This is a genomic window from Streptomyces sp. CRN 30 (assembly GCF_034105845.1).
The window spans coordinates 1-56,990 of record NZ_JAVRHI010000295.1; the positions used below are offsets into that span (position 1 = coordinate 1).

General features: G+C 72.4%; 53 protein-coding genes and 1 riboswitch. Of the genes, 32 read left to right on the plus strand and 21 right to left on the minus strand.

Annotated elements, in window-relative coordinates; translation table 11 throughout:
* Window positions 1-363: 363 nt before the first annotated feature.
* The gene (gene cobT, locus UW392_RS31220) at window positions 364-1,494 is read right to left on the minus strand and encodes a nicotinate-nucleotide--dimethylbenzimidazole phosphoribosyltransferase (RefSeq protein WP_320778518.1); all 1,131 of its coding nucleotides are present in this window, start codon (window positions 1,492-1,494) and stop codon (window positions 364-366) included.
* A gap of 136 nt (window positions 1,495-1,630) precedes the next feature.
* Here cobT and UW392_RS31225 point away from each other — a divergent pair, with 136 nt between their 5' ends.
* Window positions 1,631-2,353, plus strand: a complete 723-nt coding sequence (locus tag UW392_RS31225; RefSeq protein ID WP_320778519.1) for a methyltransferase domain-containing protein — start codon at window positions 1,631-1,633, stop codon at window positions 2,351-2,353.
* 147 nt (window positions 2,354-2,500) lie between these two features.
* Here the strand turns inward: UW392_RS31225 and UW392_RS31230 are convergent, their stop codons facing one another.
* A complete protein-coding gene (locus tag UW392_RS31230) occupies window positions 2,501-3,700 on the minus strand; it encodes a bifunctional adenosylcobinamide kinase/adenosylcobinamide-phosphate guanylyltransferase (protein ID WP_320778520.1) in 1,200 nt (399 codons plus the stop codon).
* Window positions 3,701-3,839: 139 nt separating this feature from the next.
* Here UW392_RS31230 and UW392_RS31235 point away from each other — a divergent pair, with 139 nt between their 5' ends.
* Window positions 3,840-4,052, plus strand: a complete 213-nt coding sequence (locus tag UW392_RS31235) for a hypothetical protein (protein WP_320778521.1) — start codon at window positions 3,840-3,842, stop codon at window positions 4,050-4,052.
* A gap of 81 nt (window positions 4,053-4,133) precedes the next feature.
* Here UW392_RS31235 and UW392_RS31240 read toward each other — a convergent pair whose 3' ends face one another.
* From UW392_RS31240 to UW392_RS31250, 3 genes are all read right to left on the minus strand, one after another.
* The gene (locus UW392_RS31240; protein WP_320778522.1) at window positions 4,134-5,216 is read right to left on the minus strand and encodes a S1C family serine protease; all 1,083 of its coding nucleotides are present in this window, start codon (window positions 5,214-5,216) and stop codon (window positions 4,134-4,136) included.
* Between the two features lie 92 nt (window positions 5,217-5,308).
* The gene (locus tag UW392_RS31245; protein WP_320778523.1) at window positions 5,309-6,055 is read right to left on the minus strand and encodes a class I SAM-dependent methyltransferase; all 747 of its coding nucleotides are present in this window, start codon (window positions 6,053-6,055) and stop codon (window positions 5,309-5,311) included.
* 83 nt (window positions 6,056-6,138) lie between these two features.
* Window positions 6,139-6,762 (minus strand): DUF3043 domain-containing protein, encoded by a 624-nt coding sequence (locus UW392_RS31250; RefSeq protein WP_320778524.1) that lies wholly within the window; start codon window positions 6,760-6,762, stop codon window positions 6,139-6,141.
* 301 nt (window positions 6,763-7,063) lie between these two features.
* Between UW392_RS31250 and UW392_RS31255 the strand changes: the two genes are divergently transcribed.
* From UW392_RS31255 to UW392_RS31275, 5 genes are all read left to right on the plus strand, one after another.
* Window positions 7,064-7,834, plus strand: coding sequence for a PspA/IM30 family protein (locus UW392_RS31255; protein WP_320778573.1), 771 nt, complete (start codon window positions 7,064-7,066; stop codon window positions 7,832-7,834).
* Window positions 7,835-7,861: 27 nt separating this feature from the next.
* Window positions 7,862-8,146: a PspA-associated protein PspAA gene (pspAA, locus tag UW392_RS31260; protein WP_320778525.1), complete on the plus strand. Its 285-nt coding sequence runs from the start codon at window positions 7,862-7,864 to the stop codon at window positions 8,144-8,146.
* 193 nt (window positions 8,147-8,339) lie between these two features.
* Window positions 8,340-9,575 carry a sensor histidine kinase gene (locus tag UW392_RS31265; RefSeq protein WP_320778526.1) on the plus strand — a complete coding sequence of 412 codons (1,236 nt, stop codon included), beginning with the start codon at window positions 8,340-8,342 and terminating at the stop codon, window positions 9,573-9,575.
* Window positions 9,576-9,623: 48 nt separating this feature from the next.
* Window positions 9,624-10,307 (plus strand): response regulator transcription factor, encoded by a 684-nt coding sequence (locus UW392_RS31270; protein WP_320778527.1) that lies wholly within the window; start codon window positions 9,624-9,626, stop codon window positions 10,305-10,307.
* Between the two features lie 155 nt (window positions 10,308-10,462).
* Window positions 10,463-13,585 (plus strand): efflux RND transporter permease subunit, encoded by a 3,123-nt coding sequence (locus UW392_RS31275; RefSeq protein WP_320778528.1) that lies wholly within the window; start codon window positions 10,463-10,465, stop codon window positions 13,583-13,585.
* A 68-nt stretch (window positions 13,586-13,653) separates the two neighbouring features.
* On the opposite strand, the gene nadA is transcribed toward UW392_RS31275, so the two are convergent.
* The gene (gene nadA, locus UW392_RS31280; RefSeq protein ID WP_320778529.1) at window positions 13,654-14,838 is read right to left on the minus strand and encodes a quinolinate synthase NadA; all 1,185 of its coding nucleotides are present in this window, start codon (window positions 14,836-14,838) and stop codon (window positions 13,654-13,656) included.
* Window positions 14,839-15,085: 247 nt separating this feature from the next.
* Here nadA and UW392_RS31285 point away from each other — a divergent pair, with 247 nt between their 5' ends.
* The gene (locus UW392_RS31285; protein WP_061919812.1) at window positions 15,086-15,442 is read left to right on the plus strand and encodes a HesB/IscA family protein; all 357 of its coding nucleotides are present in this window, start codon (window positions 15,086-15,088) and stop codon (window positions 15,440-15,442) included.
* An 87-nt stretch (window positions 15,443-15,529) separates the two neighbouring features.
* Here the strand turns inward: UW392_RS31285 and UW392_RS31290 are convergent, their stop codons facing one another.
* Both UW392_RS31290 and UW392_RS31295 read right to left on the minus strand, forming a co-directional pair.
* Complete coding sequence (locus tag UW392_RS31290; RefSeq protein WP_320778530.1) at window positions 15,530-16,966, minus strand: hypothetical protein; 1,437 nt, start codon at window positions 16,964-16,966, stop codon at window positions 15,530-15,532.
* Between the two features lie 108 nt (window positions 16,967-17,074).
* A complete protein-coding gene (locus UW392_RS31295) occupies window positions 17,075-17,284 on the minus strand; it encodes a hypothetical protein (RefSeq protein ID WP_320778531.1) in 210 nt (69 codons plus the stop codon).
* A gap of 132 nt (window positions 17,285-17,416) precedes the next feature.
* On the opposite strand from UW392_RS31295, the gene UW392_RS31300 reads away from it, so the two are divergent.
* Window positions 17,417-18,391, plus strand: a complete 975-nt coding sequence (locus UW392_RS31300; RefSeq protein ID WP_320778532.1) for a carbohydrate kinase family protein — start codon at window positions 17,417-17,419, stop codon at window positions 18,389-18,391.
* Window positions 18,392-18,449: 58 nt separating this feature from the next.
* On the opposite strand, the gene UW392_RS31305 is transcribed toward UW392_RS31300, so the two are convergent.
* Window positions 18,450-19,826, minus strand: a complete 1,377-nt coding sequence (locus UW392_RS31305) for a cysteine desulfurase/sulfurtransferase TusA family protein (protein WP_320778533.1) — start codon at window positions 19,824-19,826, stop codon at window positions 18,450-18,452.
* A gap of 260 nt (window positions 19,827-20,086) precedes the next feature.
* Between UW392_RS31305 and coxB the strand changes: the two genes are divergently transcribed.
* The 4 genes from coxB (at window position 20,087) to UW392_RS31325 (ending at window position 24,614) form a co-directional block, all read left to right on the plus strand.
* Complete coding sequence (coxB, locus tag UW392_RS31310; RefSeq protein WP_414496723.1) at window positions 20,087-21,079, plus strand: cytochrome c oxidase subunit II; 993 nt, start codon at window positions 20,087-20,089, stop codon at window positions 21,077-21,079.
* Entirely contained in the window at window positions 21,076-22,812 is a 1,737-nt protein-coding gene (gene ctaD / locus UW392_RS31315; RefSeq protein WP_320778535.1) for a cytochrome c oxidase subunit I, read from the plus strand. Before coxB ends, ctaD begins: the two co-directional genes overlap by 4 nt.
* Window positions 22,809-23,207, plus strand: coding sequence for a cytochrome c oxidase subunit 4 (locus UW392_RS31320; protein ID WP_320778536.1), 399 nt, complete (start codon window positions 22,809-22,811; stop codon window positions 23,205-23,207). The genes ctaD and UW392_RS31320 overlap by 4 nt, the downstream gene beginning before the upstream one ends.
* A 129-nt stretch (window positions 23,208-23,336) precedes the next feature.
* Window positions 23,337-24,614, plus strand: a complete 1,278-nt coding sequence (locus tag UW392_RS31325) for a L,D-transpeptidase (RefSeq protein ID WP_320778537.1) — start codon at window positions 23,337-23,339, stop codon at window positions 24,612-24,614.
* A gap of 82 nt (window positions 24,615-24,696) precedes the next feature.
* Here UW392_RS31325 and UW392_RS31330 read toward each other — a convergent pair whose 3' ends face one another.
* Window positions 24,697-25,098, minus strand: coding sequence for a hypothetical protein (locus UW392_RS31330; RefSeq protein ID WP_320778538.1), 402 nt, complete (start codon window positions 25,096-25,098; stop codon window positions 24,697-24,699).
* A gap of 178 nt (window positions 25,099-25,276) precedes the next feature.
* On the opposite strand from UW392_RS31330, the gene UW392_RS31335 reads away from it, so the two are divergent.
* The 6 genes from UW392_RS31335 (at window position 25,277) to UW392_RS31360 (ending at window position 32,436) form a co-directional block, all read left to right on the plus strand.
* Window positions 25,277-25,897, plus strand: a complete 621-nt coding sequence (locus UW392_RS31335) for a heme-copper oxidase subunit III (protein WP_320778539.1) — start codon at window positions 25,277-25,279, stop codon at window positions 25,895-25,897.
* 68 nt (window positions 25,898-25,965) lie between these two features.
* Window positions 25,966-26,775 (plus strand): c-type cytochrome, encoded by an 810-nt coding sequence (locus UW392_RS31340; protein WP_320778540.1) that lies wholly within the window; start codon window positions 25,966-25,968, stop codon window positions 26,773-26,775.
* The gene (locus UW392_RS31345) at window positions 26,772-27,824 is read left to right on the plus strand and encodes a ubiquinol-cytochrome c reductase iron-sulfur subunit (protein WP_320778541.1); all 1,053 of its coding nucleotides are present in this window, start codon (window positions 26,772-26,774) and stop codon (window positions 27,822-27,824) included. The genes UW392_RS31340 and UW392_RS31345 overlap by 4 nt, the downstream gene beginning before the upstream one ends.
* Window positions 27,821-29,458 (plus strand): cytochrome bc complex cytochrome b subunit, encoded by a 1,638-nt coding sequence (locus UW392_RS31350; RefSeq protein ID WP_320778542.1) that lies wholly within the window; start codon window positions 27,821-27,823, stop codon window positions 29,456-29,458. The genes UW392_RS31345 and UW392_RS31350 overlap by 4 nt, the downstream gene beginning before the upstream one ends.
* Window positions 29,459-29,613: 155 nt before the next feature.
* Window positions 29,614-30,678, plus strand: coding sequence for an anthranilate phosphoribosyltransferase (gene trpD / locus UW392_RS31355; protein ID WP_320778543.1), 1,065 nt, complete (start codon window positions 29,614-29,616; stop codon window positions 30,676-30,678).
* Window positions 30,679-30,786: 108 nt separating this feature from the next.
* Window positions 30,787-30,903, plus strand: a riboswitch (SAM riboswitch).
* 168 nt (window positions 30,904-31,071) lie between these two features.
* A complete protein-coding gene (locus UW392_RS31360) occupies window positions 31,072-32,436 on the plus strand; it encodes an aminotransferase class V-fold PLP-dependent enzyme (RefSeq protein WP_320778544.1) in 1,365 nt (454 codons plus the stop codon).
* Here the strand turns inward: UW392_RS31360 and UW392_RS31365 are convergent.
* From UW392_RS31365 to UW392_RS31395, 7 genes are all read right to left on the minus strand, one after another.
* Window positions 32,379-33,584, minus strand: a complete 1,206-nt coding sequence (locus tag UW392_RS31365; RefSeq protein WP_320778545.1) for a glycerate kinase — start codon at window positions 33,582-33,584, stop codon at window positions 32,379-32,381. The two genes, UW392_RS31360 and UW392_RS31365, sit on opposite strands and share 58 nt — an antisense overlap.
* 50 nt (window positions 33,585-33,634) lie before the next feature.
* Entirely contained in the window at window positions 33,635-35,050 is a 1,416-nt protein-coding gene (locus UW392_RS31370) for an SLC13 family permease (RefSeq protein ID WP_320778546.1), read from the minus strand.
* A gap of 57 nt (window positions 35,051-35,107) precedes the next feature.
* Entirely contained in the window at window positions 35,108-35,773 is a 666-nt protein-coding gene (locus UW392_RS31375) for a response regulator transcription factor (RefSeq protein ID WP_320778547.1), read from the minus strand.
* The gene (locus UW392_RS31380; RefSeq protein ID WP_320778548.1) at window positions 35,770-37,209 is read right to left on the minus strand and encodes an ATP-binding protein; all 1,440 of its coding nucleotides are present in this window, start codon (window positions 37,207-37,209) and stop codon (window positions 35,770-35,772) included. The genes UW392_RS31375 and UW392_RS31380 overlap by 4 nt, the downstream gene beginning before the upstream one ends.
* Window positions 37,196-37,624 (minus strand): small secreted hydrophilic protein, encoded by a 429-nt coding sequence (locus UW392_RS31385; protein WP_320778549.1) that lies wholly within the window; start codon window positions 37,622-37,624, stop codon window positions 37,196-37,198. Before UW392_RS31385 ends, UW392_RS31380 begins: the two co-directional genes overlap by 14 nt.
* Window positions 37,625-37,723: 99 nt before the next feature.
* Window positions 37,724-38,005, minus strand: coding sequence for an Lrp/AsnC ligand binding domain-containing protein (locus tag UW392_RS31390; RefSeq protein WP_320778550.1), 282 nt, complete (start codon window positions 38,003-38,005; stop codon window positions 37,724-37,726).
* A complete protein-coding gene (locus tag UW392_RS31395) occupies window positions 38,002-38,790 on the minus strand; it encodes a rhomboid family intramembrane serine protease (protein WP_320778551.1) in 789 nt (262 codons plus the stop codon). Before UW392_RS31395 ends, UW392_RS31390 begins: the two co-directional genes overlap by 4 nt.
* A gap of 157 nt (window positions 38,791-38,947) precedes the next feature.
* Between UW392_RS31395 and UW392_RS31400 the strand changes: the two genes are divergently transcribed.
* The 5 genes from UW392_RS31400 (at window position 38,948) to UW392_RS31420 (ending at window position 44,272) form a co-directional block, all read left to right on the plus strand.
* Window positions 38,948-39,187, plus strand: coding sequence for a hypothetical protein (locus UW392_RS31400; RefSeq protein ID WP_189413508.1), 240 nt, complete (start codon window positions 38,948-38,950; stop codon window positions 39,185-39,187).
* 43 nt (window positions 39,188-39,230) lie between these two features.
* Window positions 39,231-40,574, plus strand: a complete 1,344-nt coding sequence (locus UW392_RS31405; RefSeq protein WP_320778552.1) for an NYN domain-containing protein — start codon at window positions 39,231-39,233, stop codon at window positions 40,572-40,574.
* A gap of 203 nt (window positions 40,575-40,777) precedes the next feature.
* Window positions 40,778-41,818, plus strand: a complete 1,041-nt coding sequence (locus UW392_RS31410; protein ID WP_320778553.1) for a C40 family peptidase — start codon at window positions 40,778-40,780, stop codon at window positions 41,816-41,818.
* A 205-nt stretch (window positions 41,819-42,023) separates the two neighbouring features.
* Window positions 42,024-43,040 carry an NlpC/P60 family protein gene (locus UW392_RS31415; protein ID WP_320778554.1) on the plus strand — a complete coding sequence of 339 codons (1,017 nt, stop codon included), beginning with the start codon at window positions 42,024-42,026 and terminating at the stop codon, window positions 43,038-43,040.
* Between the two features lie 44 nt (window positions 43,041-43,084).
* Window positions 43,085-44,272 carry a hypothetical protein gene (locus tag UW392_RS31420; RefSeq protein ID WP_320778555.1) on the plus strand — a complete coding sequence of 396 codons (1,188 nt, stop codon included), beginning with the start codon at window positions 43,085-43,087 and terminating at the stop codon, window positions 44,270-44,272.
* Window positions 44,273-44,290: 18 nt separating this feature from the next.
* Here UW392_RS31420 and UW392_RS31425 read toward each other — a convergent pair whose 3' ends face one another.
* On the minus strand, window positions 44,291-45,526 hold the full coding sequence (locus UW392_RS31425) for a glycosyltransferase family 87 protein (protein ID WP_320778556.1): 1,236 nt from the start codon (window positions 45,524-45,526) through the stop codon (window positions 44,291-44,293).
* 122 nt (window positions 45,527-45,648) lie between these two features.
* Between UW392_RS31425 and UW392_RS31430 the strand changes: the two genes are divergently transcribed.
* Window positions 45,649-46,791, plus strand: coding sequence for a glycosyltransferase family 4 protein (locus UW392_RS31430; protein WP_320778557.1), 1,143 nt, complete (start codon window positions 45,649-45,651; stop codon window positions 46,789-46,791).
* Window positions 46,792-47,009: 218 nt separating this feature from the next.
* On the opposite strand, the gene UW392_RS31435 is transcribed toward UW392_RS31430, so the two are convergent.
* Entirely contained in the window at window positions 47,010-48,806 is a 1,797-nt protein-coding gene (locus UW392_RS31435) for an AMP-dependent synthetase/ligase (protein WP_320778558.1), read from the minus strand.
* A gap of 308 nt (window positions 48,807-49,114) precedes the next feature.
* Here UW392_RS31435 and UW392_RS31440 point away from each other — a divergent pair, with 308 nt between their 5' ends.
* From UW392_RS31440 to UW392_RS31465, 6 genes are all read left to right on the plus strand, one after another.
* The gene (locus tag UW392_RS31440; RefSeq protein WP_320778559.1) at window positions 49,115-49,912 is read left to right on the plus strand and encodes a metallophosphoesterase family protein; all 798 of its coding nucleotides are present in this window, start codon (window positions 49,115-49,117) and stop codon (window positions 49,910-49,912) included.
* A 135-nt stretch (window positions 49,913-50,047) separates the two neighbouring features.
* Entirely contained in the window at window positions 50,048-50,494 is a 447-nt protein-coding gene (locus UW392_RS31445) for an SRPBCC family protein (RefSeq protein ID WP_320778560.1), read from the plus strand.
* Window positions 50,495-50,733: 239 nt separating this feature from the next.
* Entirely contained in the window at window positions 50,734-51,906 is a 1,173-nt protein-coding gene (locus tag UW392_RS31450) for an ArsA family ATPase (protein ID WP_320778561.1), read from the plus strand.
* 57 nt (window positions 51,907-51,963) lie between these two features.
* Window positions 51,964-52,494, plus strand: coding sequence for a DUF5304 domain-containing protein (locus tag UW392_RS31455; RefSeq protein ID WP_320778562.1), 531 nt, complete (start codon window positions 51,964-51,966; stop codon window positions 52,492-52,494).
* Window positions 52,495-52,561: 67 nt separating this feature from the next.
* Window positions 52,562-53,515 (plus strand): ROK family glucokinase, encoded by a 954-nt coding sequence (locus UW392_RS31460; RefSeq protein ID WP_320778563.1) that lies wholly within the window; start codon window positions 52,562-52,564, stop codon window positions 53,513-53,515.
* A gap of 115 nt (window positions 53,516-53,630) precedes the next feature.
* Window positions 53,631-54,386 (plus strand): endonuclease/exonuclease/phosphatase family protein, encoded by a 756-nt coding sequence (locus UW392_RS31465; protein WP_320778564.1) that lies wholly within the window; start codon window positions 53,631-53,633, stop codon window positions 54,384-54,386.
* A 68-nt stretch (window positions 54,387-54,454) separates the two neighbouring features.
* On the opposite strand, the gene UW392_RS31470 is transcribed toward UW392_RS31465, so the two are convergent.
* Together UW392_RS31470 and UW392_RS31475 are read right to left on the minus strand one after the other, a co-directional pair.
* Complete coding sequence (locus tag UW392_RS31470; RefSeq protein ID WP_320778565.1) at window positions 54,455-55,153, minus strand: hypothetical protein; 699 nt, start codon at window positions 55,151-55,153, stop codon at window positions 54,455-54,457.
* Window positions 55,146-55,949 (minus strand): alpha/beta hydrolase, encoded by an 804-nt coding sequence (locus UW392_RS31475; protein ID WP_320778566.1) that lies wholly within the window; start codon window positions 55,947-55,949, stop codon window positions 55,146-55,148. The genes UW392_RS31470 and UW392_RS31475 overlap by 8 nt, the downstream gene beginning before the upstream one ends.
* A gap of 224 nt (window positions 55,950-56,173) precedes the next feature.
* On the opposite strand from UW392_RS31475, the gene UW392_RS31480 reads away from it, so the two are divergent.
* Window positions 56,174-56,971 carry a lysophospholipid acyltransferase family protein gene (locus UW392_RS31480; protein WP_320778574.1) on the plus strand — a complete coding sequence of 266 codons (798 nt, stop codon included), beginning with the start codon at window positions 56,174-56,176 and terminating at the stop codon, window positions 56,969-56,971.
* Window positions 56,972-56,990: the final 19 nt, after the last annotated feature.

Genomic DNA, 56,990 nt, shown 5'->3' on the forward strand with positions numbered 1-56,990 from the left:
CACGGCGCCGACGGCCGCGGCCGACACGCCGACCGCGAGCCCGGCCAGCGGCGCGCACACCATGCCGCCGCGCGCGGCCGTCCGGTCCCACCGGGTGACGCGCACCGGAAACACCGTCAACGTCCCGAACGCGAACCGAACCCCGTCCCCGAAACCCCTGCCGACCACCCCGCCACTCTACCGACCGGCCGAATCGCCGAAGCCGCGGGCAGTCGTGCCGCTGGGGCGGCACGAGTGGGCACGGATGGGCGCGGGTGGGCACGGATGGGCGCGGGTGGGCGCGGGTGGGCGCGGGCGGCACCCCGTCAGCGCCGGGCCGCGCGGCCCACCCCGCCGGGACGCCGGTTCACCGGCGTCCCCGGTTCACTCCCCTGACGTGAACGCTTCCGACTCCGTCGGCTTCTCCGGCTCCGCCGATACGTCCCGCTCCTCCGACACCTCCGGCTCTGCCGACACCTCCGGCAGCTCCGCCGCCAGCGCGGCCGCGGCCGACACCACCGGCAGCGCCAGCAGTCCGCCCGCGCCCTCACCGACCCGCACGCCCTGCGCGAGGAGCGGTTCGAGGGCCATCCGGTCCAGCGCCTTCGCCTGGCCCGGCTCCCCGCTGTCGTGCGCCGCCAGCCACCAGTCCGGCGCGCGGAACGCGATCCGCTGCCCGACCAGCGCGCAGGCCGCCGTCACGACGCCGTCGAGGATCACCGGCATCTTCCGCGCCGCGGCCTGCAGCAGGAACCCGGTCATCGCCGTCAGATCGGCCCCGCCGACCGTCGCCAGCAGCTTCAGCTGGTCGCCGAGGACCGGCCGCGCCCGCCGCAGCGCGTCCCGGATCGCGGCGCACTTGAGCATCCACGCCAGGTCGTCGATGGCGACCCCGCCCCGCCCGGTCACGACCGACGCGTCCGTCCCGCACAACGCGGCGACCAGCACGCCCGCCGCCGTGGTCCCGCCGACGCTCACATCGCCGAGCACCACCAGATCCGTACCGGAGTCGGCCTCCTCGTCGGCCACCGCGACCCCCGCGAGGAAGGCGGTCTCCGCCTCCTCCAGGGTGAGGGCGTCCTCGATGTCGATGCGCCCGCCGCTGCGCCGCACCCGGTGCCGTACCACCTCGGCGGGCAGGGACTCCGGGTCGCAGTCGAGCGCCATGTCGATCACCCGCACGGGCACGCCCTGGCGCCGGGCGAGCACGGACACGGGCCGCCCGCCCTCCAGCACCTGGCGCACCAGGTCGCCCGCGGTGCCCGCCGGACGGGCCGAGACGCCCAGCTCGGCGATCCGGTGATCGCCGGCGAAGAGCACCACCCGCGGCCGTTCCACCGGCCGCACCGGCACGGCGGACTGGGCCGCGGCCAGCCACTCGCCCAGGTCGTCCAGGCGGCCCAGCGCCCCGGGCGGCACGACCTGACGTTCCCGGCGCGCCTCGGCGTCACGGCGTACCCCGCCGTCCGGGCGCTCGATCAGATCGGTGAAGTCGTCGAGATTCAGCGAGCTCATTCGCCGAACAGTACCGGCCCCGATCGCACGCGTCCGAAGGCAGTTGCGGGCCGCGGCCGAGCGGCGTCGTTGCACCGCGCACCGACATCCCATACGTTCCGTTTTGCTGAGAAATGTCCATAACCGGGAGCCGCCCATGTCCGCACCGCCGCTGCCGTCCGCGCCGCCCGCCCCGCCTTACTCCCCGCTCCGTGCCGACTGTCCCTGGTGCGGTTCCCGGCGGCTGCGGTCCCGGCCGCGCACCGCGCTCACCGGCTGCGCGGACTGCCGGCACGTCTTCCGCAACCCGCCGGCGCCGCCCGGCCCGCAGGGCCCCACCGCCCGCGCCTGCACCGCCCTGCGGTACCTGCTCGCCGCCCGCGCGCTGCGCGCCCACCGTCCGGACCCGGAGAGCTGGCTCGACGTCCGCACCGGCGACGCCCGCTTCCCGCGCACCGCCCGCCGGCTCTTCCCGTACACCTCCTTCGACGGGCTGGACCCCGCCCCCGCCGACCGCGTGCTGCGCGCCCGCGACGCGGAGCACGTCGAGGAGGCGCACGTCGGCCGCCTGACGGACCCGCACGTCACCGCCCGGCTGCGCGCCCGCTACGACGTCGTCAGCCTGCTGCGCCCCGAGTGCTGCCCGGACCCGCGGGCCGAACTGCTCGGCGCCCTGCAAGTGCTGCGCCCCGGCGGCCACCTGCTCCTCGACACCGCCGACCCGCGGGTCCCCCTCGCCCACCCGGCGGCCCTCCGCTCCGCCGCCCGGCTCCGCGCCGAACTCGCGGAGCACGGCTGCCTCCTGCTCCCGGGCACGGACCCGCTGCGCGCCATCGCCCGCGCACCGGGTGGTCCTCGACCGCGCAGCACCAGCGTCTGACCCGCCACCACCAGCAGTGCCTGCTCGCGCTCCGGGGCGGACGGGGTGTTGGAGCGCCCGGGTTGGTCGGGGTGGCGGCGGCCGTGGTTGTGTCCTGTTCTCCGTCACCGGTCCGCCGTCGGCCGTCGCCCGTGCGCCGGGTGGTCCTCAGCCGCGCAGCACCAGTGCCTGACCCGCCACCACCAGCAGCACCTGCTCGCACTCCGCGGCGAACGCGGCGTTGAGCCGCCCCAGTTCGTCCCGGTAGCGGCGCCCGGAGGCGGTGGCCGGGACGATCCCGGACCCCACCTCGTTGGAGACGGCGACGACCGCGCGCCGGGTGGCCCGTACCGCCTCCGTCAGCTCCCGCACCCGGTCCCGCAGCAGCCGCTCCCCGCCGTCCGCCCACCGGTCGTCGTCCCAGGCCCCGGCGGTGTCCATGGCGTCCGTCAGCCACAGCGACAGGCAGTCGACGAGCAGCGGCGGACCGTCGTCCTTCAGCAGCGGCACCAGGTCGCAGCTCTCGGTGGTCCGCCACGACCCGGGGCGCCGCTCGCGGTGCGTGGCCACCCGCGCCGCCCACTCGGTGTCACCGCCCCGGGTGCCGCCCGTCGCGACGTACAGCACGTCGGGGAAGGACTCCAGCCGCCGCTCGGCCTCGACCGACTTCCCCGAGCGCGCCCCGCCCAGCACCAGCGTCCGCCGCGGTACGTCCGGCACGTCCTCGTACACCCCCACCGTCAGCGTCGTCCCGTCCGGCACCGCCCGCGCGCCCGCCGCCGCCAGCCGGCGCCGCAGCTCGGGGCCCGGCGGCACCTCGTGGCCGAGGTGGACGGCGACGACGTCCGTCGTCGGCCCGGCCGCCCCCACCGCCCGCAGCTTCGCCAGCGCGTCCGGCCGCCCCACCACGTCCAGCAGGACCAGGTCGTAGGGGTCGGCCGGCTCCTCAAGGCCGGCCGGGGCGCCGCCCGGCGGCAGGTACAGCAGCCGCTGCCCGTCCGGGCCGGTCACCGCGTACCCCGTACCCGGCGCGTCCATCGCCACTGCCCGCACCCGGTGCCCGGTCAGCAGCGCCAGCTCCCGGCCGTCCGGCACCCGGCCCGGCTGCGGCAGCCCGGCCGGCACCTCCACCGCGGGGCCGTCCGCCGGGTGCGACAGCAGCACCTGCCCCACCCCGCCCAGGGAGCGCCCGGACCGGGCGGCGGCGAACACGGCACCGGGCGTCAGGTCGAGCAGCAGCGCCCCGTCCACCAGCAGTGCGGTCGCCGCACGGGCGTCCGCGCCCTGGGCGGCGGCGCAGGCCGCGCAGGGACAGTCGGGGCGGGGGAGTCCCGCGGGGGCACCGGTGCCGAGCAGAGTCACGTCCACGCACCGATTTTCACCGGTCACGCGCCGGTCTGCGCGTCCGAGGCCCCCCGAGGGGCCCGGCCGAGCGCATAGGCTGCGACCGGGAGCCGGACCAAGATCCGGTTTCCGCTCTGCATGTGCTCACATCTGGGAGGCGTACATGGCGGCATGGACGTGGCGGTTCGAGACGGCCGACGGGACGGAGGTCCGGCCCGCGGTGCAGCCCGAGGAGTTCACGACGCAAGGGGACGCCGAGTCGTGGATCGGGGAGCACTGGAAGGAGCTGAAGGAGGGCGGCACGGACCAGGTGCGGCTGTTCGAGGACGCCGCCGAGATCTACGGCCCGATGCAGCTGCACGGCGAGGACGCGTGACCCACGGGGGCGGCCCTCCCGGCCGCCCCCGCCCCGCCCTCCGGTCCGGCCGCTCGGCCCACCCCGCCCCGCCGCTCGGTCCTACTGCTCGCCGAGTGTCACCCCGGCCGTCCGCTCGTCGCCGTCACGGGTGTAGATGACCTTCGTACGGTCCCCGGGCCGGGACCGGGCCAGGGCCTCGGAGAGCGATGTGATCGTGGTGACGGCCCGGCCGCCCAGCTCCGTGATCACGTCCCCGGACCTCAGGCCCGCCTCCGCCGCGGCGCCGCCCTCGCGCACCTCGACGACCGCCACCCCGGCGGCCCGGTAATCGGCGTCCACGACCGTGCGGCCGGTGATGCCGAGCGCCGCCCGCCCCGAGTCGGTGACCTTCCCGTCCCGGACGATCTGCCCGGCGACCGTACGGACCGTCGACGCCGGGATCGCGAACCCGATGCCGGGCGCCGCGCTGTTGCCGAGCCCGGGGTCGGTCGCGGCGAGCGTCGGGATGCCGATGACCCGGCCGTCCAGGCCGACCAGCGCGCCGCCGCTGTTGCCCGGGTTGATGGCCGCCGAGGTCTGCACCATGTCCACCAGCGTCGCGCCCGTACCGCCCCCGTCCCCGCTCTCCGTGACGGTCCGGCCGGTCGCGGAGACGATGCCCTGGGTGACGCTGGACGACAGCCCCAGCGGCGAGCCCATCGCCAGCACGATCTGCCCCACCGCGACCTTCGAGGAGTCCCCGAACGACGCCGCCTTCACGCCCCGCGGCACCCGGTCGAGCTTCACGACGGCGAGGTCCTGCTCCGGGTAGGAGGAGACCAGCGTGGCGGCGAGCGGCTCCTCGCTGTGGGCGGTCGTGACGCGGAAGTCGCGCCGGTCCCCGACGACGTGCGCGTTGGTGACGATGTGCCCCTTGCCGTCGTAGACGACCCCCGAGCCGAGGTCGTCGCCGGACCTGATCTGCACCACCGAGGGCAGCACGTCGTCGATGACCCGCCGGTAGTCGCTCTCCAGCCCCTCGGCGGCCCGCGCGGTCGGCGCAGCGGACGCCGAAGCGGACGCGGACGCCGTCGCCCGCTCCCGGGGCACCTCGGCCCCGGCGACGGAACACCCGGCGAGAAGGACGGCGCAGGAGAGGACCACGGCGGGCCGTACGGCGGCTGAGCGGCGGAGGGCGTCCATGTTCCGAGTCTCGCGAGCCGGCGGGCCCCCGTCCCCCGGGGAACGCCCGAACGGGCTCACCCCGCGGTCACCCGCTCACGCCCCCGGGACCGTCAGCCCCGCACCCCGCACAGGTGCAGCAGCGCCGCGATCGCCCGGTAGGGGTCGGTGCGGCCCGCGCGCTCCTCCGCCGTCAGCAGCGTTCCGAGGCTCTCCGGGTCCGCGGGGACCGGGGCGTCGTCGGGCAGCGCGTGGGTGAAGACCCGCACGCCGTACCAGGTGTGCAGCGGCGCGCCGATGCCCGCGAGCGTCGCCGTCAGCGCCGCCCGCCGGTCCGCGCGCCCCCCGGCACCCGGCCGTACGGGAGTCTCCTCGTCCGGGTCGGTCCGGGACCGCGGCACCTGCGCCGCCGGTTCCAGGGCCGCCAGCGCGTCGGCCCACCGGCCGTCGAGACCGGGCCGCATCGCCGCCGCGTCGCCGTTGCGGACCAGCAGCGACAGCAGCCCGCCCGGGGCGAGCATCCGCGCCAGCCCCGCCAGCAGCGGGTCGGGCTCCTCGGCGGACATCAGCACGCCGTGGCAGAGCACCACGTCGAAGCTGCCCGGCAGGAAGTGCACGCCGGTGTCCCGGCCGTCGCCCTCGACGATCCGCATCCGGTCCTGGATGCCCTGCGGCTGCCCGGCGAGGGCCTCGCGGGCGGCACCGACCAGCACGGCGTCCTGCTCGAGACCGGTCACCTGGTGCCCGGCCCGTGCCAGCCGCAGCGCCTGCGTGCCCCGGCCCATGCCGACGTCCAGCACCCGCAGCCGCTGCCCCACCGGGAACCGGCCGGCTATCTGCTCGTCCAGCTGCCGGGCCACCAGCTCCAGCCGTACGACGTCCCCGAGCCGACCCGGGCCGTCCGTACAGGCAGGCGCCTCGTCCTCGGCGAACGGAAGGCCGCTCAGGGCCGCTCTCCGCGCTTGACCTGCGGCTTCGGCAGCCGCAGACGACGCATCTGGAGGGAGCGCATCAGCGCGTAGGCGACCGCGCCCCGCTTGTTGTCGTCACCGAAGCGCTCCCGCAGGGCCTTCTTCAGCCGGAACGCGGTGACGATCGAGTCGAGCACGATCAGGACGATCACGACCAGCCACAGCAGCAGCGCGATGTTCTGCAGCGACGCCACCTGGATCACGCTGAGGATCAGGATGACGACGGCCATCGGCAGGAAGTACTCCGCGATGTTGAACCGCGAGTCGACGAAGTCGCGCGCGAACTTGCGGACCGGGCCCTTGTCACGGGCCGGCAGGTACCTCTCGTCACCGCTCGCGAGCGCCTGGCGCTGCCGCTCCAGGGCGGTGCGCCGCTCCTCGCGCTGCCGCTTGGCGGCCTCCTTGCGCGTGGTCGGCGTATGGGCGACGCTGCGGCGCTGGCTCTGGGCCTGGCTGCGCTTGGGCGTCGGGCGACCCTTCGGGGCCTGCGGGTCGCGGGGCTGACTGGAGTCGGTCGGCGACGTCACGGTCGCGGCCTTCTCTTCCTTGGCACGGCTACGGAACACAAAACCCAAGGGTAAGGGCTTGACCCGCATGGACCCCAGCCCGGCGGGGAACGATCCCGCAACGCCGCTCGTCCTTCAGGGGACAAGGGGGACGGTTGCGTACACCTCGGATGTATTCCGGCCGTTGTGGAAGGCGCCACAGGGGAGCACCTACTCCTCACGCCGGATCGGGAGCGTCCGCAGTCGTCCTTGGGGATGAGCGCATCCGTCCCCGAACAGTGCGGTAATGGATGCAGGGCCCGTACTGTGGGTTCTGTCGCAGAGCTGGAGCCTTAAGTCCGTCAGAAGGGGGCGCGCGAAGCCCATGAGCGGTGTCATGAAGCGTATGGGGATGATCTTCCGCGCGAAGGCGAACAAGGCCCTTGACCGGGCCGAGGACCCGCGCGAAACCCTCGATTACTCGTACCAGAAGCAGCTGGAACTGCTCCAGAAGGTGCGCCGCGGCGTCGCCGACGTGGCGACCAGCCGCAAGCGCCTGGAACTCCAGCTGAACCAGTTGCAGTCCCAGTCGTCCAAGCTGGAGGACCAGGGCCGCAAGGCGCTGGCGCTGGGCCGTGAGGACCTGGCCCGTGAGGCGCTCTCGCGCCGCTCCGCCCTCCAGCAGCAGGTGACCGACCTGGAGACCCAGCACGCCACCCTCCAGGGCGAGGAGGAGAAGCTCACCCTCGCGGCTCAGCGGCTCCAGGCCAAGGTCGACGCCTTCCGCACCAAGAAGGAGACGATCAAGGCGACGTACACGGCGGCCCAGGCGCAGACCCGGATCGGCGAGGCGTTCTCCGGCATCTCCGAGGAGATGGGCGACGTCGGCCTGGCGATCCAGCGGGCCGAGGACAAGACCGCCCAGCTCCAGGCGCGGGCCGGGGCGATCGACGAGCTGCTCGCCTCCGGCGCCCTCGACGACCCCTCCGGCATGCACAAGGACGACATCCAGGCCGAGCTGGACCGGCTCTCCGGTGGTACGGATGTAGAGCTGGAACTGCAGCGGATGAAGGCCGAGCTGGCCGGAGGCAGCTCCGCTGGCCAGCAGGCCATCGAGGGCGGCTCCGGCGAGCAGCAGACCCGGCAGCAGCCTCAGGACACCCCGCGCTTCGACAAGCAGTAGCCCACGCCGCACGCCGAGGAGGGCGACATGATCGTACGGATCATGGGGGAGGGGCAGGTGAGGCTGGCCGACGGCCACCTCACCGAGCTGGACAAGCTGGACGACGAGCTTCTGGCCGAGATGGAGAACGGCGACGGCCCCGGCTTCCGCCGCACCCTCACGGCCCTGCTCGCCAAGGTCCGCGAACTCGGCGACCCCTTGCCGGACGACTCCCTGGAGCCGTCCGGACTGATCCTCCCCGCCGAGGACGCCACCCTCCAGGACGTCCGGAACCTGCTCAGCGACGACGGCCTCATCCCGGGCGGCACGTAAGAGCCCCTCAGCCCGCCCGACGGCTTTGAGGTACTTCCAGCCCGTCCGGCGCCCTTGAGGCACTTTCAGCCCGTCCGGCGTTTGAGGACGAGGCCGGAGGCCGAAGCGGGGGTCTGGGGGCGGCAGCCCCCGGGCGGGCCACCAAGACGCCGGACGCCCCCTGTCCGGCGACCGGAAAGCACCGTAAAGACTCGTGAGCCCCCTCACAAAGACCCGGCACCGCCTGGGTGCCCACCCCCAGGCCACGGACGCCGCCCTCGCGGCATGCGTCCTGCTCTGCATGGTGGCCGGTTCCTTCACCGACCCCCACGGCCCCGACGGCGTCACCTGGGGCGTCCGCACCCCCGACCCTCTCGGCCTGGTCCTGATGACCCTCGGCGCCGCGGCGCTCGTCCTGCGCCGCCGCGCCCCGCTGGCGGTCCTCGCCGTCACCGGCACCGTCTCCGTCGCCGAGTCCGTCACCGGCGACCCCCGCGCCCCGGTCGTGATGTCTGCGGTCGTCGCCCTCTACACCGTCGCCGCCACCACCGACCGCGCCACCACCTGGCGGACCGGCCTGCTCACCACCGCTGTGCTCGGCGGCGCCGCCATGCTCGCCGGGCCCCTGCCCTGGTACGCGCAGGAGAACCTCGCCGTCTTCGCCTGGACCGGCATCGGCGCGACCGCCGGCGACGCCGTCCGCAGCCGCCGCGCCTTCGTCCAGGCCATCCGGGACCGCGCCGAGAAGGCGGAGCGCACCCGCGAGGAGGAGGCCCGCCGCCGCGTCGCCGAAGAACGGCTGCGCATCGCCCGCGACCTGCACGACGTCGTCGCCCACCACATCGCCCTGGTCAACGTCCAGGCCGGCGTCGCCGCGCACGTCATGGACAAGCGGCCCGACCAGGCCAAGGAGGCGCTGGCCCACGTACGGCAGGCCAGCCGCTCCGCCCTCGACGAACTGCGCGTCACCGTCGGCCTGCTCCGCCAGTCCGGCGACCCCGAGGCCCCGACCGAACCCGCCCCCGGCCTGGCCCGCCTCGACGAACTCGCCGACACCTTCCGCAACGCCGGCCTGCACGTCGAGACCGCCCGCGCCGACCAGGGCACCGAACTGCCCACCGCCGTCGACCTCGCCGCGTACCGCGTCATCCAGGAGGCCCTCACCAACGTGCAGAAACACGCGGGCCCCGGAGCGAAGGCCGAGGTCAGCGTGGTGCGCGTGGGGCCGGACATCGAGATCACCGTCCTGGACGACGGCACCGGCGCGAGCGGCGCGGCGTCCACTTCCGGCGGCGGACACGGCCTGCTCGGTATGCGCGAGCGCGTCACCGCGGCCGGCGGCACCCTCACCACCGGTCCCCGGCACGGGAGCGGCTTCCGCGTCCATGCGATCCTTCCGGTCAGGACCCCGGCCACGGGCCGGACGGACACCGCGCAGGACACCGAATGACGACGCCCCCGCAGGGCGCCGAACGACGATCCCCGTGAAGGGTGCCGCATGACGATCCGTGTCCTGCTCGCCGACGACCAGGCGCTGCTCCGCAGCGCCTTCCGGGTGCTGGTCGACTCCGAGCCCGACATGGAGGTGGTGGGCGAGGCGTCCGACGGCGCCGAGGCGGTGCTGCTCGCCAAGGAACGGCGGGCCGACGTCGTCCTGATGGACATCCGCATGCCCGGCACCGACGGTCTCGCCGCGACCCGCATGATCAGCGCCGACGCGGATCTCGCCGGGGTCCGCGTGGTCATCCTGACCACCTTCGAGGTCGACGACTACGTGGTGCGGTCGCTGCGCGCCGGTGCCTCCGGGTTCCTCGGCAAGGGCTCCGAACCCGAGGAGCTGCTCAGTGCGATCCGTGTCGCGTCGGGCGGCGAGGCGCTGCTGTCGCCCACCGCCACCAAGGGGCTGATCGCCCGGTTCCTCGCCCAGGACGGCGGCGCCGACGAGGACCGCGACCCCGGCCGCTCCGAGCGGCTGGCCACGCTGACCGTGCGCGAGCGGGAGGTGCTGGTGCAGGTCGCCGGCGGGCTCTCCAACGACGAGATCGCCGAGCGGCTGGAGGTCAGCCCGCTCACCGTGAAGACCCATGTGAACCGGGCCATGGCCAAGCTGGGCGCCCGCGACCGGGCCCAGCTGGTGGTCACCGCCTACGAGTCGGGGCTGGTCCGTCCGAGGGTGGACTGAGGCCCGTAGGCGCGTACTGCGGCGGGAGTAGGCGCGCTGTAAGGAAATGGACCTGGGGCCTAGGGAACCGGGGTCGCCGATGGCCCAGGGTGGTGGCGTGGGCGCTCACATGTGCCCTTCCTCCGCTCAAGGCCACAGAAGAGAGACCCTGACCCATGTCCTGGCTGTCGAGATTCAGCCTCGCGCAACGGGCCCTGATAGGGCTGATGTCCATCATCGCGCTCGTCTTCGGGGCGATAGCGATACCCCAGCTCAAGCAGCAGCTGCTGCCCACCATCGAACTGCCCATGGTGTCGGTCATCGCCCCCTACCAGGGTGCCTCGCCGGACGTGGTCGAGAAGCAGGTCGTCGAGCCGATCGAGAACAACCTCGAAGCGGTCGACGGCATCTCCGGGGTCACCTCCACGGCGAGCGAAGGCAGCGCCGTGATCATGGCGTCCTTCGAGTACGGCCCCGACACCCAGCAGCTCGTCGCCGACGTCCAGCAGGCCGTCAACCGGGCCCGCGCCACGCTGCCGGACGACGTGGACCCGCAGGTCGTGGCCGGCTCCACGGACGACCTGCCGGCCGTGGTGCTCTCCGTCGCCTCCGACAAGGACCAGCAGGCACTCGCCGACCAGCTCGACCGTACGGTCGTCCCCGCCCTTGAGGACATCGACGGCGTCGGCCAGGTGACGGTCGACGGCGTCCGGGACGTACAGGTCGCCGTCACGCCCGACGACGCGAAGCTCGCGAAGGCCGGAGTGACCACGCAGGCCCTGGCCGCCTCCCTCCAGGCGGGCGGCGCCACCGTCCCGTCCGGCTCGTTCGACGAGGGCGGCGCCAACCGCACCGTCCAGGTCGGCGGCGGCTTCACCTCCCTGAAGCAGATCGAGGACCTGCGGATCACCGGCGAGGGCGTCAAGGAGCCCGTCCGCCTCGGTGACGTCGCGAAGGTCGAGGAGAAGGAGGCCAAGGCCGACTCCCTGACCCGTACCAACGGCAGGCCCAGCCTCGCCGTCGCCGTGACCATGGACCGGGACGGCAGCGCGGTCGCCATCTCCGAGGCCGTCGAGGACAAGCTGCCCTCCTTGCGCGAACAGCTCGGCTCCGGCGCGGAGCTGACGGTCGTCAGCGACCAGGGCCCGGCGGTCTCCAAGGCCATCAAGGGCCTGACCACGGAGGGCGGGCTCGGTCTCCTCTTCGCGGTCGTCGTGATCCTGGTCTTCCTGGCCTCCATCCGCTCCACCCTCGTCACCGCGGTCTCCATCCCGCTGTCGGTGGTGCTGGCGCTGATCGTGCTGTGGACCCGCGACCTGTCGCTGAACATGCTCACCCTCGGCGCGCTGACCATCGCCATCGGCCGCGTCGTCGACGACTCGATCGTGGTCCTGGAGAACATCAAGCGTCACCTCGGCTACGGCGAGGAGCGCCAGGAGGCCATCCTCAAGGCCGTCCGCGAGGTCGCCGGGGCCGTCACCTCCTCGACCCTCACCACGGTCGCCGTGTTCCTGCCGATCGGCCTGGTCGGCGGCATGGTCGGTGAACTCTTCGGCTCCTTCAGCCTCACCGTCACCGCGGCGCTGCTGGCGTCCCTGCTGGTCTCGCTGACGGTCGTACCGGTCCTCTCCTACTGGTTCCTGCGCGCCCCCAAGGGCACCCCCGAGGACGCCGACGAGGCCCGCCGCCTCGCGGAGGAGAAGGAGGCCAAGAGCCGCCTCCAGCGCTTCTACGTCCCGGTCCTCAGGTTCGCGACCCGCCGCCGGCTGACCAGTGTGGCCATCGCGGTCGTGGTGCTGATCGGCACCTTCGGCATGGCCCCGCTGCTGAAGACCAACTTCTTCGACCAGGGTGAGCAGCAGGTCCTCAACGTCAAGCAGGAGCTGGAGCCGGGCACCAGCCTGGCGGCGACCGACGCCGAGGCGAAGAAGGTCGAGAAGCTCATCCAGGACACCGACGGTGTCAAGGACTTCCAGGTCACCATCGGCTCGTCCGGCTTCATGGCGGCCTTCGGCGGCGGCACGGACACCAACCAGGCGTCCTACCAGATCATGCTGGAGGACTCCGCCTCCGCCGAGGACGTGCAGGACAGCCTGGAGGCCGGGCTCGCGAAGCTCGGCGACTCCGCCGGCACCACCACGATCGCCGCCGGTGACGGCTTCGGCAGCCAGGACCTGAGCGTCGTCGTGAAGGCGTCCGAGGCCGACGCGCTGCGCACCGCCGCCGAGGAGGTCCGGAAGGCGGTCGCCTCCCTGGACGACGTCACCGACGTCTCCAGCGACCTGTCGCAGAGCGTGCCGCGGATCTCGGTCAAGGCCAACGGCCGCGCTGCCGAGGCCGGTTTCACCGAGCAGACCCTCGGCGCGGCCGTCACCCAGGCCGTGCGCGGCACCACCGCCGCCAAGGCGGTCCTGGACGACACCGAGCGGGACGTCGTCATCACCTCGGCGAAGCCCGCCGAGACCCTGGCCGAGCTGAAGGCGCTGCCGCTCGGCCCGGTGAAGCTCGGTGACATCGCCACCGTGAAACTGGTCGACGGCCCGGTCTCCATGACCCGCATCGACGGCCAGCGCGCGGCGACCGTCACCGCGCGGCCCACCGGCGACAACACCGGCGCGGTCTCCACCGAGCTGACGGCGAAGATCGACGATCTGGACCTGCCGACCGGTGTCACCGCCGAGATCGGCGGCGTCTCCGCCGACCAGGACGAGGCGTTCGTCAACCTGGGCCTGGCGATGCTGGCGGCGATCGCGATCGTCTTCATGCTGCTGGTGGGCACCTTCCGGTCGCTGGCCCAGCCGCTGATCCTGCTGGTCTCGATCCCGTTCGCGGCGACCGGCGCGCTCGGCCTGCTGATCGTCACGGGCACCCCGATGGGCGTGCCCGCGATGATCGGCATGCTGATGCTGATCGGCATCGTGGTCACCAACGCGATCGTGCTGATCGACCTGATCAACCAGTACCGCAAGCAGGGTCACGGCGTCGTCGAAGCGGTCGTCGAGGGTGGCCGGCACCGGCTGCGGCCCATCCTGATGACGGCCCTGGCCACGATCTTCGCCCTGCTTCCGATGGCCCTGGGCGTCACCGGCGAGGGCGGCTTCATCGCCCAGCCGCTCGCGGTGGTCGTGATCGGCGGCCTGGTCACGTCGACCCTGCTGACCCTGCTGCTGGTGCCGACGCTGTACGCGGCGCTGGAACTGCGCAAGGAGCGCCGCGCGGAGAAGAAGGCCGCGAAGCGCGACGGCGGCGTCCCGCCGCAGGCCGCGTCCTCGGACGAGCCGGAGCCGGCGAAGGTCTGACCTTCCCCGCACAGCGCGGAGGCCCCGGCCCGTCACTTCGGTGACGGGCCGGGGCCTCCGCGCTGTTCCTACGGCAGCGCCAGCATCCGCTCCAGCGCCAGCTTGGCGTACTCCTCCGTCTCCGCGTCCACCGAGATGCGGTTGACCAGCTTGCCCTCGGCAAGGGATTCGAGCGTCCACACCAGGTGCGGCAGATCGATCCGGTTCATCGTCGAGCAGAAGCAGACGGTCCGGTCGAGGAACACGATCTCCTTCCCCTCGGGAGCGAAACGGTTCGCCAGCCGCCGTACGAGGTTCAGCTCGGTCCCGATGGCCCACTTCGACCCGGCCGGCGCCGCCTCCAGCGCCTTGATGATGTACTCCGTGGAGCCCACCTGGTCCGCCGCGGCGACGACCTCGTGCCGGCACTCGGGGTGGACCAGCACGTTGACCCCGGGTATGCGGGCCCGTACGTCCTCCACCGACTCCAGCGAGAAGCGCCCGTGCACCGAGCAGTGACCCCGCCACAGGATCATCCTGGCGTCGCGCAGCTGCTCCGCGGTCAGCCCGCCGTTCGGCTTGTGCGGGTTGTAGACGACGCAGTCCTCCAGGGACATGCCAAGGTCCCGCACCGCGGTGTTGCGCCCGAGGTGCTGGTCGGGCAGGAACAGGACCTTCTCGCCCTGCTCGAACGCCCAGTTCAGCGCCCGCTCGGCGTTGGACGACGTACAGATCGTCCCGCCGTGCCTGCCGGTGAACGCCTTGATGTCGGCGGAGGAGTTCATGTACGAGACGGGGACGACCCGCTCGGCGACGCCCGCCTCGGTCAGGACGTCCCAGCACTCGGCGACCTGCTCGGCGGTGGCCATGTCGGCCATGGAGCAGCCGGCCGCGAGGTCGGGCAGCACGACCTTCTGGTCGTCCGAGGTCAGGATGTCCGCGGACTCCGCCATGAAGTGCACGCCGCAGAAGACGATGTACTCGGCCTCGGGGCGCGCGGCGGCGTCCCGGGCCAGCTTGAAGGAGTCGCCCGTGACGTCGGCGAACTGGATGACCTCGTCGCGCTGGTAGTGGTGCCCGAGCACGAAGACCTTCTCCCCGAGCTTCTCCTTGGCCGCGCGGGCGCGGGCGACCAGGTCGGGGTCGGAGGGCGAGGGCAGGTCGCCGGGGCACTCCACACCGCGCTCGCTCCTCGGGTCGGCCTCCCGGCCGAGGAGCAGCAGGGCGAGGGGAGTCGGCTGGACGTCGAGCTCCTGGACTTGGGCGGTGGTCACGACACGCACCCTTTCTGCTTATCGTCGAATTGACGCTATCTATCATATCCGCTTCACGTCAGTTTGACGATGCCCATTGTGTCGGTGTGACGTGAATCCCGGTGCCCATATCCGTGTCCGCGCCCGTGTGCGAGCATGAAGTGACGAACCGAGGGGAAATCACTCGGATCCGGCCCGGAATGAATCCGCGGCCCCGTCGGTTGACACCGTCGGCAAGCAGTCTCCGTACAACCCGGGAGAGATGTAGATGTCCGTATCGGACGAGACCACCACCGTCACCGACGGCATCATCCTGACCGACGCCGCCGCGTCGAAGGTCAAGGCGCTGCTCGACCAGGAAGGCCGTGACGACCTGGCTCTGCGTGTCGCCGTCCAGCCCGGTGGCTGCTCCGGCCTGCGCTACCAGCTCTTCTTCGACGAGCGTTCCCTCGACGGGGACGTCGTGAAGGACTTCGGTGGCGTCAAGGTCGTCACCGACCGGATGAGCGCCCCCTACCTGGGCGGTGCCACCGTCGACTTCGTGGACACCATCGAGAAGCAGGGCTTCACGATCGACAACCCGAACGCGACCGGCTCCTGCGCCTGCGGCGACTCCTTCAGCTGAGCCGCGGCCGGCCCCGAGGACCGATGAGGGCGGCGGACCGGGACCTCCCGGGCCGCCGCCCTCGCGCGTGCCCGGCAGGCCGGGCGGTCACTCGGGACCGGTCGGGTCCGGGTCCGGCAGCCGCGCCCCCTTCTTGGCGAGCGGGATCTCCTCGCCGTCCGAGCCGACCACGCTCCGGCTGCCGAGCGGCTCCTTCAGCCGCACCGTCCGCTCGTACTCCTCGGCGATCAGGATGCAGACCTTCTCCGGGTCGGAGGTCTCCGTGACGGTGACCGTCACCTTCCCGGACTCCTCGTCGGCCTCCGCCGCGTAGTCGGCGCAGACCCCGCCCGTGAAGCGCACCGTCAGCTCGGTGGACTCGGCGGTGTACCCGGTCACGTCGACGTCCCGGCCGGTGGGCGCGGCCGTGGGCTCCTCGGAGGGCGCGGCCGACGTCAGGTACGCCGGGTCCACGGCCGGATGCGTCACCGTCACCGTCCCCGCCGCCCCCGGCGTCCGTACGGCGAACAGCCACGACGGCACCAGCGTCTCCCGCCCCCGTACGGGATGCGCGGCCAGCCCGAACACCGCCCGCTCCACCGTCGCCGCGGCCTCCCGCCGCCCGGACCGCGGCTCGCACGAGACCCCGCCCTCCAGCGGTACGGCGCTGGCGCAGCCGCCGACGCCGGCGCCCGCGCCGCCGTCGTTCATCTCCTCGACGGTCCGCCCCGCGTCCAGGACCGGATACACGTCCCCCTTGACCGGCGCCTTCAGCCGCCCGCTGCCGCCGGTCACCGTCCCGTCCGCGCCGACGACCACCCCGGTCGTCCACCCCGAGGTCGGCACTCCGCCCACCACCGGGTCGGCGTTGACCACCCGCCGGGCGCCCATGACCTGCCCCGCGTCCAGCGCGGCGCCGCCCTGCCCGACCGCGTCGAGCACCGGTGCCGCCGCCTTCTTCGCCGCGGCCGCCCCCACCGGGTCGCCGGTCGCCGGGGGTGCCGGGCAGTCCCGTACCTTCGCGCAGTCGTCCGAGCCCGCCGGGGACCGCTGGAACGACCAGTTGCCCGGCGCCTGCCGCGTCACCCGCAGCACCGGCCCGGACCCGTCCTTCACCGTGCCGACCGTCCACTCCTTCCCCCGGACCACCGGCTTGTCCGCCAGCCCGAGCGCGCGGGCCAGCCGGGCCACCTCACCGGCCGAGACCTGCCCCGTACTCCGGTACACCGGCGCCGAACCGGGCCCGTCCGGCAGCGATCCGTCCGCCCGGTAGGAACCGCCGTCCGCGGGCAGGGCGTCCAGGGCGAGCGGCGGGGGAGCGGACGTGCCGGACGCCTCGGGGGACGCGCCCCCGCCGGAACCGCCGGAGCCACCGGCCGCTGTCGCCGCCAGGTACGCTCCGCCGCCGCCGACCAGCAGCACCGCCGCCGCCACGGAGGCGGTCAGCACACCCCGGGGCCGTCGCCGCCCGGCCCGCTCCTCGTCGCCCTGGGCGCGGCCGGCCGCCGCGCCGGCGCCGTCGTGGTCGGGTCGTTCGGTGTTCACCGCATCGCTCCTTCGCCTGCCACGGGGGACGGCGATGGGACGCGGCACGCGAACATCCGGTTCCCGCCCCGTACGGCCGGTCCGCCCGTACGGGGCGCCCCGACGGCCTCAGTCGCCGTACTCCGACATCGCGTCCAGCAGCCGGGCCGAGCGCGGCGGCACGGAGACGCCGTGGATCAGCGACGGCGGGACGGGAAGCGCCGGGCCCCGCTCGGCGGACGGCCAGTGCGGAGCCATCCGGGCGCAGTCGCCCCGCAGCGACGCCAGGGACGCGCCGGGCTCGGCCGGGAGGGAGGGGTGGAGCTCGATGTTCGTCATGACGGCACCGTAAGCACGGTTCCGCCCGAGGAGAAAGCCCTACTATCGGGTAGTTCTGCCCGCTTCGGCAGCCCCGGCCGACCGGGTAGCGTGAACTGTCAACCCACCTCCCTCCAGGAGAGAGTTCACGCCGTGCGCATCGCAGTCACCGGCTCCATCGCCACCGACCACCTCATGACCTTCCCCGGCCGCTTCGCCGACCAGCTCGTCGCGGACCAGCTGCACACGGTCTCGCTCTCCTTCCTGGTCGACAAGCTCGACGTGCGCCGCGGCGGCGTCGCCGCGAACATCGCCTTCGGGATGGGCCAGCTCGGCACCCGCCCGATCCTGGTCGGCGCGGCGGGCTCGGACTTCGACGAGTACCGCGCCTGGCTGGAGCGGCACGGCGTCGACACCGACTCCGTCCGCATCTCCGAGACGCTGCACACCGCCCGCTTCGTCTGCACCACCGACGCCGACCACAACCAGATCGGCTCCTTCTACACCGGTGCGATGAGCGAGGCCCGCCTCATCGAGCTGAAGACCGTCGCCGACCGCGTCGGCGGCCTCGACCTCGTCTCCATCGGCGCCGACGACCCCGAGGCGATGCTCCGGCACACCGAGGAGTGCCGCGCCCGCGAGATCCCCTTCGCCGCCGACTTCTCCCAGCAGATCGCCCGTATGGAGGGCGAGGAGATCCGGATACTGCTGGACGGGGCGACGTACCTCTTCTCCAACGAGTACGAGAAGGGGCTCATCGAGACCAAGACCGGCTGGAGCGACACGGAGATCCTCGGCCGCGTCGGCCACCGCGTCACCACACTGGGGGCGCGCGGCGTGCGCATCGAGCGGGTCGGCGAGCCGACCATCGAGGTCGGTGTCCCCGACGAGGAGCGCAAGGCCGACCCCACGGGCGTCGGCGACGCGTTCCGGGCCGGCTTCCTCTCCGGCCTCGCGTGGGGCGTCGGACTGGAGCGGGCCGCGCAGATCGGCTGCATGCTGGCGACGCTCGTCATCGAGACGGTCGGGACGCAGGAGTACCAGCTGCGCCGGGGCCACTTCATGGAGCGCTTCACCAAGGCGTACGGGGACGAGGCGGCGGCCGAGGTGCAGGGGCACCTGGGGTAGTCGGCCGGGTGCGGGGCGGTGGGGACCGGCCGCGCGGCTCCCCGCGCCCCTGACGGCATCACCTCACCCTGCGGACCAGGTAAGCCGTCCCTCGCTCTTCCCGTTCCTCTCCCGCGTACTCCTGGCCCCGCATCTCGCACCACGCGGGGATGTCCAGGCGGGCGGCCTCGTCGTCGGCCAGGACGCGGACCGTGGAGCCGACCGGGACGTTCCCGATCACCTTGGCCAGTTCGATGACCGGGATCGGGCAGAGTTTGCCCAGCGCGTCCACGACCAGGCCGTCGCCCTCGGCGACGGCCTGCGGCCTGCGGGCGCCCAGCTTCTCCCGTACCGCCGCCACCACCCCCGGCAGCACCTCCAGGAACCGCTCGACGTCGGCCTCCGCCGTCCCGGCGGGCAGGGACACCCGTACGTTCCCCTCACTGAGCACGCCCATCGCCTTCAGCACGTGACTCGGCGTCAGCGTGCTGCTCGTGCAGGACGAACCGGACGACACCGAGAACCCCGCACGGTCCAGCTCGTGCAGGACTGTCTCCCCGTCGACATAGAGACAGGAGAAGGTGACGGTCCCCGGCAGCCGGCGCACCGGGTCGCCCACCACCTCCACGTCCTCCACCAGCGCGGGGACCCGCGTCCGGATGCGGTCCGTCAGTTCCCGCAGCCGCGCCGCCTCCTGGGCCGCCTGAGCGCGCACCGCCCGCAGCGACGCCGCCGCGGCCACGATCGCCGGGATGTTCTCGAACCCGGCGGCCCGCCCCGACTCCCGTTCGTCCGCCGGCCCCGCGGGCGAGAACCGCGTGCCCTTGCGCACCACGAGCAGCCCCACCCCCGAGGGTCCGCCCCACTTGTGCGCACTGCCCGTCAGCAGCGACCAGTCACCCTCCACCGGCCCCCACGCCAGCGACTGCGCCGCGTCCACGAGGAGCGGCACCCCCGCCGCCCGGCACGCCCCCGCCACCTCCGCCACCGGCTGCTCGGTGCCCACCTCGTGGTTGGCCGACTGCAGGCAGGCGAGCGCGGTGTCGGCGCGCAGGGCGGCGGCGTACGCGGCCGGATCGACCGCGCCCGTACGGTCCACCGCTACCCGGTCGGCGGTGCCGCCCTCCCTCTCGTGCAGCTCACCCGCATGGAGCACCGACGAATGTTCGACCGCCGACACGATGAGGTGACGCCCGACCCGCCGCCGCCCGGCCAGCGCCCCCGCCATGCCCGCGTGCACGGCCCGAGTTCCGGACGAGGTGAACACCAACTCGTCTGCCCGGCACCCCACCGCCTCGGCGGCCGCCTCCCGGGCGGCGTCGAGCAGCAACCGCGCCCGCCGCCCCTCCCGGTGGAGCCGGGCCGGATCGGCCCACCCCTCGTCCAGCGAAGCCAACAGCGCCTGGCGCGCCACAGGATGAAGAGGAGCAGCGGACGCCGCGTCGAGATAGGCCATACGGCAAACGCTAGACGCAGGCTCACCGGACGCCGGTGAAGGGGCGCGGGGAACTGCGCGACAAGCCATAACCGGACCCGCACCCGCCAAACCAGCGAACCACCCCACCCACTAGGCACCCCTCCCCGCGAACCCTCGGAGAGCGTCGGCTAGGGTTTGGTCCGCATAAACATCCAAACCCCTGCCCGACGCAGGGCGGCGACCGACCAGCGAGAAGGCCGCAGCCGAACGCGCGGGCGAGACTCTCGGGAAGGCGCTACGTGAGTCCCAACGGCTCCGACCTCCCCCATCGCCCGAAGGGCGTGGGCGGTACCCCCATGCCGCGACGCCCGATGCGGCGGAGGCTGTCGCAGGCACTGACCGCGGGCCTGGTCCTGGCGACCGCCACCGGTTGCACATGGGAGGACTTCCCCCGCCTCGGTATGCCCACCCCAACCACGGAAGAGGCTCCGCGGATCCTCTCCCTGTGGCAGGGATCCTGGGCTGCCGCGCTCGCCGTCGGCGTGCTGGTGTGGGGCCTGATCCTGTGGAGTGCTTTCTTCCACCGGCGCAGCCGCACCAAGGTCGAGGTTCCTCCGCAGACCCGGTACAACATGCCCATCGAGGCGCTGTACACCGTGGTTCCGCTCGTCATCGTCTCGGTGCTCTTCTACTTCACCGCCCGCGACGAATCCGAAATCCTCAAGCTCGACAAGAAGCCCGACGTCACGGTCAACGTGGTCGGCTTCCAGTGGAGCTGGTGCTTCAACTACGTCGAGGGCGTCGACGGTTCCACCGGTGACGCCAAGACGGCCAAGGAACTGGACGCGATCCCGGACCGCTACAAGGACCAGTTCCCGGCGGACGCCGGCGGCGTCTACGACTGCGGCACCCCGGGCACCCGCAACGAGCAGACGAACAACCCGGGCCCCACCCTGTGGCTGCCCGAGGGCCAGCGCGTCCGCTTCGTCCTGACCTCCCGTGACGTGATCCACTCCTTCTGGGTGGTGCCGTTCCTGATGAAGCAGGACGTCATCCCGGGTCACACCAACGCCTTCGAGGTGACCCCCAACAAGGAGGGCACCTTCCTGGGCAAGTGCGCCGAACTCTGCGGCGTCGACCACTCCCGGATGCTTTTCAACGTCAAGGTCGTCTCCCAGGAGCGTTACGAGAAGCACCTGAAGGAACTCGTAGAGAAGGGGCAGACCGGTTACGTGCCCGCGGGCATCGCCCAGACGGACCACGAGAAGAACCGGGAGACGAACAACCTGTGAGCATCCTCAACGAACCCCAGGGTGCCGCGGCAGCAGGGTCCCATTACTCGGACCAGCTGCCGGTCCGGCGCCAGAGGCGCGGCGAAGTCGTCGTCAAGTGGCTGACCACCACGGACCACAAGACGATCGGCACGCTGTACCTGGCCACGTCGTTCGTGTTCTTCTGCATCGGCGGCGTCATGGCGCTGCTGATGCGCGCGGAGCTGGCCCGCCCGGGACTGCAGATCGTCTCGAACGAGCAGTTCAACCAGGCGTTCACGATGCACGGCACGATCATGCTGCTGATGTTCGCGACGCCGCTGTTCTCCGGTTTCGCGAACTGGATCATGCCGCTGCAGATCGGCGCGCCCGACGTGGCGTTCCCGCGGCTGAACATGTTCGCCTACTGGCTCTACCTGTTCGGCTCGCTCATCGCGGTCGGCGGCTTCCTCACCCCGCAGGGCGCGGCCGACTTCGGCTGGTTCGCGTACTCCCCGCTGTCGGACGCGGTGCACTCGCCGGGCATCGGCGGCGACCTGTGGATCATGGGTCTGGCCTTCTCCGGTTTCGGTACGATCCTCGGCTCGGTCAACTTCATCACCACGATCATCTGCATGCGCGCGCCGGGCATGACCATGTTCCGCATGCCGATCTTCACCTGGAACGTGCTGCTGACCGGTGTCCTGGTCCTGCTGGCCTTCCCGGTCCTGGCCGCGGCCCTGTTCGCCCTGGAGGCGGACCGCAAGTTCGGTGCCCATGTCTTCGACGCCGCCAATGGCGGCGCGTTGCTGTGGCAACACCTGTTCTGGTTCTTCGGGCATCCAGAGGTGTACATCATCGCGTTGCCGTTCTTCGGCATCGTCAGTGAGATCATCCCGGTCTTCTCCCGCAAGCCGATCTTCGGCTACATGGGCCTGATCGGCGCCACCATCGCGATCGCGGGTCTGTCGGTGACGGTGTGGGCGCACCACATGTACGTCACGGGCGGCGTGCTCCTGCCGTTCTTCTCCTTCATGACCTTCCTGATCGCGGTCCCGACCGGTGTGAAGTTCTTCAACTGGCTCGGCACCATGTGGAAGGGCAGTCTCTCCTTCGAGACACCGATGCTGTGGTCGACCGGCTTCCTGATCACCTTCCTCTTCGGTGGTCTGACCGGTGTCCTCCTCGCGGCGCCGCCGCTGGACTTCCACGTCTCGGACTCGTACTTCGTGGTCGCCCACTTCCACTACGTGGTCTTCGGCACCGTCGTCTTCGCGATGTTCGCCGGCTTCCACTTCTGGTGGCCCAAGTGGACGGGCAAGATGCTCGACGAGCGCCTCGGCAAGATCACCTTCTGGACGCTCTTCATCGGCTTCCACGGCACCTTCCTGGTCCAGCACTGGCTGGGCGCCGAGGGCATGCCGCGCCGGTACGCCGACTACCTGGCGGCCGACGGCTTCACCGCGCTGAACACGATCTCGACGATCAGCTCGTTCCTGCTGGGCATGTCGATGCTGCCGTTCATGTACAACGTCTGGAAGACGGCCAAGTACGGCAAGCCGGTCAACGTCGACGACCCGTGGGGCTACGGCCGTTCCCTGGAGTGGGCGACCTCCTGCCCGCCGCCGCGGCACAACTTCCTCACGCTGCCGCGCATCCGCTCCGAATCCCCGGCCTTCGACCTGCACCACCCCGAGATCTCCGCGCTGGACCAGCTGGAGAACGTGGGCCACGGTGACAAGGCCCTCGCTGGCGGCAAGGAGGCCGGCAAGTGAAGATCCAGGGCAAGATGTTCATCTGGCTGAGCGTCTTCATCCTCGTCATGGCGATCGTCTATGGCGTGTGGTCGAAGGAGCCGGCCGGCACGACCGCCCTCTTCCTGGCCTTCGGGCTCTCGATCATGATCGGCTTCTACCTCGGCTTCACGGCCAAGCGGGTCGACGCGGGCGCCCAGGACAACAAGGAAGCGGACGTCGCGGACGAGGCCGGCGAGGTCGGGTTCTTCAGCCCGCACAGCTGGCAGCCGCTCTCGCTGGCGGTCGGCGGCGCGTTCGCCTTCACCGCCGTCGCGATCGGCTGGTGGCTGATGTTCTTCTCGGCGCCGCTGCTCCTGATCGGCCTCTTCGGCTGGGTCTTCGAGTACTACCGCGGTGAGAACCGCACCCAGTAGCACGACCCGGTCACCCGAAGGACCCGGACACTCCGCCAGGAGGGTCCGGGTTCCTTCTTTTGCCGCACGACGCCACCCGTCCGGCTTACCCACCGCGCCGCCCCGCGCGAGGCTTCCTACGTTGAGGCCATGAGCCACTCAGTTCACTTCCCGGCACGGGGGCGCACGGCCGTCGTGAGCTGCACGCTGCTGGTGATCGCCCTGGGGACGGCCACCACCGCGTGCAGCGGCGACGACGACCCCCTGGCCGCCTCGCCCTACGACGCGGCCGGCCGCGTCTCCTTCAACGGCCCCACGGAGCCGGGGAAGAAGGCCGACCCCGACAAGCCCCTGGAGGTCGTCGCCGAGGGCTCCGACGGGCGCATCACGGACGTCACGGCCATGGACGCGACGGGCCGCTACGTGGCGGGTGAGCTCTCCGCCGACGGCGCCCGCTGGCACAGCACCTCACCGCTGGCCGCCGACGCCTCCTACACGGTGCGGGTCAGCACCGAGGACGGCGACGGGGCGCCCGGCCGCAAGGTCCTCACCTTCGACACGGGCAGGCCCGCGGCCAAGAAGCGGCTCGACGTGGTCTTCGGGCCCGACAAGGGCACGTACGGGGTGGGCCGGCCGCTCACGGCCGAACTGAGCATGCCCGTCAAGGACCCCGCCCAGCGGAAGACCGTCGAACGCGCCCTCAAGGTGGAGTCGACGCCCGCCGCGGAGGGCGCCTGGCACTGGGTGGACGACAAGGAACTGCACTACCGCCCCCGGGACTACTGGCCCGCCCACGCCACCGTCCGGGCCCGCTCCACCCTCAAGGGCATCAAGATCGGTGACCGGCTCTGGGGCGGCACGGCCAAGCCCTTGCAGATCGAGACCGGCGACCGCGTCATCGCCGTCACGGACGCCTCCTCGCACACGATGACGGTCTTCCGCAACGGCGAGGAGATCAAGTCGATCCCGGTCACCACCGGCAAGCCCGGCTTCGAGACCCGCAACGGCGTCAAGGTCGTCCTCGGCAAGGAGCCGTTCGTCCGGATGCGCAGCACCACCGTCGGCATCGCCGAGGGCTCCTCGGAGGCGTACGACCTCCCCGTCCACTGGGCCACCCGGGTGACCTGGAGCGGCGAGTACGTGCACGCCGCCCCCTGGTCCGTCGGCTCCCAGGGCTCCGCCAACGTCAGCCACGGCTGCACCGGCATGTCCACCGGCAACGCCGAGTGGTTCTTCGACACCGTCCGGGAGGGCGACATCGTCGAGGTCGTCAACTCCTACGGCGACACGATGGAGACCTTCGGCAACGGCTTCGGCGACTGGAACCTGGACTGGAAGAAGTGGCGCACGGGCAGCGCCCTCACAGGCGGCAACCCGAACGGCCCGGCGGAACAGGAAGCCCCACGACTCCGCCCGACGGCCACATGAGTGCCCCGTCAGGGGCGCGGGGAACGGCGCGACAAACCACAACGAACCCGCACCCGCCCCGCGACCCCAAGGCCCCACCCCACTAGGCGCTCTGCAACCGCCCCTGCCGCAGCAGAGAAGCCAACGCGGACGCGAACTCCACCGGCTCGACCGGCAGCGTCACAGCCGCGTCCGCCCGGCTCCACGTAGCCAGCCACGCGTCCTGCGGACGTCCGATGAGCAACAGCACCGGCGGACAGGCGAACACCTCGTCCTTGATCTGCCGGCACACCCCCATGCCGCCCATCGGCACGGCCTCGCCGTCCAGCACGCAGACGTCGATCCCGCCGCGGTCCAGCTCCTTGACGACGGCGGCCGGAGTGGCGCACTCCACGAACTCCACGACGGGCACGTCCGGAGCCGGCCTGCGGCCGGTCGCGAGCCGTACCTGTTCCCGGGTGGTGGAGTCGTCGCTGTAGACCAGCACCGTGACGGTCGGCTGCATGCTTCCTCCGAAAGGTCGTGTCCCGTTGCGCGGGATGCTACTCCCTCGGACACCCCGTCAACACCGGGCGCAACACGGCTCCTGAGGGCCCTTCCGCTGGGCCATCCGGGCAGTCCGGACGGGGTGAACACTCCGAACGGCACCCCCGGGAGTGAGGGCGGGATAAGCGACCGACATAATGTCGGTCGTGGCGACAGCAACGACAGTAGATACCGGGCACGCGCACCCGTCGGTCAACCGACCGAACCTCACCAGCGTCGGAACCATCATCTGGCTGAGTTCCGAGCTGATGTTCTTCGCGGCCCTCTTCGCGATGTACTTCACCCTGCGATCGGTGACCGGCCCGGACTTCTGGTCCGAGAAGGCCGACGCGTTGAACCTTCCGTTCTCCGCGACGAACACCACGATCCTGGTGCTCTCCTCCCTCACCTGCCAGCTCGGCGTGTTCGCCGCCGAGCGCGGTGACGTGAAGAAGCTCAGGATGTGGTTCATCGTCACCTTCATCATGGGTGCGATCTTCATCGGCGGTCAGGTGTTCGAGTACACCGAGCTGGTCAAGCACGAGGGCCTGTCGCTCTCGTCGGACCCGTACGGCTCGGTGTTCTACCTGACCACCGGCTTCCACGGACTGCACGTGACGGGCGGCCTCATCGCCTTCCTGCTGGTCCTCGGCCGCACGTACGCGGCCCGGAGGTTCACCCACGAGCAGGCGACCGCCGCCATCGTCGTGTCCTACTACTGGCACTTCGTCGATGTCGTCTGGATCGGCCTCTTCGCCACGATCTATTTGATCAAGTAGGCGCGGACCGCTTCCCGCGCACACATCCAGAAGCATCGACGCAGAAGATCCTGACACCGGGGTAATCCGTGAAAAAGCTCTCCGCACGACGACGCCACCCGTTGGCGGCGATCGTCGTCCTACTCCTCGCGCTGGCATGCACCGGGGGGCTCTACGCCGTGTTCGCGCCCGCGGACAAGGCGCAGGCCGATGAGACGGCCCAGTCCCTCGCCATCGACGAGGGCAAGAAGCTCTACGCCGTCGGCTGCGCGAGCTGCCACGGCACCGGTGGCCAGGGCACCACCGACGGTCCCAGCCTCGTCGGCGTGGGCGCCGCGGCCGTGGACTTCCAGGTGGGCACCGGGCGCATGCCGGCCCAGCAGCCGGGCGCGCAGGTCCCCCGCAAGAAGAACATCTACTCGCAGGCCGAGATCGACCAGCTCGCGGCCTACATCGCCTCGCTCGGCGCCGGTCCGTCCATCCCCTCGGACGAGAAGTACGACGTCGAGGGCGCGGACGTCGCCAAGGGCGGTGAGCTCTTCCGCACGAACTGCGCGCAGTGCCACAACTTCACCGGCAAGGGCGGCGCCCTGACGCACGGCAAGTACGCTCCGACGCTCGAGGGCGTCGACCCGAAGCACATCTACGAGGCCATGCAGACCGGCCCGCAGAACATGCCTTCCTTCCCCGACACCACGCTGACGGAGCAGAACAAGAAGGACATCATCGCGTACCTCGACGCGGTCAACGGGGACGACACCGTGGACCCGGGCGGTCTGTCGCTGGGTGGCCTCGGGCCGGTCAGTGAGGGCCTCTTCGGCTGGATCTTCGGTCTCGGTGCCTGCATCGCCGTCGCCGTGTGGGTCGCCGCCCGGACCGCAAAGGCCAAGAAGTCATGAGTAGCCAAGACATTCCAGAAGAGAACCTGCCCGCCGCGCGGGAGACCGCGCACGGCGAGGTCGCGGACGAGAAGCACCCGTTCGCCGACCCGGGGCTGCCGCCCCACGAGCACCGCGTCCAGGACATCGACGAGCGGGCCGCGAAGCGCTCCGAGCGCAGCGTCGCCTTCCTGTTCACCCTGTCGATGCTGGCCACCGTCGGCTTCATCGCCTCCTTCGTGGCCATCGACCACGAGAAGTCGGTCTACGTCTTCCCGATCGGGCACATCAACGCGCTGAACTTCGCGCTGGGCCTGACGCTGGGCGTCGCGCTGTTCTGCATCGGCGCGGGCGCGGTCCACTGGGCCCGCACCCTGATGTCCGATGTCGAGGTCGCCGACGAGCGTCACCCGATCGCGGCGTCCCCCGAGGTCCGTGCCAAGGTGCACGCCGACTTCAAGCAGGGCGCCAAGGAGTCCGCGATCGGCCGCCGCAAGCTGATCCGCAACACGATGTTCGGCGCGGTCGCCCTGGTGCCCCTCTCCGGCGTCGTGCTCCTGCGCGACCTCGGTCCGCTGCCCGAGGACAAGCTGCGCCACACGCTGTGGTCCAAGGGCAAGCTGCTCGTCAACATGAACACCAACGAGCCGCTGCGTCCCTCGGACGTCGCGGTGGGCTCCCTCACCTTCGCCAAGCCGGAGGGCCTGGAGGAGCACGACGAGGAGTTCCAGAACGAGATCGCCAAGGCCGCCCTGATGATCGTCCGCATCCAGCCGGACAACATCAAGGACAAGCGCGAGCTCGAGTGGTCGCACGAGGGCATCGTGGCGTACTCGAAGATCTGCACCCACGTGGGCTGCCCGATCTCCCTGTACGAGCAGCAGACGCACCACGTGCTCTGCCCCTGCCACCAGTCCACCTTCGACCTCTCCGACGGCGCCCGGGTGATCTTCGGTCCCGCCGGTCACGCCCTGCCGCAGCTGCGCATCGGCGTGAACGACGAGGGCTACCTCGAAGCGCACGGCGACTTCGAAGAGCCCGTCGGTCCTGCATTCTGGGAGCGCGGATGAGTACACATGAGGCCACCACGACCCGCTCCCGCGGGAAGGCACCGGCCGGCGAACGCGTCGCCGACTGGGCCGACGGCCGGCTGGGGATCTACTCCCTGGCCAAGGCCAACATGCGGAAGATCTTCCCCGACCACTGGTCGTTCATGCTCGGTGAAGTCTGCATGTACAGCTTCATCATCATCATCCTGACCGGTGTGTACCTGACGTTGTTCTTCCACCCGTCGATGAACGAGGTGGAGTACCACGGCAGCTACATCCCGCTGCAGGGCCAGCTGATGAGCGAGGCCTACAAGTCGACGCTGGACATCAGCTTCGACGTCCGCGGTGGTCTGCTGATCCGGCAGATCCACCACTGGGCGGCGATCATCTTCCTCGCCGGCATGTTCGTGCACATGATGCGCGTCTTCTTCACCGGCGCGTTCCGCAAGCCGCGTGAGATCAACTGGCTGTTCGGCTTCCTGCTGTTCGTCCTCGGCATGTTCACCGGTTTCACCGGTTACTCGCTCCCGGACGACCTGCTCTCCGGCACCGGTGTCCGCTTCACGCAGGGCGCGATCCTGTCCGTGCCGATCGTCGGCACGTACATCTCGATGTTCCTGTTCGGCGGGGAGTTCCCCGGGACCGACTTCGTCGCCCGGTTCTACTCGATCCACATCCTGCTGCTGCCGGGCATCATGCTCGGGCTGATGGTGGCCCACCTGATCCTGGTCTTCTACCACAAGCACACGCAGTTCGCGGGTCCCGGCAAGACCAACAAGAACGTCGTCGGCATGCCGCTGCTGCCGGTGTACATGGCCAAGGCCGGAGGCTTCTTCTTCCTGGTCTTCGGCGTGATCGCGATCATCGCGGGCATCGCCTCGGTCAACCCGATCTGGTCCATCGGCCCCTACCGGCCCGACATGGTCTCCACCGGCGCCCAGCCCGACTGGTACATGGGCTTCGCCGAGGGACTCGTCCGCGCCATGCCCGGCTGGGAGATCAACTTCTGGGGTCACACGCTCGTCCTGGGTGTGTTCGTCCCGCTGGTGATCTTCGGTCTGTTCCTCGCGATCATCGCCCTGTACCCGTTCATCGAGTCCTGGGTCACCGGGGACAAGCGCGAGCACCACATCCTGGACCGCCCGCGCAACGCCCCGACCCGGACCGCGTTCGGCGTCGCCTGGGTCACCGCGTACATGATCATGCTGGTCGGTGGTGGCAACGACATCTTCGCCACCCACTTCCACCTGTCGATCAACGCGGTCACCTGGTTCGTCCGGATCGGCTTCTTCGTCGGCCCGGTCATCGCCTTCGTCGTCACCAAGCGGATCTGCCTCGGCCTCCAGCGCCGGGACAAGGAGAAGGTGCTGCACGGCCGCGAGTCGGGCATCATCAAGCGCCTGCCGCACGGTGAGTTCATCGAGGTGCACGAGCCGCTCAGCCAGGAGCAGATGTACTCGCTCACCGCGCACGAGCAGTACAAGCCGGCCGAGATCGGCCCGGCCGTCGACGAGAACGGCGTCGAGCGGAAGGCCGGCGGCGTGGAGAAGCTCCGCGTCAAGCTGAGCAAGTCCTACTACGGCGAGGAGTCCCAGATTCCGAAGCCGACCGTAGACGAGTACAAGGAGATCACCAGCGGCCACGGCCACCACTGATCCTCCTGCGTCGCCACACGACAGCGAAGGGCCCCGTCCGGTGTTCGGACGGGGCCCTTCGTCGCGCCCCCGGGCTGGATAAGGTGGACCCACGTCTTGCCCGCGCGGGATCTCCTCCCGCGCGGGTTCTCTTCCCACTTTCACAGGAGCGGCTGATGAGCGCTGTGACCCCCGCTGGAGGCGACACCGCGGCGGGCCGCTCCTGGCCCGTGCTGCTGAACGGACTGCTGGACGGCCGGGACCTCTCCGCGGACGAGACCGCGTGGGCGATGGACGTCATCATGCGCGGCGAGGCCACCGACGCGCAGATCGCCGGGTTCGCGGTGGCCCTGCGCGCCAAGGGCGAGACCGTCGACGAGATCGGCGGCCTGGTCCGCGCGATGTACGGGCACGCCCATGTCATCCAGGTCCCCGGCGACACCGTCGACATCGTCGGCACCGGCGGCGACGGCGCCAAGACCGTCAACATCTCCACCATGTCGGCGATCGTCGTCGCCGGCACCGGGGCGAAGGTCGTCAAACACGGCAGCCGCGCCGCCTCCTCGGCGTCCGGCGCCTCGGACGTCCTGGAGAAGCTCGGCGTCAATCTCGACCTGACGCCGCGGCGCGTCACCGAGGTCGCCGAGGAAGCCGGGATCACCTTCTGCTTCGCCGTGAAGTTCCACCCCGCGCTGCGCCACGTCGCGGCGGCCCGCGGACAGCTGGGCGTGCGGACGGTGTTCAACTTCCTCGGTCCGCTCACCAACCCGGCCAACGTCCGCTCCCAGGCCATCGGCGTCGCCGACGCCCGGATGGCACCCATCATCGCCGGGGTCTTCGCCGAGCGCGGCAACTCCTCACTGGTCTTCCGCGGCGACGACGGGCTGGACGAGCTGACGACCACGGCCACGTCCCGGGTCTGGACGGTGCGCGACGGCAAGGTGACCGAGGAGACCTTCGACCCGCGGGACGTGGGCATCGAGCTGGTGCCCGTCGAGGCTCTGCGCGGCGCCGACGCGTCGTACAACGCCGACGTGGCCCGGCGGCTGCTGAACGGCGAGACGGGCCCCGTACGGGACGCCGTCCTGCTCAACTCGGCGGCGGCCCTGGTCGCGCTGGAGCGCGGCGACGGCCCGCTGACGGACCGCATCGGGGCCGCCATCGAGCGGGCCGCGGTGTCGGTCGACTCCGGCGCGGCCAAGAGCGTCCTGGACCGGTGGGTGGCCGCGACCAACGCCTGACGGCCGCCTCGGAGGCCGTCGGTCCGCCCGACGGCCCCGTGCGGTGTACGTCCCGCGATCCGGACACGGGTTGCGGGACGTCGATCTTTTCGCTTACGTTCGTCCCCAGGTCATGAGTGACAGTCATGAGGCCCCGGCCGACTGTCCGGCAACCCTCCGTCCGTGGCGGGGTGCCCCGGGTGAAGACCAGGCCGCAGGCAGCGAGGTCTGCGGCAAGCGCGGACCCCTCGCACACTTCCAGAAGTGTGGGGCCAGGGGTCCTGGTCGTCGAGGAGCCTTCCGTGAGCAAGCGAATGCGCTAGGGCCGCAGAGCCCCGCCTCCGCACACCCTTCTTCTTCTCTTCCGGCGCGTGCCGTGCCTCGCCGCGCCCGAATTCTCACGGGAGTCCCGTCATGTCCGCACCCACCGCTGTCTCCGCCCCGCTGGCCGTCCTCGGCGCCGACGTCACCGTGCCGCTCGTCACCGGCGGCGAGGTCACCTACGCGGCCCTCGACTACGCGGCCAGCGCCCCGGCCCTGAAGCGCGTCTGGGACGACGTCGCCGCCTACGCGCCCTACTACGGCAGCGTCCACCGGGGCGCCGGGTACCTCTCGCAGCTCTCCACCGACCTGTTCGAGAACGCCCGCCGGACCGTCGCGGAGTTCCTCGGCTGCCGCACCGGCGACCAGGTCGTCTTCACCCGGTCCACCACCGACTCCCTCAACCTGCTCGCCGCCGCCCTCCCGGCCGGCTGCCGGGTCTTCGTCTTCGAGACCGAGCACCACGCCTCGCTGCTGCCCTGGAGGAACGCGGACGTCACCTACCTCGACGCCCCGCGCACCCCGGCGCAGGCCGTCGAGACCCTGGAGCGCGCCCTCGCCGCCCGCGAGCCGTACGGCCCCGCGCTGGTCTGCGTCACCGGCGCCTCCAACGTCACCGGCGAGCTGTGGCCGGTGCGCGAGCTGGCCGCCGCCGCCCACGCCCACGGCGCCCGGATCGTCCTGGACGCCGCCCAGCTCGCCCCGCACCACCCGGTGGACCTCGCCGGCCTCGACGTGGACTGGGTCGCCTTCTCCGGGCACAAGCTGTACGCGCCCTTCGGCTCCGGGGTGCTGGCCGGCCGCGCCGACTGGCTCTCCGAGGCCGAGCCCTACCTCGCCGGCGGCGGCGCGAGCCGCCGGGTCAGCCGCCGTGCCGACGGCGGTGTGGACGTCGAGTGGCACGACAGCGCCGCCCGCCACGAGGCCGGGTCGCCCAACGTCATCGGCGCCTACGCCATCGCCTCCGCCTGCAAGGCGCTCACCGAGGCCGGGTTCGAGACGCTCCTCGCCCGCGAGGAGCACCTGATCCGCACGGTCCGCGAGGGCCTCGCCGAGGTGCCCGAGGTGCGGGTCCTCTCGCTCTTCGGCGCCGACGCGCCCCGCGTCGGCGTCCTCTCCTTCGTCGTCGACGGCTGGAACAGCTCCCACTTCGCCGCCGCCCTCTCCGCCGAGTACGGCATCGGCGTCCGCGACGGCCTCTTCTGCGCCCACCCGCTGGTGCGCACCCTGCTCGGCAGCGACCCGCAGACGCAGGGCGAGTGCGGCGCCCCCGAGGCCGCGCCCGGCGAGAAGTCCCTCAACGCCGTCCGGGTCAGCTTCGGCGCGGGCACCCCGGACGAGCACGTCGAACGGTTCGTGACGGCCGTGAAGGAACTGGTCCGCGACGGCGCCCGCTGGAACTACCGCACCGAGGACGGCCGCTGCGTCCCCGACACCTCCGCCGCCGCGGCCGCCTGAGCCGGTAGCCGCGCGCCGAGGACGATCATCCGCAGCGCCCGCTCGGTGGCGTCCGTGACGAGTTCGGCACCCCGCAGCAGCGCCTCCGCCAGTGCCATCGGCGCGGGCAGGATGCCGTGGCAGGCATCGACGCCCGGTACGTCGTACGCGCCTTCGCCGAGGGTGCCGGCCAGCGCCAGCACCGGACGCCCGTGCAGCTTGGCGCGGCGGGCGACCTCGGCCGGGATCTTTCCGCGCGGCGTCTGGTGGTCCAGGGCGCCCTCGGCGGTCAGCACCAGGTCGGCGCGGGCCAGCCGGGCGTCCAGGTCCAGCGGGTCGAGCAGCACGTCGAACCGGGGCAGCAGCCGCGCGCCGAGGGCGGCGAGGCCCGCGCCAAGGCCGCCGGAGGCGCCGGTGCCGGGGCCGCCGCGCAGGTCGGGGCGGCCGGTGGCGACATCGCGGGCGAGGACGTACGCCCAGTTCTCAAGACCCGCCGAGAGGTGTTCGACCTGGGCCTGGGTCGCGCCCTTCTGCGGGCCGAAGACCCGGGCCACGCCGCGCTCGCCGCACAGCACGTTGAACGGGTTGCAGGCGACGAGCAGTTCGGTCTCCCGCAGGCGGGGGTCCAGGCCGGACGGGTCCACGCGGGCCAGCCGGGTCAGTTCCCGTCCGCCCGGCGGCAGTTCGAAGCCGTCCGCGTCCAGCAGCCGGGCGCCGAGGGCCTGCAACGCGCCCGCGCCGCCGTCGGAGGTGCCCGAGTCGCCGCAGCCCACGAGGACGCGCCGCACGCCGGTGTCGAGCGCGGCGCGGATCAGCTCGCCGACCCCGTAGGTGGTGGTGGCGCCCGGGTCGCGCAGCGCGCGCGGGACGAGGGAGAGACCGGCGACGGCGGCCATCTCCACCAGGGCCGTGTCCCGGGAGCCGAGCAGCGCGAAGTGGGTGCCGATCCGCTCGCCGACGGGGCCGGTGGCGGGCAGCGCCACCAGCCGGCCGCCGGTCGCGGCGGCCAGCGCGACGGCCGTGCCCTCGCCGCCGTCCACCAGCGGCACCCGGTCGATCTCCGCGTACGGCAGGACCCGGCGGACCCCGGCCGCGATGGCGTCGGCGGCGGCCTGGGCGGACAGCGACTCCTTGAAGCCGCTCGGTGCGACGACGACTCGGTTCAGCACGGCGGAACTCCTCAGCGGGTCACGGGAACACCGAACCACGACCACCCTCCTCAGCGGGTCACGGGTATGCCGAACAGCGGCCACACCGCGACGGCGAACAGCAGGACGAGCGCGGCGCTCAGCGGCGCCAGCACCGCGGACAGCCGCAGCAGGTCGCGCGGGGTGTAGGTGGGGACACCGGGGACGTCCGCGAAGAGGGTGACCGGTTTCGCGGAGGCCGGCAGCGTGTGGCAGAAGCCGGCGGCGGCGGTGGAGGCGAGGGCGGCGGTGACCGGGTTGACCCCGGCCGCCACCGCCGCGGCTATGACGAGCGGCACCAGCACCGAGGAGCGGGCCGAACGGGACTGCAGGACCAGGTGCGCGGCGGTGCTGACCACGACCACCACGGTGAGGAAGACGGCCGGTGCGGCGTCCGGCGGCAGCCCCGACACCAGCCACTTCGCCGCACCGGAGTCGGCCAGCGCCACGCCCATCGCCATGGTCGCCGCCATGAACAGCAGCAGCGACCACGGCACCGTCCGCAGGGCGTCCTTGAGCCCTACGGTGCCGAGCGCGGGGGACGCGGCGACGACCGCGCCGATCAGCGCCACCACCGCGGGCGAGACCTGGTGCAGCGGCTCGCTGCACCACAGGACGACGACCGTGGCCAGCAGCAGCGCGCACCGCTTCTCCGCCTGTGTCCAGGGACCGGTGACCGGCGTCTCGGAGTGCCGCTGCAGCTCCTCGGCGGTGATCCGTACCGCCCCCGCGCGGTCCGCCCGCCGGGTCGAGGTCAACAGCACCGCCTCGGCGGCGAGATGGGAGGTGACCACGGCCAGCGGCAGCCCGAGCAGCAGCCACTCGGTGAAGCCGATCCGGTCCCCGGTCGCCTCCCACAGCACCGACACGGTGATCAGGTGCGCACCCGCGCCGATCAGGGTCGCCACCGCCGACAGCAGGATCACGGTCGGGAAGAGCAGCGCGAGCATCACGACCAGTCGCTTCCGCTCGCCGAGGGCGTGGGCGAGGGCCAGGAAGACCGGCAGGGCGAGCGCCGCCCGGCCCGAGGTGGCCGGCACCGCGAACGCCGTGACGACCAGCGCGGCCGTCGTCAGGTGCGTCAACTGCCGCACGGTGCGCGCCCCGCCGACCAGGAACACCGCCGCCCGCCCCGCCAGCCCCGTCCGCGTCACCGCCGCCGCCAGCACGAAGGCGCAGATCAGCAGCCACACCGTCGGTTCACCGAGCGTCCCGAACAGGGTGTCGCTGCTGATGACCCCGGTGGCGGTCAGGGCCAGCCCGGCGCCGAGCGCGATGTACGTGTCGTCGATCGGGGTGCCGATCCAGGCGCAGGTGGCGAGCGCGAACACGGCCAGCGTGAAGCGCGCGTCGCCACCGAGGGCGGGAAAGGCGGCGGGGACCGCCAGCACCGCGCACAGCGACAGCGCCGCGGACAGGGCCAGGGCCGGACGGAGGTTCTGCGTCACACCATCAAGGCTCGGCGCGGGCGGTGAGCCGCCGATGAGCCCCCGATGAAGGAAACTTCACCAGGCCGGCAGCCGGTACCCCATCCCGCGCACGGTCTCCACCCGGTCCGCGCCGAGCTTCTTGCGCAGCGCCCGCACGTACACGTCCACGATGTTGGAGCCGGGATCGAAGTCGTAGCCCCACACGTGGGAGAGGATCTGCTCGCGGGACAGCACCTGCCCGGGATGGCGCAGGAACAGCTCAAGGAGCACGAACTCACGGGCCGTCAGGTCCACCGTCCGCTCCCCGGCACGGGCCCGGCGGGTGCGCAGGTCCAGGGTGAGTGTGCCCGACCTGAGCACCGTCACCTCCGGCGCCCTGGCCGCCGTGCGCAGCCGCAGCCGCACCCGGGCCAGCAGCTCCTCGAACCGGAACGGCTTGGTCATCCAGTCGTCGGCGCCGCCCTCCAGGCCGGCCACCGTGTCCCGTACGGAGTCCCGCGCGGTCAGCACGATCACCGGGGTCGTCACCCGGGCCTCGCGCAGGGCGCGCAGCACGGTGAAGCCGTCCCGGCCGGGCAGCCCGATGTCCAGCACGATCAGGTCGAACCCGCCGGTCAGGGCGTAGTCGTACCCGGACTCGCCGTCGGGGACGGCGGTGGTGGTGAAGCCGTTGGCGCGCAGGCCCTTCTGGACGAAGGAGGCGATGCGTTCCTCGTCCTCGACGATGAGGATGCGGTTCATGGGTGTGCCTCTTCCAGGATCAGGACGAACGTGGCGCCGCCGCCCTCGGTGTCGTGCAGCCGGACCCGGCCGCCGTGGCCCTCGGCGATCGCTTTGACGATGGACAGTCCGAGTCCGGCGCCGGAACCGCGCGCCCCGCGCCGGGCGGTGCCGCGCCGGAACCGTTCGAAGATGACCTCGGCGTCCTGGGCCTGGACGCCGGTGCCGGAGTCGGCGACGTACAGCTCGACGCGGCCGTGCGCGGCGCGGGAGCCGATGCGGACGGTCTGCCCGGGGGCGGTGTGCTGCACGGCGTTCTGCGCGAGCTGCACCATCGCCTGGGTGATCCGCTGCGGGTCGAGGCGGACCTCGCGGTCGGCGGTGCCGTCCAGCACCCAGTCGCGGTCGCCGAGGGTGCGTGCCTTGACGTAGACGTCGGCGGTGAGTTCGGCGAGCTGGACCGGCTCGGGGGAGACGAAGTCGGGGCGCTCGGCCTTGGCCAGGAGGAGCAGGTCCTCCACGATCCGGCTCATCCGGTCGAGTTCGTCGGTGACGAGGCGGACGGTCTCCTCGCGCTCGGCGGGTTCGTCGCCCATCAGCTCCAGGTGGCCGCGGACGATGGTGATCGGGGTGCGCAGCTCGTGCCCCGCGTCGTCGACGAACTCGCGCTGCGCGGCGAAGGCCCGCTCCAGCCGGTCCAGCATCGCGTTGAACGTCCCGGCGAGGGCGGCCACGTCGTCGTGGCCGTGCACGGGGATGCGGCGGGTGAGGTCCTGCTCGGTGAGCTGCGCGGCCGTGGTGCGGACCAGGCGGACGGGTTTGAGGATGCGGCCGGCGACCACCCAGGCGATGCCGGTGGTCATCAGCAGCGCCACCCCGGAGATGGCGAGCAGCACCTTGAACACCTCGTCGGCGCGGGCCTCCTCCCGGCCGGGGTGGAAGGCGACGACGAACGCGGCCGCCGGTTCGCCGCCGTGGCGGGCGACGACGACCTTGGCCCAGCGGATGTCGCCCTCGGGGCGGGGCAGGGTGCCGGAGGGGTAGGGCGAGCCGAAGATGTGGCGGCGGGCCCCGGCGTCCTCGTGCAGCGGCAGGGCGACGGGGATGTCGCGCTGCTGGATGATCTGCGCGGGGTCGGTGCCCGGCGCTCCCACCAGGCCGAGCAGCTCCTCGTCGGAGTCGGCGTACTGCCGTTGCAGGAAGACCCGCAGCAGCCGGTCCGGCTCGGTGAAGGGGCGGCCGGTGGCCGGATCGAAGCCCTGCGCCTGGAAGTTGGCGAACTCGCCGGCCTCCTGGGTGAGCAGGCCGTTGATCCGCTGGTCGGTGTCGTGCAGCAGGATCGAGCGGGTCGTCGCGGCGACGGAGGCGAGCGCCACTGCCATCACGAGCAGCAGCCAGAGCAGGATGCGGACCCGGGCGGAGATCCGCCGCCGGCCGGCGCGGTCAGCCGTCGTCACCGGGTCCGTCGTCGCCGGCGTCGTCCCCCGGTCCGTCGTCACCGGTGCGGCCGGGCTCGTCGTCATCGTCGTCGTCCGGAGGGCTGTCGGTGACCGGGGGCCGGGACACCACCTGGTCGCCGGGGGGAGCTCCGGTCCCGCCCGGCGGGGCGGCGGGGGAGGAGGGAGAGGAAGGGGACGCGGGGGACGCGGGGGACGCGGGGGACGCGGGGGACTCGGGGGAGGCCGTCGGGGACGGGGGAGGAGACACGGGTGTGGACGCGTCGGGCGGCGCGGGGGAGCCGCTCTCCAGCTCGACCTCGGCGGGCACCTTCGGCTCCTGCGGACTGTCGGTCAGGGCGAAACTGGTCGCGGCGATACCGAGGGGGATCAGCACGACGGCGGCCAGTGCCGCCATCCGGCGGGTGAAGACCATGTCCGTGATCCTGCTCCCGCCGCCCGGCGGCCCGGATGAGTCCCGGATGAAGAACCCTTCATCCGCGGGCTGCCGCCCACGCGCACGCCCGCGTGGGCGTCAGCTCTCCAGCCCGATGGCGAACGCCGCCTCCAGGTCGTGCTGCGAGTACGTACGGAACGCCACGTGCGTGTCGGTGCCCTCGACGCCCGGGATCTTGCTGATCCGCCCGGGGATGACCTCCGCCAGCTCCTCGTGCTCCCGCACCCGCACCATGGCGATCAGGTCGTAGGTGCCGGTGACGGAGAAGACCTCGCTCACCGACTCCAGCGAGGCGATGCGCTCCGCGATCTCGGGAATGCGGTCCACGCTGGTCTTGATGAGGACGATCGCGGTGATCACGGCTGGTTCTCTCCCTCGGGGGCCGTCGCTGGGGCGCTCCTCACTCTAGCCCTCCGCCCGTTCCACACCCACGCGCACAGGAAGCCGAGGCCGAAGCCGACCAGGTGGGCCAGGTAGGCGACCCCCGGACCGTCCCCGGCCCGCCAGGCCGACAGCCACTGCAGGGCCGCCCAGAAGGGCAGCACCAGCCAGGCCGGGAAGCGCAGCGGCATGAACAACAGGAACGGCAGGAGACTGGTCACCCGCGCGCGGGGGAACAGGTACAGGAACGCGCCGAGGACGGCCGAGATCGCCCCGGAGGCGCCCACCAGGGACTGCCGGGAGTGGTCGTTGGCGATCGCATAGCCGAGCAGGGCCAGGTAGCCGCAGCCGAGGAAGAACAGCAGGAACCTCGCGCGGCCCATCCGCTCCTCGGTCATCACGCCGAAGACGTAGAGGAAGAGCATGTTGCCGAGCAGGTGCACCCAGCCGCCGTGCACGAAGAGGGCGGTGAGCGGGGTCCAGAGGGCTCGGGGCGACCCCTCGAACAGGTCTGCGGGGATCACGCCCCAGCGCCGGAAGTAGGCGCGCTGCGCGGCGAGCAGCTCGTCGGCGGAGCCGTACGACGGGTCGAGCCCGGACGCGGGGCTGATCAGGAACAGCAGGCAGCACAGGACGATCAGTCCGTACGTCACGGGCGCCGGGCGCCGGACCGGACGGCGGTCGCGCCCCCGCACCGTACGGCGGTCGCGCCCCCGCACCGTGCGGAACGCCTCACCCACGGCCGTGCTCCAGTTGCGGATCATGGGTACAGAGCATGACGCAACGGGACACCAGCGGACGGACCGCCTCGCCGCCGTGGACAGACGGGCGGCGAGTACCCGCCAGGCCGTAGGGTTACGAGCCACACGTACCGGGGAGGCCGGTGCGTCGGGCGACACTGGAAGAGAGCGAACAGCCACGATGACGGTTCCCCAGCCGACCGGCACGACGCGGTGGCGCTGCACCCTCTGCGGCAACCTCACCCGCTTCGACGTGACCCGTGCGTCGAAGGTCGTGGAGTACGTCCACCTCGACCTGGCCGGCGAGCCGACGGTCGAGGAGCGCGAGGTGCTCAGTGAGACCATCGAGTCGGTGCGGTGCCGCTGGTGCAACGCCGTGGACCAGGTGGAACTCGTGGACAGGCCGGGCGCCGGCTCCTGAACGGAGCGGGCCCGGCATCCGGGGAACGGTATTGGGGTGACGGATGGCGGAGACACACGGCGGGGGGCCGGGCGACGGCGCCGCTGAGGTGCTCGACCGTCCGCTGCCCGACGGGGTGCGCCGCAGGGTGGTGCAGATCGCCGCGGACGGCTTCGGCGGGCTGACCCTCGCGGAACTCCCCGCGCAGCTGCGACAGTACGCGCGGTTCACGCCGAACCGGCGCGCCAAGTTCGCGGGCAACGCGATGGCCGCCGCGCTGGAGTCGGACACGCTGTTCCGGCAGCGCATCGGCGAGAAGCTCAGGGAGGCCCAGCCGGAGCTGGCCGACGCCCTCGACTCGGGCTCCCCGCCCCCCGCCGCTGACCCCCTCGACGTGGCCGCCGCGGCCTACGTCCTGCGCCCGGCGGGCTGGGTGAAGCTGGTCGCCGCCGCCGGCGAGGAGGCCCAGCGCGCCGACGCCGAGCGCGCCGACGAGGAGACCCGCGCCGAGCTGGAGCGGCTCCGTACCGACCTGGAGCGCGCCCGGGAGCACGGCAGGGACGAGACCGACCGGCTCCGTGCCGAGCTGGACGCCTCCAGGAAGGAGGCGGAGTCGCTCCACCGCAAGCTGCGCGGCGCGCTCAGCGACGTCAAACGCGGCGAGGCCGCGGTACGCAAGATGCGCGCCGAACTGGACGCCGTACGGGCCGAGACGCAGACCCAGGTCTCCGCCGCCGAGAGCGAGTCCCGGCGGCTGCGCACCCGGCTGAGCGAGGCGGAGGCCGCCCTGGAGGCCACCCGCAAGGCCGCCCGGGAGGGCCGCAGCGTCGAGGACATGCGCGTACGGCTGCTCCTCGACACCCTCCTCGACGCCACCCAGGGGCTGCGCCGGGAACTCGCGCTGCCGCCGGTCTCCGTGCGTCCGGCGGAGACGGTGGACGCCGTCGAGCCCGGCCGGATGACGCCGAAGGACATCGCGGCCCGCGCGCTGTCCGAGCACGACCCGGCCGTCCTGGACCAGCTCCTGGCGCTGCCCCAGGCACACCTGGTCGTCGACGGCTACAACGTCACCAAGACCGGCTATCCGCAGATGCCGCTGGAGAAGCAGCGGCTCAGACTCCTCGGCCAGCTCTCGCAGCTCGCCGCGCAGACCGGTGCCGAGGTGACGTGCGTCTTCGACGGGGCGGAGCTGGCCGCGCCGGTCCTGCTCGCGCCGCCGCGCGGAGTGCGGGTGCTCTTCTCCAAGCCGGGCGTCACCGCCGACGAGCTGATCCGTCAGCTGGTGCGGGCCGAACCGCCGGGCCGCCCCGTCATCGTCGCCTCCACCGACCGCGAGGTCGCCGACGGCGTGGCGAAGGCCGGGGCGCGGCCCGTCGCCTCGGCGATGCTGCTGAAGCGGCTCTCCTGAGCGACCAGCTGATCCTGAGCGACTCCTTGACGTAGCGTCAAGCCGGCGTCACCGCTGGTGAGTCATTGGTGGACCAGAGGTAAAAGATGCCGCTGTTCAACAGGTTTTTCCCGAGAAGGATTTGAACTGATCACGGATGGGTCACTAGGGTCTGGGTTCGAACCCGCGAGCGGGTGATCACTCACACGAAGGAGTTCACCTCCGTGGCGTCCCACCGTCGACCCAAGCAGCCCAGTCGTGCGCGTGTCACCGTGCTGACCACCGCCGCAGCCGCCGCTGTCGTCCTCAGCTCCCAGGCCGCCAACGCCGCCCCGAGCGAGAAGCAGAACAAGGACGAGGTCAAGGCCAAGGTCGACAAGCTCTACGAAGAGGCCGAGCAGGCCACCGAGAAGTACAACGGCGCCAAGGAGAAGCAGGAGAAGCTCCAGAAGGAGATCTCCACCATCCAGGACAACGTCGCCGAGGGCCAGGAAGAGCTCAACGAGCTGCGCGACGGCCTCGGTTCGATGGCCAGCGCCCAGTACCGCTCGGGCGGCATCGACCCGTCGGTGCAGCTGTTCCTCTCCGCCGACCCGGACGACTACCTCGACAAGGCCTCCACGCTGGACGCGCTCAGCGCCCAGCAGGTCGACGCGCTCAAGGAGATCCAGGAGAAGCAGCGCGACCTGGCCCAGCAGCGCTCCGAGGCCTCCGAGAAGCTCAAGGACCTCTCCACCACCCGCACCGAGCTGGGCAAGAAGAAGAAGGAAGTCCAGGACAAGCTCTCCTCGGCGCAGAAGCTGCTCAACAGCCTCACCGCCGCCGAGAAGGCCGCCCTTCAGGAAGAGGAGGAGCGCTCCACCCGCAGCAGCGAGCGCGAGGCCCTCACCACCTCCACTGCCTCCGCCTCCGGCCGGGCCGGCGCCGCCTTCTCCGCCGCCCAGAGCGTCATAGGCACCCCGTACGTCTACGGCGCCACCGGCCCGTCCTCCTTCGACTGCTCCGGCCTGACCTCCTGGGCCTACGCCCAGGCCGGCGTCTCCATACCTCGGACCTCCGAGGCGCAGTCGCAGATCGGCACCCGCATCACCAGCCAGAGCGACCTCCAGGTCGGCGACCTGGTCTTCTTCTTCAACGACCTGCACCACGTCGGCCTCTACGCCGGCAACGGCCAGGTGCTGCACGCCCCGCGCACCGGCACCGTCGTCCGCTACGAGTCGATGAGCACCATCGGCGGCCCCTTCATGTGGGGCGTCCGCGTCTGACCTACGGTCGGGCAACCATCAACTCGACATGCCGCCCGAACGGGCGAATCCCGGCCCCGCGCTGTGACCCCACGCCCCGCCGCTGACCTGCGTCAGCGGCGGGGCGTCGTGTCGCGCCGGGGCCGAGGTCGTTGGTCGGCGGCCCGTCGCGGGGCTACTGTCTGCCGCGTTTCCCCGTCCGCCAGCGGAAGGAGTGCGGCTTCCCGTGGGGTCCCATCGCCGCCTTGCACCATCCGGGTTCGACCGGGGCGCCACCACCGTGGCCGGCCTCCTGTCCGCCGCCGCCGCGCTGCTGGGCGCCGCCGTACCGGCGTCCGCCGCGCCGCTCGACGACACCCGCGCCGAGGTAGACCGCCTGCACGAGGAGGCGGAGCGGGCGACCGAGGCGTACAACGAGGCCGAGGAGCGCACCGACGTCCTGCGTGAGCGCGTCGACGCCGCCCAGGAGCGCCTCGCCCGGCAGCAGAAGCACATCAACTCCATGCGGGACGCGCTCGGTTCGCTGGCCGGCGCCCAGTACCGCTCGGGCGGCATCGACCCCTCCCTCGCGCTGCTGCTCTCCGCCGACCCGGACGAATACCTCGACCGGGCCGCCGCCCTCGACCGGATCGGCGCCCACCAGGCCGGGGAACTGCACCGGCTTCAGAACGCCATGCGCCGCAACGCCCAGGACCGCGCCGAGGCCGGCCGGGACCTCGACCGGCTGGACAAGAGCCGCGCCGCCGTCGCCGTCCACAAGAAGACCGTCGAGCGCAAGCTCGCCGCCGCCCGGGAACTGCTCAACTCCCTGCCGGACGACGACCGCGACGCCCTCGGCCGGGCCTCCCGCTCCGACCGCTCCGGCCTGCCCGGCCTCTCCGGCGCCGACGCCCCCTCGGGCCGCGCGGCCGCCGCCCTCGCCGCCGCCCGCTCCGCCGTCGGCCGGCCCTACGTCTGGGGTGCCAACGGCCCCTCCGGCTTCGACTGCTCGGGTCTGACCCAGTGGTCGTACGCGCAGGCCGGGGTCGGTCTGCCGCGGACCTCGCAGGCGCAGGCCGGCGCCGGACAGCGGGTCTCCCTGGACCAGGCCCGCCCCGGCGACCTGGTCGCCTATCGGGGCGACGCCAGCCACATCGGGATGTACGCGGGCAACGGCCAGGTGATCCACGCCCCCTACCCCGGTGCCGCGGTGCGCTACGACCCGGTCGGCATGATGCCCGTCTCCGCGGTCACCCGTCCCTGACGCGCCGCTGACCCGTGCGGCCGGACCCCCGTACGATCGGGAACGTGGCTGGTCGCAGGCGGGTGACGGGGTCGTCGGTGGTGCTGCTGTGCCTGCTGCTCGTCGCCCTCGTGGCCTGTGGCGGCCGGAGCACGGCCGACCCCGCGCGGGCCGCGGTGCAGCGGGTGCTGGACCGGCGGTCGGCCGCCCTCCTCGACCGGGACGCCGCCGCGTTCGCCGCGACGGGCGTCCGCACCGGCTTCGACCGGCTGCGCGCCGTCCCGCTGGCCGCCTGGTCCTACCGGCTCGGGGAGCTGAAGCGCTCCGGCGCCACCGCGACGGCCGACGTCGAACTCCGCTACCGCCTCGCCGGATACGACGACGGCGCCGTGCGCGTCGCCCGCACCGTCCGCCTCGGCCGCGCGGACGGCACCTGGCGCGTCACCTCCGAACGGCCCGCGGACGGCTCCGGCCAGCAGCCCTGGGACCAGGGCACGGTCCGCGTCGTGAGCGGGGAGCACAGCCTGGTCCTCGGCGTCGGGCAGAGCACCGAGGCGCTGCGCGGCTACGCCTCGCTCGCCGACCGCGCGGTGCCGGCCGTCTCGGACACCTGGGACTCCGCGTGGGCGGGCCGGGTCGTGGTGGTGGTGCCCCGGTCCCTGGAGGGGATGGCGGGGCTGCTCGGCTCGCCCGCCTCCTCCTACCGGGGCATCGCGGCGGTCACCACCGGCGAGACGGGCGCCCCGGCCGACGCGCCCGCGGACCGCGTCGTCGTCAACCCGGACGCGTACGGGCTGCTCGGCGCGTTCGGCAAGCAGGTGGTGCTCACCCACGAGACCACCCACGTCGCCACCCGGGTCCACACCACCGCCGCCACCCCGCTGTGGCTGTCCGAGGGGTACGCCGACTGGGTCGGCTACCACGGCAGCGGGCGCACCCCCGCCGACACCGCGCCCGAGCTGGCCCGCGCCGTCGCGGACGGGGACGTTCCCGACGGCCTCCCCGCCGACGGGGACTTCGGCTTCACCGGCGACGCGGGCGAGCTGGCCCGCGCCTACGAGAGCGGCTGGATGGCCTGCCGCTTGATCGCGAGCCGCTGGGGCGAGGCCCGCCTTGACGCCTTCTACCGGGCCGTGGGCGCCCACGAGGAGCGGGACGGGGCGGTCGAGGACGCGATGGGAGAGGTACTGGGGACGACCCCGGAGGAGTTCACCCTGCGCTGGGCCGCGTACCTGCGCGCCGAACTGGGCTGAGCGCCGGGCCGGCGGGCGTCAGGAGGAGACCGATCTCTCGGGCGTACGGGCGGTCTGCGGCGGCACCGGCACGGTGGCCGGCCGCACCACCGTGTCCTGCCACAGCACCCGGGCCGCGGTGACCGTCGCCGCCACCAGCAGCCCGTTGCGCAGGAACATCAGCGTCACGCCGAGCGGGGTGCTCGCGACCACGTCGGCGAAGTACAGCGGGAACTCCAGCACCGTCACCAGGCTCGCCGCCAGCACCAGGGCGACGGGTACCCGCATCCGCCCGGCCCGGAAGCACTGGCAGAGCGCGCCGAGGCCGACCAGCCACACCAGGTACTGCGGGCTGATCACCCGGCTGGTCACCGTGAACATCAGCACCGCCACGAACGCGGCGTCCGCGGCCGTGTGCGCCTCGAACCGCGACGCCCGCAGCCGCCACAGCAGCAGCCAGCCGAACGCCATCCCGGTCAGGGTCAGCGCGGCCGTGCTCACCACGTCCACCCACGGGCCGAGGAACTCCACCGAGCCGTAGTTGAGCAGCACCTGCCCGTCCCAGCCGAAGCCCCGGGCGACGTGGAAGACCAGCGCGCCCAGCGACTCCACCTCCGTGCCCCGGTCCCGCTGGAACGTCAGGAAGGCGAACGCCCCCGGCATCGACAGCGCGAAGGTGGCCGCCAGCACGACGGCGGTGACGGCGCCCGCGGCCCAGGCGCTCCGCCGCCGGATGCCGAGCAGCACCAGCACCGGCCACACCTTCAGCATCGCGCCCAGCGCGGCCAGCATCCCCGCCACCCGCGGGTGCCGGGCGGCGGCGACCAGCGCGGCCACGGCGACGGCGGTGACCATCAGGTCGTAGCGGGCGTACACCGTCGGGCCGAGCAGCGGGACGCCCGCCACCCAGACCCAGGCGCCGCGCGTCGTCCCGCCCGGCCTGGTCCCCGCGCGCACCAGCAGGCAGAGCACCGCCAGGTCGGCGACGCAGACCAGCAGGAAGAACGCCGTCGCGTAGTCGAAGAAGGGGAGCAGGCCGGGGGAGAGGATCGCGAGCGCCGCGGCGGGCGGGTACTGCCAGGTGACGTCGTCCTGGGGAAACGTTCCGCCGCGCAGGACGTCGTACCAGCCCTGGTAGATCACCGACACGTCGCTGGTGACGTCCGGGCCCGGGAACACGTACACCTTCAGCACCCACAGCAGCAGCATCAGCCGGGTCGCGCTCCAGGCAAGCGGAAGCCAGGTCAGGGACCGTCCGGCGCTCGTCGTCTCCACGTGTTCCCTGCCCGCTCGTCCGCTGCCGTTCGACGTTTTCATGATGTCCCGAACGCCTGTGTGTCTGCCACACACGCGGCCGGGAGATGCTGTGAACGAGTGTTTCGATAAGGTCTGCGGCGATGCACAAGACCTTGATCGTGACGAACGACTTCCCGCCCCGCCCCGGCGGCATCCAGGCGTTCCTGCACAACATGGCGCTGCGGCTGGACCCCGAGCGGATCGTCGTCTACGCCTCCACCTGGAAGCGCGGCCGGGAGGGCGCCGAGGCCACCGCCGCCTTCGACGCCGAGCAGCCCTTCACCGTCGTACGGGACCGTACGACGATGCTGCTGCCGACGCCGGGCGCGACCCGGCGGGCCGTCGGGCTGCTGCGCGAACACGGCTGCTCCTCCGTCTGGTTCGGGGCGGCGGCACCCCTCGGCCTGATGGCTCCGGCGCTGCGCAAGGCGGGCGCCGAGCGGATCGTCGCCACCACCCACGGCCACGAGGCCGGCTGGGCACAGCTGCCCGCGGCCCGGCAGCTGCTGCGCCGGATCGGCGAGGCGACGGACACGATCACCTATCTGGGGGAGTACACGCGGTCGCGGATCGCCGGGGCGCTGACGCCGGCCGCCGCCGCGCGGATGGTGCAGCTGCCGCCGGGCGTCGACGAGAAGACCTTCCACCCGGCCAGCGGCGGGGACGAGGTCCGGGCGCGGCTCGGCCTGACCGACCGCCCCGTGATCGTGTGCGTCTCCCGGCTGGTGCCGCGCAAGGGCCAGGACACCCTGATCAGGGCCATGCCGCGGGTCCTGGCCGCCGAGCCCGACGCGGTCCTGCTGATCGTCGGCGGCGGCCCCTACGAGCAGGACCTGCACCGGCTGGCGGCGGAGACCGGCGTCGCCGCCTCCCTCCGCTTCACCGGCTCCGTGCCCTGGTCGGAGCTGCCCGCGCACTACGGCGCCGGCGACGTCTTCGCGATGCCGTGCCGCACCCGCCGCGGCGGCCTCGACGTCGAGGGCCTCGGCATCGTCTACCTGGAGGCGTCCGCGACCGGCCTGCCGGTGATCGCCGGCGACTCGGGCGGCGCGCCGGACGCCGTCCTGGACGGCGAGACCGGCTGGGTGGTCCGTGGCGACGACCCGGCCCAGACCGCCGACCGCGTGGTCACCCTCCTGGCCGACCCGGAACTACGCCGCAGCATGGGCGAACGGGGCAGGCAGTGGGTGGAGGAGAAATGGCGCTGGGACCAACTGGCCCAACACCTGAAAACGCTCCTGTAGCCCCGCGCCCCTTAAGAGGCGCGGGGCTGTGACATGCGCGGCTCCGCCGCAGGGGCGCGACGGGACACGCCCTTTAAGGGGCGCGGGGCTGTGACATGCGCGGCTCCGCCGCAGGGGCGCGACGGGACACGGCCTCTTAAGGGGCGCGGGGAACTGCGCGACAAGCCACGACGCACCCGCACCCGCCGACGACGCCCCCCGGCACCCCCGTAGGCGCCCTACTTGACGTAGATCGCCTCGATCTCGGCCGCGAAGTCCTCGACCACCGCGTGCCGCTTCAACTTCAACGACGGAGTCAGATGCCCCGAATCCTCGGTGAACTGCGCGTTCAGAACGCGGAACCGCCGAACGGACTCCGCCTTGGACACCGCCGCGTTCCCGTCGTCCACCGCCGACTGGATCGCGGCCAGCAGATCCGCGTCGGTGCGCAGCGAGGCGGGAGAGGACCCGGCGGGCTTGCCGTTCTCCTCGCACCAGCGCCCCAGGAACTCCTCGTCGAGCGTGATCAGCGCCCCCACGTACGGCCGCCCGTCGCCGACCACCATGCACTCGGCGACCAGCGCGTGCGCGCGGATACGGTCCTCGATCACGGCCGGCGCGACGTTCTTGCCGCCCGCCGTGACCAGGATCTCCTTCTTGCGCCCGGTGATCCGCAGATAGCCGTCCTCGTCGAGGGTGCCGATGTCCCCCGTGTGGAACCAGCCGTCGGCCAGCGCCTCGGCGGTCGCCTCCGGGTTGTTCCAGTACTCCTTGAACAGGTGCTCCCCGTGGAGCAGCACCTCCCCGTCGTCGGCGATGCGCACCACCGACCCCGGCAGCGGCTGCCCGACCGTGCCGATCTTCTGCCGGTCCCAGGGGTTGAAGGCGGTCGCCGCGCAGGACTCGGTGAGGCCGTACCCCTCCAGCACGGTGAAGCCGATGCCGCGGAAGAAGTGGCCGAGCCGCTCGCCGAGGGGCGCGCCGCCGGAGACGGCGTACTCGCCGCGGCCGCCGAGGACCGCGCGGAGCTTGCCGTAGACCAGCTTGTCGAAGACGCGGTGCTTGATCCGCAGGCCCAGGGACGGGCCCGAGGGGGTGTCCTGCGCCCTGCTGTACGCGATCGCCGTGTCGGCGGCCCTGTCGAAGATCTTGCCCTTGCCGTCGGCCTGCGCCTTGGCCCGCGCCGAGTTGTAGACCTTCTCGAAGACCCGGGGGACACCGAGGATCAGCGTCGGCCGGAAAGCGGCCAGCTCGTCGGTGAGGTTCTTGATGTCCGGCAGACAGCCCAGCTTGATCGGCGCGAGCATCGGCGCGACCTGGATCAGGCGCCCGAAGACGTGGGCGAGGGGGAGGAAGAGGAGGACGGAGCACTCGCCGGTGCGGAAGAGCGGACGCAGCCGCTCCACCACGTTGCCGCACTCGGCGAAGAAGCTGCGGTGGGTGAGCACGCAGCCCTTGGGACGGCCGGTGGTGCCGGAGGTGTAGACGATGGTCGCCGGGTCGTCGGCCTTGGCGACCGAACCCCGCTCCTCGACCGTCTCGTCGGTCACGCCCTGACCCAGCCGCCCCAGCTCCTCGACGGCCCCGGCCTCGATCTGCCAGACGTGCTTGAGGGCGGGCAGCCCCTCGCGGACCGACTCGACGGCGGCGGTGTGCGCGGCCGACTCCACGACGCACGCGGTGGCGCCGGAGTCGCCGAGGATCCACCGCACCTGCTCCGGCGAGCTGGTCTCGTACACCGGTACGGTGACCGCGCCCGCGCTCCAGATCGCGAAGTCGAGCAGGGTCCACTCGTAGCGGGTCCTGGACATCAGCGCGACCCGGTCGCCCGGCTGGACGCCCGAGGCGATGAGCCCCTTCGCGGCGGCGTGCACCTCGGCGAGGAACTCCCGGGCGGTCACGTCCTGCCAGCCGCCGCCCGCCTTGCGGGCGATGACGGCGACTTCGGGATGCTGCGCGGCGTTTCTGCGGACGATGTCGGTCAGATTGCCGTCCGCGGGGACCTCGTACAAAGCCGGAAGGCTGAACTCGCGCAAGACTGCTGCTCCTCATAGGGCGCCGGCGCCACGACGTTGTGTGATGCGACGGTGCGGTCCAAGGCTCGGGCGGGTGCTCGGGGGACCAGGAGGGTTCACCTGGCGGGGCCTTCGAGCACGACTGGACTGCCTGGACGTTACCCGCCGGTATGGCGTCTTCGACAGGGGGGCCCGGCGAGATGTTCGCTGCGTCACACAGCTGCTGTTCTCTTCGCGCACAGTAGTCGACGCGTCAACCGACCAGCCAGTAACCGCAGGTCCGGCCGCCACTGTTCACGAAGGGCGCCCTCCTCCTACCCTTGATCACCATGACTTCCACACCGGCCGGGAACCCGACGACGCGCGTCCACGTGGTCAGCGACGTGCACGGAAACGCCCGGGACCTGGCACGGGCAGGGGAGGGCGCGGACGCCCTGGTCTGCCTGGGCGACCTGATCCTCTTCCTCGACTACGCGGACCACTCGCGCGGCATCTTCCCCGACCTGTTCGGCGTCGAGAACGCGCACCGGATCGTCGAACTGCGCACCGCGCGGCGCTTCGCCGAGGCCAAGGAGTTCGGCACGCGGCTGTGGGCCGGCATCGCCGAGGACAAGGCGACGGTGATGGAGCAGGCGGTGCGCAAGCAGTACGCCGAGCTGTTCGCCGCGTTCCCCACCCCGACGTACGCCACCTACGGCAACGTCGACGTGCCGCCCCTGTGGCGGGAGTACGCCCGGCCGGGCACCACCGTCCTCGACGGCGAGCGGGTGGAGATCGGCGGCCGGGTCTTCGGCTTCGTCGGCGGCGGACTGCGCACCCCGATGCGCACGCCCTACGAGATCGGCGACGAGGAGTACGCCGCCAAGATCGAGGCCGTCGGCGAGGTGGACGTGCTCTGCACACACATCCCCCCGGAGGTGCCGGAACTGGTCTACGACACGGTGGCGCGGCGCTTCGAGCGGGGCAGCCGGGCCCTGCTGGCCGCGATCCGGCGCACCCGGCCCCGCTACGCGCTCTTCGGCCACGTCCACCAGCCGCTGGCGCCGCGGATGCGGATCGGGGCGACCGAGTGCGTCAACGTCGGCCACTTCGCGTCGACGGGCCAGCCCTGGGTGCTGGAGTGGTAGCTGCGCAGGTAGGTGGGGGTGACGGCGGTCCGGCCACCGCGCGGTAGCCTTCACGCTGCACGCACATGCGTACGCGCGTGCTGTCGACTTCACTGCCGGATTCACTGCCGGACCGCATCTGGAGGAGCCACGGCGATGGCGGAACACACCAGTTCGAGCATCACGATCGAGGCGGCACCGGCCGAGGTCATGGAGGTGATCGCCGACTTCGCCCGCTACCCGGACTGGACCGGTGAGGTGAAGGAGGCCGAGGTCCTCGAAACCGACCCGCGTGGCCGCGCCGAGCAGGTACGCCTCGTCATGGACGCGGGAGCGATCAAGGACGACCAGACCCTCGCCTACACCTGGGCCGGGGAGAACGAGGTCTCCTGGACGCTGGTGAAGTCCCAGATGCTGCGCTCCCTGGACGGTTCCTACCTGCTCACCCCGGCGGGCAAGGGCACGGAGGTCACCTACCGCCTCACCGTCGACGTCAAGATCCCGATGCTCGGCATGATCAAGCGCAAGGCCGAGAAGGTCATCATCGACCGCGCCCTGGCAGGCCTGAAGAAGCGAGTGGAATCAGGCCCCGCGCCCCTCTAGCCGCGCCCCGACAGGGGCGCGGGGAACTGCGCATACGTCCCGGGCAACGCCGAGCCCTCTTCCATCGGCCTCGCCGCACTCACCCTCGGCCGTGACCATCCCCGACCGCTGGTCACCCCCGGCCGGTGACCACCCCCGGCCGGTGACCACCCCCGACCGCTGGTCGCCCCCGGCCGGTGGCCGCCCACCACCCGGACGAAGCACGGCCCGCAGGGCAGCCAGAGGTACCGTTCACCCCTATGCGCACCATCCTGATCATGGGTCCGGGCGGCAGTGGCCGGACGACCGTCGCCGCCGCCACGGCGCTGACCGCCGCCCGCGCCGGCACCCGCACCCTGCTGCTGGGCACCGGCCCCGAGGACTCCCTCGGCACCGTGCTCGGGGTGGCCACCGGCCCCTCCCCGGTCACCGTCGAGGCGAACCTCACCGTCTGGCGGCCCGACCCCGACCGGGGCTTCCGGGACGGCCTCGCCTCCCTCCAGGACCGCGCCTCCTCCGCCCTCGACCTGCTGGGCGCCACCCGCCTCGACCCCGAGGAGCTCACCCCGCTGCCCGGCGCCGAGGAACTCGCCCTTCTCCGCGCTCTGCGCGACGCCGCCCTCGCCGAGGCCCACGACCTCCTCGTCGTCGACCTCCCGCCCGCCCCGCGCGCCCTCGCCCTGCTCGCCCTCCCCGAGGAACTCCGCCGCTACCTGCGCCGCCTGCTTCCCCCGGAGCGACAGGCCGCCCGCGCCCTGCGTCCCGTCCTCGGCCGCCTCGCCGGCATCCCCATGCCCACCGAGGCGCTCTACGAGACCACCGCCCGCTGGGACCTGGAACTCGCCGCCGCCGAAGCCGTGATCGCCGACCGGGACACCACCGTCCGGCTGGTCGCCGAACCCGGCCCGGCCGGCGCCGACGCGGTCCGTACCGCCGCCCTCGGCCTCGCCCTGTGCGGCCTCGCCGTGGACCTGGTGGCCGCCAACCGCGCGCTGCCCGAGGACGTCCCCGCCGACAGCTGGCTCGCCGGACTCGTCGCCCAGCAGCGCAAGGCCCTGGCGGAGTGGCAGGGGACGTACGACGTCCACCCCGTGCCGCACCTGGGGCGGGATCCGCGCGGCACCGACGACCTCCTCGCCCTGGCCGCCCCGGGCGCCCGCCCCGCCGCCGCCCCGCCGGAGTGGCCCGTCGCCGACACGCTCGCCACCGACGGCGTCCTGGTCTGGCACATCCCGCTGCCCGGCGCGGTCCGCGAGGACCTGGACCTGGTCCGGCGCGGCGACGAACTGGTGATCGCCGCCGGCCCGTTCCGCCGCGTCGTCCCCCTCCCGTCCGCCCTGCGCCGCTGCACCGTGGACGGTGCCGCCCTGCGCGAGGGCCGGCTGAGCGTACGGTTCACGCCCGACCCGCGGCTGTGGCCCGGCGGCCGCTGAACCGGCCCCCGCCGTTCGGGTAACGTCGTAGGGACGAACCGTAGTCAGGAGTGGGTCATGAGCGAAGAGCTCCCTCCGCCCGGCACCGACCGGGACGAGCCGGCCGGTACGGCGCGGGCGACCGACGACGACGCCTGGGCGACGGCGTGCGCCGAGGACCTGGAGGCGGAGAAGGCCCGCCGCCGCACCCGGTACGGACCGCCCCCGGGCTCCGCCGCCGAGGAACTGCGCCGCCTCGTCGACACCGTCACCGAGAAGCTCTCCGGCCTCCAGTCGCCGCTGCTCGGCCAGGTCGCGGGCCCGGCCGCCCAGCAGGTCGTCAAGCAGGTCGTCCAGCAGGCGAAGGCCGCCGTCGAACCGGTGCTCGAACGCAACCCCGACGTCTTCGACCACCTCGCGGCCGCGGGCAACGAACTGCTCGCCGCCTACCGGTCCGCCGTGCAGGGTCAGGAGAGCCGCTGGACCAGCGGCCGCACCGACACCCCCGAAACCGGCTCCGACGCCTCCCGCGACCCCCGCGACCAGGACGGACGCCGCGACGAAGGCGGCGAGGGCACCGGTTCCGGCCAGCGCATCGACCTGGACTGACGGCCCCCGCCGACAGGGCCTCGGGTACGGTTGGCCCTAGCGGGGCTCGACCGAAACTGAGGGATTCATGGGACTCACCATCGGCGTCGACATCGGCGGCACGAAGATCGCGGCCGGCGTGGTCGACGAGGAAGGCAACATCCTCTCGACCTTCAAGGTGCCGACGCCCACCACACCCGAGGCCATCGTGGACGCCATCGCCTCGGCCGTGGAGGGTGCGCGCGCGGGGCACGAGATCGTCGGCGTGGGCATCGGCGCCGCCGGCTACGTCAACCGCCAGCGCTCCGAGGTCTACTTCGCGCCGAACATCGACTGGCGCAACGAGCCGCTCAAGGAGAAGGTCGAGGCCCGCGTCGGCCTCCCGGTCGTCGTGGAGAACGACGCCAACGCCGCGGCCTGGGGCGAGTACAGGTTCGGGGCCGGCAAGGGCCACCGCAACGTCATCTGCATCACGCTCGGGACCGGCCTCGGCGGCGGCATCATCATCGGCAACAAGCTGCGCCGGGGCCACTTCGGCGTGGCCGCCGAGTTCGGCCACATCCGCATGGTGCCGGACGGCCTGCTCTGCGGCTGCGGCTCGCAGGGCTGCTGGGAGCAGTACGCCTCGGGCCGCGCCCTCGTGCGCTACGCCAAGCAGCGTGCCAACGCCACCCCCGAGCGCGCCGAGGTGCTCCTCTCGCTCGGCGACGGCACCCCCGACGGCGTCGAGGGCAAGCACATCTCCATGGCCGCCCGGCAGGGCGACCCGGTCGCCGTCGACTCCTACCGCGAGCTGGCCCGCTGGGCCGGTGCGGGCCTCGCCGACCTGGCCTCCCTGTTCGACCCGTCCGCGTTCATCGTCGGCGGCGGCCTCTCGGACGAGGGCGACCTGGTCCTCGACCCGATCCGCAAGTCCTACAAGCGCTGGCTGGTGGGCGCCCACTGGCGTCCGGTCGCCGACGTGATCGCGGCCCAGCTGGGCAACAAGGCGGGTCTGGTCGGCGCCGCCGACCTGGCCCGCGAGCCCGACCCGATCATGTAAGCGCCCTTGTCGGGAGCGCCCGGAAGGGGCGCGGGGAACAGCGCGACCGGCCACAACGAACCGGCAGTCGCCACCCCTCCTCGCGCCCCACCCCCCTGGGCGTACATTGATCACCATGCCGCAGTCCCCAGCCCTTCCCGCCTCACACACGGAACCCGACGGTTCCGCGACCGTCCGCGTCCTGAGCTACAACATCCGCTCGATGCGCGACGACACCGACGCCCTCGCCCGCGTCATCGGCGCCTGCGCCCCGGACCTGGTCCTCCTCCAGGAAGCCCCCCGCTTCTTCCGCTGGCGCAAGAAGCTCGCCCGCCTCGCGGCCGCGTCCGGCCAGGTGATCCTCTCCGGCGGCGGCACCGCCGCCGGCCCCGCGCTGCTGTGCTCCCTGCGCGCCACCGTCGAGCGCACCGAGGACGTCCTGCTCCCGCTCACTCCCGGTCTGCACCGCCGGGGCTTCGCCACCGCCGTCGTCCGCTTCGGCAGGGCCCGCGTCGGCGTCCTCAGCTGCCACCTGTCGTTGCAGAAGGACGAGCGGTACGAGCAGAGCGGCCTGCTCCTGGACCGGCTGGCCGGCCTCGGCACCGAGCACGCCATCGCCGGCGGCGACCTCAACGAACGCCCCGACGGCCCCGCGTTCCGGCGCATGGCCAAGGACCTCCAGGACTGCTGGGCCACCGCTCCCTGGGGCGGCGAGCACACCTCCACCCCCGGCGTCCCCCACCAGCGCATCGACGCGCTCTTCGCCACCCCCGGCGTCGAGGTGCTCGGCTGCGGCGTGCCGCTCGGGCTGCCCGGCGTACGGGAGAGCGACCTGAGGGCGGCCACGGACCACCTCCCGGTCCTGGCCGCCCTCAGGCTCCCCGCGGCATAGCCGCCGCGCTCAGACTCCCCGCGGCACGGTCGCCGAGTCTCCAGCTCCCCGCGGCACGGTCGCCCGGCTCAGACCACCGCGCCCCGGCCGGGGTCCTCGTCGTCCTCGTCGCCCGTCCGCATCCGCGTCACCAGCGTGACGAAGCCGCCGAGGAACCCGCCGATGCCGAGCGTGGTCAGCCACCAGGTCATCTCCCAGCCGAGCACCACGGCCAGCAGGAGCAGGAGGGGGCCGCCGAGCACGCCCAGCCAGGCGAACCTCGCGGTCGTGTCGCCCGTCGGCAGCGGCGGCGGCTCCGGCGGTACGAAGTGACCCTCGTCGTCCTCGCCGAGGTCGTCGTCGGACGGCTCGGCCAGGCTGTGGTCGCGGGGGCCGGCCGGGCCGACCCCGGGCGCGAAGGCGACGGAGCCGCCCAGCGGACGGTCCGGTGCCGGACCGTCGTCGGCCCGGCCCGTCCTCTCGTCGGGCTTCTCCGGCTTCTCGGCCGCCGTCTCGGGGGCCACGGAATCCGCGTCGTTGGTCACGGCCTCCCGCAGCGCCAAATCCTCGACCGACTTGAAGGGCTTGGCCCCCGGCGGGTCCGGCGGCTCCTCGCCGTACCCCGCGACGATCGCCGCCCACGCGGCCTCCTCGTCGAAGGGCACGCTCTGCTCCTGCTGCTCCTGCGGGGTGTCTCTCGCCAGGCCCTCGCGGGCCTCCCGCTCCGTGCGCTCCTCGCGCTCGTCGTACTCCTCGCGGTCCTCGCGGTCGGAGTCGTGCTCAGCCACCTGCGGCCGTCCCTTCCTTGCCGAGACCGGGCTCCGGCTCCTTGACGAGACCGGGGGCGAGCCGGGCCACGAAGGAGACGCTCTCCGTGAAGATCCGGTCCGCGTCGTGGTCCAACGTCGCCACGTGGTAGCTCTGTTCCAGCAGGACCTCCGTCACGTCCGTCGACGACACCCGGCCGATGATCCGCGCCGAGTCGGCCGGCGGCACGACGTGGTCCTGCGGGCTGCGCATCAGCAGCAACGGCTGGGTCACCTGCGGCAGTTCCCCGTCGACGACGCGGAAGAAGTCCCGCAGGGAGTACGCCGCGTGCAGCGGCACCTTGTCGTAGCCCAGCTCCGTGCTGGACGGCTTCGCTATGTCGCTGGCGATGCCGTTCGTGGTGCGCAGCAGATGGCGGAGGACCGGCAGCGCGTGCGGCGCGAGGCCGTGCATGCGGTTGGCCGGGTTGACGACCAGTACGCCGCTGACCGCGTCGCCGTGCCGCGCGGCCAGCCGCAGCGCCAGCGCGCCGCCCATGGAGAGCCCGGCGACGAACACGCGCGCGCAGCGCTCGCGCAGGGCGCGCAGCTCGCGGTCCACCTCCGCGTACCAGTCGGGCCAGCCGGTGAGCTGCATGTCCTCCCAGCGGGTGCCGTGTCCGGGCAGCAGCGGCAGCGCGACCGTCAGACCGTGGCCGGCGAGGTGCTGGGCCCAGGGGCGCAGCGACTGCGGGGAACCGGTGAAGCCGTGGCACAGAAGGACGCCGACGTCCCCGCCCTCGTGGCGGAACGGCTCGGCTCCGGGGAGGACCGGCACGGTGCGGACTCCTGTTCGTCGAGAGGGCTGACGTAGAGGGCTGGCGTGGAGGGCTGGCGTGGAGGGGGCGGAGCGGGTCGGCGCGGGGGCCCGGCACGCGGGTGCGGGTACTTCACCGTACGCGACCGCACGGACACCGACCAGGGCCGTAGGCCCCTTTGACGGTGGACCGGGATAGGGTCGGAGCGACACACACAGGAGGCACTCGGTTGTTGTACGGCGCGATGAAGGTCACCGTCGGCGGTTCGCTGAAGCTTGCCTTCCGACCCTGGGTGGAGGGGCTGGAACACATTCCGGCCGAGGGCCCCGCCATCCTGGCCAGCAACCACCTGTCGTTCTCCGACTCGTTCTTCCTGCCGGCCGTCCTCGACCGCAAGGTGACGTTCATCGCCAAGGCCGAGTACTTCAACACGCCGGGGGTCAAGGGACGGCTCACCGCTGCCTTCTTCAAGGGCGTCGGCCAGCTCCCGGTGGACCGCTCCGGCGCGCGCGGCGCGGGTGAGGCCGCCATCAAGAGCGGCATCGAGGTGCTGGAGCGCGGCGAGCTGTTCGGTATCTATCCCGAGGGCACCCGGTCGCCCGACGGCCGCCTGTACCGCGGCAAGCCGGGCGGCCTCGCGCGCGTGGCGCTCGCCACCGGCGCGCCCGTCCTCCCGGTGGCGATGATCGACACGGAGAAGATCCAGCCGCCCGGCAAGGTGATGCCCAAGCTCATGCGCCCCGGCATCCGCATCGGCCGGCCGCTGGACTTCACCCGGTACCAGGGCATGGAGCACGACCGCTTCGTGCTCCGCGCGGTGACCGACGAGGTCATGTACGAGATCATGAAGCTCTCCGGCCAGGAGTACGTCGACATGTACGCGACCGCCATGAAGCGGCAGCTCGCGGATGCGGCGAAGGCCGAGAAGGAGGCGGGCAAGGCGGCCAAGGCCGCGCTGGCCCGCGCCGAGAAGGAACAGGCCGAGAAAGAGCACGCGGAGCAGGCCGAGAAGGCCGAGAAGGAACGGGACGCCGGGTCCTGACGGGACGCGGGCCGGGGGG

Excerpts from the sequence above, each read along its gene's own strand:
- UW392_RS31240 (WP_320778522.1), bottom strand. The coding sequence starts at position 5,216 with ATGGACGCCCTCCGCCGCTCAGCCGCCGTACGGCCCGCCGTGGTCCTC.
- UW392_RS31480 (WP_320778574.1), top strand. The coding sequence starts at position 56,174 with ATGAAGGTCACCGTCGGCGGTTCGCTGAAGCTTGCCTTCCGACCCTGG.
- UW392_RS31350 (WP_320778542.1), top strand. The coding sequence starts at position 27,821 with ATGAGTACACATGAGGCCACCACGACCCGCTCCCGCGGGAAGGCACCG.
- UW392_RS31345 (WP_320778541.1), top strand. The coding sequence starts at position 26,772 with ATGAGTAGCCAAGACATTCCAGAAGAGAACCTGCCCGCCGCGCGGGAG.
- UW392_RS31285 (WP_061919812.1), top strand. The coding sequence starts at position 15,086 with ATGTCCGTATCGGACGAGACCACCACCGTCACCGACGGCATCATCCTG.
- UW392_RS31335 (WP_320778539.1), top strand. The coding sequence starts at position 25,277 with ATGTCGGTCGTGGCGACAGCAACGACAGTAGATACCGGGCACGCGCAC.
- pspAA (WP_320778525.1), top strand. The coding sequence starts at position 7,862 with ATGATCGTACGGATCATGGGGGAGGGGCAGGTGAGGCTGGCCGACGGC.
- UW392_RS31375 (WP_320778547.1), bottom strand. The coding sequence starts at position 35,773 with ATGAACCGCATCCTCATCGTCGAGGACGAGGAACGCATCGCCTCCTTC.
- UW392_RS31275 (WP_320778528.1), top strand. The coding sequence starts at position 10,463 with ATGTCCTGGCTGTCGAGATTCAGCCTCGCGCAACGGGCCCTGATAGGG.
- UW392_RS31460 (WP_320778563.1), top strand. The coding sequence starts at position 52,562 with ATGGGACTCACCATCGGCGTCGACATCGGCGGCACGAAGATCGCGGCC.
- UW392_RS31440 (WP_320778559.1), top strand. The coding sequence starts at position 49,115 with ATGACTTCCACACCGGCCGGGAACCCGACGACGCGCGTCCACGTGGTC.
- UW392_RS31295 (WP_320778531.1), bottom strand. The coding sequence starts at position 17,284 with ATGACGAACATCGAGCTCCACCCCTCCCTCCCGGCCGAGCCCGGCGCG.
- UW392_RS31235 (WP_320778521.1), top strand. The coding sequence starts at position 3,840 with ATGGCGGCATGGACGTGGCGGTTCGAGACGGCCGACGGGACGGAGGTC.
- UW392_RS31250 (WP_320778524.1), bottom strand. The coding sequence starts at position 6,762 with ATGCGGGTCAAGCCCTTACCCTTGGGTTTTGTGTTCCGTAGCCGTGCC.
- cobT (WP_320778518.1), bottom strand. The coding sequence starts at position 1,494 with ATGAGCTCGCTGAATCTCGACGACTTCACCGATCTGATCGAGCGCCCG.
- UW392_RS31450 (WP_320778561.1), top strand. The coding sequence starts at position 50,734 with ATGCGCACCATCCTGATCATGGGTCCGGGCGGCAGTGGCCGGACGACC.
- UW392_RS31325 (WP_320778537.1), top strand. The coding sequence starts at position 23,337 with ATGAGCCACTCAGTTCACTTCCCGGCACGGGGGCGCACGGCCGTCGTG.
- UW392_RS31455 (WP_320778562.1), top strand. The coding sequence starts at position 51,964 with ATGAGCGAAGAGCTCCCTCCGCCCGGCACCGACCGGGACGAGCCGGCC.
- UW392_RS31405 (WP_320778552.1), top strand. The coding sequence starts at position 39,231 with ATGGCGGAGACACACGGCGGGGGGCCGGGCGACGGCGCCGCTGAGGTG.
- UW392_RS31270 (WP_320778527.1), top strand. The coding sequence starts at position 9,624 with ATGACGATCCGTGTCCTGCTCGCCGACGACCAGGCGCTGCTCCGCAGC.
- UW392_RS31255 (WP_320778573.1), top strand. The coding sequence starts at position 7,064 with ATGATCTTCCGCGCGAAGGCGAACAAGGCCCTTGACCGGGCCGAGGAC.
- UW392_RS31445 (WP_320778560.1), top strand. The coding sequence starts at position 50,048 with ATGGCGGAACACACCAGTTCGAGCATCACGATCGAGGCGGCACCGGCC.
- trpD (WP_320778543.1), top strand. The coding sequence starts at position 29,614 with ATGAGCGCTGTGACCCCCGCTGGAGGCGACACCGCGGCGGGCCGCTCC.
- UW392_RS31400 (WP_189413508.1), top strand. The coding sequence starts at position 38,948 with ATGACGGTTCCCCAGCCGACCGGCACGACGCGGTGGCGCTGCACCCTC.
- UW392_RS31465 (WP_320778564.1), top strand. The coding sequence starts at position 53,631 with ATGCCGCAGTCCCCAGCCCTTCCCGCCTCACACACGGAACCCGACGGT.
- UW392_RS31305 (WP_320778533.1), bottom strand. The coding sequence starts at position 19,826 with ATGGCCTATCTCGACGCGGCGTCCGCTGCTCCTCTTCATCCTGTGGCG.
- UW392_RS31430 (WP_320778557.1), top strand. The coding sequence starts at position 45,649 with ATGCACAAGACCTTGATCGTGACGAACGACTTCCCGCCCCGCCCCGGC.
- UW392_RS31395 (WP_320778551.1), bottom strand. The coding sequence starts at position 38,790 with ATGATCCGCAACTGGAGCACGGCCGTGGGTGAGGCGTTCCGCACGGTG.
- UW392_RS31385 (WP_320778549.1), bottom strand. The coding sequence starts at position 37,624 with ATGGTCTTCACCCGCCGGATGGCGGCACTGGCCGCCGTCGTGCTGATC.
- UW392_RS31225 (WP_320778519.1), top strand. The coding sequence starts at position 1,631 with ATGTCCGCACCGCCGCTGCCGTCCGCGCCGCCCGCCCCGCCTTACTCC.
- UW392_RS31330 (WP_320778538.1), bottom strand. The coding sequence starts at position 25,098 with ATGCAGCCGACCGTCACGGTGCTGGTCTACAGCGACGACTCCACCACC.
- UW392_RS31360 (WP_320778544.1), top strand. The coding sequence starts at position 31,072 with ATGTCCGCACCCACCGCTGTCTCCGCCCCGCTGGCCGTCCTCGGCGCC.